Consider the following 55,067-nt stretch of genomic DNA (forward strand, 5'->3'; position numbering starts at 1 on the left):
CGTGCAGCGACGCGACCGCGTGACCCATGTCCGCCAGGCGGTCGGCCAGCCAGTCGGCATCGCGCTGCGTGCTCGTGAAGACGAGCGCCTGCTCCATCTCGCGCTCGGTCAGCAGATGGTCGAGCAGCGCGTTCTTGTGGTTCGCGTTGTCGGCCCAGTGCAGACGCTGCTCGATGTTCTCGTGGGTGTCGGTGTGCGAGGCGACGTCGACGCGCTGCGGGTCGCGCAGCAGGTTCTGCGCGAGACGGCCGACGTGGCCGGCGAAGGTCGCGCTGTACATGACCGTCTGACGCGTCGCCGGCACGTGGTCGGCAATCGTCGTGATGTCGTCGATGAAACCCATGTCGAGCATGCGGTCGGCTTCGTCGAGCACCAGCACCTCGACGTTCTCGAGCACCGCCTTGCCGGTCTGCAGGTGGTCGAGCAGGCGGCCCGGGGTCGAGATCAGGATGTCGAGGGGACCGCGCAGCGCGGCGATCTGCGCCGGATACGGCACGCCACCGACCACCGTGGCGACGCGCAGGCCGGGCACGTGGCGCCCGTAGATGCCGGCCGCCTTGGCAATCTGCATCGCGAGCTCGCGGGTCGGCGTGAGCACCAGCACGCGCGGGCCGTAGATCACGCCCTTCTCGCGGCGCTTGGCGTTGTCGCCGCGCGCGGCGAGCACGCGCTCGAGCGCCGGCAGGATGAACGACGCGGTCTTGCCGCTGCCGGTGCTGGCCGAGACCATCAGGTCGGCGCCGGTGAGCGCGAGCGGGATGGAGCGGGTCTGGACCTCGGTCGCGGCGGTATAGCCCGCATCGGCGACGGCCTTGACGAGGGCCGGGTTCAGGCCGAGGGTATCGAAACTCATGAGTCTTCTTTCTTCATGCGTGCACGCCCCCGCGGCCGAGCCGCGCGGGAAGCGCACAGCCGGCGCGGAGATCGCGCCGACCCGGTCAGTCGCTGGAGGAGAACGCCCGTGGCCGGCCCAGGGCGGGCGGCATCAGGAACGGTCGAAGCGACGGCATCGCCGCCGACCGTCCCGAGGGATCCGGGCTGCGCCGCTGAGCGTCCGGATGGACGTGGCCGCGACCCGATGAGGTCAGAGGGGATGAACGAGTTGCCGCGCTGTTCTGCGGCAAGCCCACGATTATATCCGAGATCGGGTTTTCCCGTGTCCCACGGACTCGAACGAACTCAGAGTCCGAGTTCGTCGCTGCCGGCCGTCGGCACCGCGAGCAGGTGCTCGCGGTAGTACGCGAGCTCGTCGATCGACTCCTCGATGTCGGCGAGCGCGGTGTGCGCCTGCGCCTTCCTGAAGCCCGCCAGGATCTCCGGCTTCCAGCGCTTGGCGAGCTCCTTGAGGGTGCTGACGTCGAGGTTGCGGTAGTGGAAGAACGACTCGAGCTGCGGCATCGTGTTGGCGAGGAAGCGCCGGTCCTGGCAGATGCTGTTGCCGCACATCGGCGACTTGCCCGCCGGCACGTACTGCTTGAGGAACTCGATGACCTGACGCTCGGCGCTCGCCTCGTCGACGGTCGACGCCTTGACGCGATCGATGAGACCGCTGCGGCCGTGGGTGCCCTTGTTCCATGCATCCATGCCGTCGAGCACGGCATCGCTCTGGTGAATCGCGAACACCGGGCCACGCGTGCGCCGCCCGAGTTGCGCGTCCGTGACGACGACCGCGATCTCGATGATGCGGTCGCGATCCGGGTAGAGGCCGGTCATCTCGAGGTCGATCCAGATCAGGTTTTGGTCGTCGAGGGTCAGTTCGTTCGTGCTCATGGGTGCTCCTCGGCCGATTCTCGCAGGGACGCTGCCGGACGGCATGTGCTGCGCCCCGCCCGGCCCCACGCCCGCTCGCCCGCAGCACCGGTCCTACACTGCGCGCGATGACCGCCGACACCTTCACCCTCGTTTTCGCCGTCTCGCTGGTGCTGTCGCTGGCGCTGCGCTTCTGGCTGTCGGCGCGCCAGATCCGCCACGTCGCACGGCACCGCGACACGGTGCCGGCGGCGTTCGCCGGCTCGGTGTCGATCGAGGCGCACCGCAAGGCCGCCGACTACACGATCGCGAAGGCCCGCTTCAGTCAGCTCAGCATGGCCTTCGGTGCCGTGGTGCTGCTCGGCTGGACCCTGTTCGGCGGTCTCGACGCGCTCGACCGCTGGCTGCGTGGCGTCGTCGTTCCGCTCGCCGGCAGTCGCGCCTACGAGGTCGCGCTCGTGATGGCGGTGGTCGCGATCGGCGCGCTCGTCGATCTGCCGTTCGAGATGTGGAGCACGTTCCGCCTCGAGCAGCGCTTCGGGTTCAACCGCATGACGTGGCGCCTCTATCTGAGCGACCTCGTCAAGGGCGCCGTCATCGCCCTTCTGATCGGCACGCCGATCGCCGCGGCGATCCTCGGCATCATGGCAGCGGCCGGGTCGCTGTGGTGGCTGTGGGCTTGGATCGCCTGGACCGTGTTCATGGTGCTCGCGCTGGTGGTCGTGCCGACCTTCATCGCTCCCCTCTTCAACCGCTTCGAGCCGCTCGCCGACGCGAGCCTCAGGGAGCGCGTCGAGGCGCTGATGGCGCGCGCCGGCTTCGCGGCCAAGGGCCTCTTCGTGATGGACGGCAGCCGGCGCTCGGCGCACGCCAACGCCTATTTCACCGGCCTCGGCCGCGCCAAGCGCGTCGTCTTCTACGACACGCTGCTGGCGCGCCTGGTGCCGGCCGAGGTCGAGGCGGTGCTCGCGCACGAGCTCGGCCACTTCCGCTTGCGCCACATCGGCAAGCGCATCGCCAGCACGCTGGCGATCAGCTTCCTCGGCTTCGCGCTGCTCGGCTGGCTGGCGTCGCGCAGCTGGTTCTACGCCGGACTCGGCGTCGCGCCGAGCCTGAGCGGCGTCAACAATGCGCTCGCGCTGGTGCTCTTCATGCTGGTCGTGCCGGTCTATGGCGTGTTCCTGTCGCCGCTGCTCTCGGGCCTGTCGCGCCGCCACGAATTCGAGGCCGACGCCTACGCCTCACGGCTCGCCGACGGCGGACAGCTCGCCTCGGCGCTGCTCAAGCTGCACGCCGACAACGCCACCACGCTCACGCCCGACCCGCTGGTCGCCCGCTTCTATTATTCGCACCCGCCAGCGGCCGAGCGCCTTGCTGCGCTCGCGGCGGCGACCGCGCACTGACCGGAGGAACCGCGATGAATCTGCTCGAACAACGCTGCCAGGGTGCGGGCGTGTCCGCGATGGCCGAGAGCGACGTGCGTCGTCACCTGTCGCAGGTGAGCGGCTGGCAGCTGATCGGCGGCGCGATCGAGAAGACGTTCCGTTTCAGGGACGATCTCGAGACGCTCGCCTTCGTGAATGCGCTCGGCTGGATGTCGCACGTCGAGGACCACCACGCCGAACTGCGCGTCACGTACGACCACTGCGTGGTGCGCTTCAACACGCATTCGGTTGGCGGGATCTCGCTCAACGACTTCATCTGCGCCGCCAAGGCCGACGCGCTCGTCGCGTTCGCCGCCTGAGCTCGCTGGGCTCGATGCGCGGCGACGCCCCGGCTTGAGCAACGACCCGGCCCTGCAGCGCGGGCGCGTGGTCACGGGCCACGGCCGCCACTACGTGGTCGAGGCCGGCGACGGCAGCCGCATCACCTGCCACACGCGCGGCAAGAAGAGCGACTGCGTAGTCGGCGACCTGGTGCGCTGGCGCGCCAGCGGCGACGAGGGCGTGATCGAGAGCGTCGAGCCCCGCCGCAACCTGCTGCACCGGCAGGACGAGTGGAAGACCAAGTCGTTCGCCGCCAACATCGACCAGCTGCTCGTGGTCGTCGCGGTCGAGCCGGTGTTCAGCGAGTCTCAGCTGGCACGCGCGCTGATCGCCGCCGAGCGCGCCGGCATCCCGTCGCGGGTCATCCTCAACAAGCGCGACCTGCCCGGGTTCGAGGCGCAGCGGCGCCGCCTCGACCCCTACGTGGCGATGGGCGTCGAGGTGCTCGAGCTGACGCTCAAGCACGCGCCCGACGAGGCACGTGCGCGCCTCGCGCCGCTGCTCGACGGCCGCGCCACCTTCGTGCTCGGGCCGAGCGGCGCCGGCAAGAGCACGCTCGTCAACCTGCTGGTGCCGGGCGCGCGCGCGACGACCGCCGAGATCTCGCACGCGATGAACACCGGGCGCCACACGACGACGACTACCGAGTGGTACTGGCTCGACGCGGCCCGCAGCTCGGCGCTGATCGATTCGCCGGGCTTTCAGGAATTCGGCCTTCGCCACATCGACCCGCAGGAGCTCGCCGGGCTGATGCCCGACATCCGCGCACACGCCGACTGCCGCTTCTACAACTGCACGCACCTGCACGAGCCGGGCTGCGGCGTACGCGCCGCGGTCGAGGCCGGCGCGATCAGCGAGTCGCGCTATCGCATCTACCGGGAGATCCGCGCCGAGCTGGCGCCGGGCTGAGTCAGCCGACGAGGTGGGCGAGCGACAGCAGCGCGAGGAGCAGCATCCAGAGCACCACCGAGCGCCAGACGAGCCCGACGATGCTGCGCAGATGGCCGAGCACCGGCGGCACCCCACCCGTCGAGCCATCGGCGTCGGCGTAGCCGGGTGGCGCGCCCGATTCGAAGGTCTTCGAGCGATCGGGCGTGAGGCCGGGCGCGGAGCCGCCGCCCAACTGCACGCCGACCGCACCGGCGGCCGCCGCGAGGATCACGCCCTCGTTCGGGTACTTCCAGAGCATGGCGTCGCGGCGCCAGCAGGCGACCGCCTCCTCGAAGTTGCCGACGATCGCGAAGCCGGCCGCCGTGAGGCGCGCCGGCACGTGATCGAGCGCGTTGAAGAGGCGCAGCGAGAGGTCCATCAGCCGCACGTTGAGCGCCACGCCTGCGGTGTTGCTCTTGTAGGTCCAGTACCGGCTCGCGAACTCGGCCATGCGGTAGAGCACGGCACCGGCGGGCCCGAAGCCGAGCGTCGACAGCACGACGAACCAGAAGAACACGCCGAACACGTGGCGGTGCGCGGCGAGCAGCGAATGCTCGATCACGTGACGCAGCAACTCGGTGCGCGGCAGGTCGCTGGCGTCGAGATGGCGCCACTGCGCGAGCAGGCGCCGCGCCTCGTCCTCGTCGGCGCGTTCCAGGGCATCGCGGATGTCGGTGAAGTAGTGGCTGAACTGGCGAAAGCCGAGCGTCACGTAGAGCACGACGACGTCGAGCAGCAGCCCGAGCACGCCGCTCACGCGGTTGAGCGCGACGAAGGCGACGCCGACGCCGAGCGTCGGCACCAGCGTCGAGACGCACCACACGACCCAGGCGTGGCTGTCGCGACCGGCGTCGAAGTTTCGCGCGGTCCAGCGCATCCAGCTCGTCATCGCGTCGTGCACCACGTTGCTGCGCGGCAGCGGCTTGACTTGCTCGAGCAGCAGCGCGAACAGGACGGCGAAGAAGCTCATCGCAAAGATGATAGCGAGCGACTTTTCGGCTCCGCCCCGCGGTGGGGCGCTGCGCCGCGGAGGCCCCTCGGCCCCCGGCGCGCCCCATTCAGGCGCTCAGGAACCGGTAAAGGTTGCGCAGCATCGCCGCGGTCGCGCCCCAGATGAAGTAGCGGCGCGGCGCTTCGGCGTGCGTCGCGTCCTCCCACGGCATCGACAGGAACTCGCGGCGCACGGCGGCGACCTCGACCGCGTGGCGGCGGTGGTGGCGCGGGTCCATCAGGAAGGCGAGCGGCACCTCGAACACCTCGGCGACCTCGAACGGGTCGATCGAGAGCGTGATCGACGGATCGACCAGCGCAACCACCGGCGTCACGACGAAGCCGGTGCCGGTGGTGTAGGCCGGGAGGCACCCCAGCACCTCGACCAGACCGGCGTCGAGGCCGATCTCCTCGGCCGCCTCGCGCAGCGCGGTCGCCACCGCGTCGGCGTCCTCGGGCTCCGCGCGGCCGCCCGGGAAGCTGATCTGGCCCGGGTGGTCGGTGAGATGCTCGGTGCGCTGCGTCAGCAGCACGCGCAGGCCATCGGCACGCGGCACGAGGCCGATCAGCACCGAGGCGTCGGCGGGCGGACGGGCGTCGAAGCGGCGCTCGCCCTGGATCTCGGGAACCCATGCCGGCGGCGCGGCGAAGCGCGCGCGCAGCGCCGCGGCGTCGAGTCGCGTCGGGCCGACCGCCGGCAGGTGCTCGTCGGTGCCGAGCACGTCGAGGCGCTCGGGATCGAAGCTCAGCGCCACGATGTCAGCTCGACCCGCGGGCGGCACAACGCCGCGACGCCGCCGGACCCGAAGGCCACGGCGGCGCCGCGAACGAACCAGGGCGGGCGGCTGCCGGCGGCAGCCGCAGCGCGATCAAGCCAGCTTTTCCTTGATGCGCGCCGACTTGCCCGAGCGGCTGCGCAGGTAGTAGAGCTTGGCGCGGCGGACGTCGCCGCGGCGCTTGACCTCGACCGACGCGATCAGCGGGCTGTAGGTCTGGAAGGTGCGCTCGACGCCCTCGCCGCTCGAGATCTTGCGGACGATGAAGCTGGAGTTGAGGCCGCGGTTGCGCTTGGCGATCACGACGCCCTCGAACGCCTGGACGCGCTTGCGCGTGCCTTCGACGACGTTGACGCTCACGATGACCGTGTCGCCGGGCGCGAACGCCGGAACCGTCTTGTTCAGACGGGCCATTTCCTCTTGTTCGAGGGTTTGGATCAGATCCATCAGGGGCTCCAAGTGATCGTGCGCGCGCGTCTGTTGGCGGCCTGGCTCGTGTCGATGAGGAACGACGAACCGGGCCTCTTTGGCGCGGGGCTGCAGGGCCCCGCATCGGTCTGGCACGCAGCGCGAATCGCTGCGCATCCGGCGCGGCAGAGGATCGAAAAACCCAGCATTATAGCTGGAGCGAGGCAAGGAATCGCAGATCCGCCTTGCTGAGGGCACCCGACGCTTCGGCTGCCGCGATCAGGTCGGGCCGGCGGCGCCAGGTGAGCTCGAGCGAACGCTCGCGACGCCAGCGGGCGATGCGCGCGTGGTCGCCCGACAGCAGCACCGCGGGAACGCGTGCGAGTCCGGCTTCGGCGCCCGCGTCTTCTCCCTCGCGCGGCGAAAGCGCGAGCGTCTCGGGCCGGCTGTAGTGCGGGCAGTCGAGCAGCCCGTCCGAAAAGCTGTCCTGCTCGTGCGAGGCCTGATCGCCCAGGACCCCCGGCTGCAGGCGTGCCACGGCGTCGAGCAGCGCGAGCGCCGGGAGCTCGCCGCCCGACAGCACGAAGTCGCCGAGGCTCAGTTCGACGTCGACGTGGCGGTCGACGAAGCGCTGGTCGATTCCCTCGTAACGCCCGCAGAGCAGGATCGCGCCCGGACCGTCGGCGAACGCCTGCACGACGGCCTGGTCGATGCGTCGGCCGGTCGGCGTGAAGTGGACGAGCGGGGCCGCGGCGCCGCGGTCGCTCCGGATCGCCTCGAGCGCGCGCAGCAGCGGCTCGGCGAGCAGCACCATGCCGGGCCCGCCGCCGTAGGGGCGGTCGTCGACACGGCGATGCGGCTCGTCGCCGAAGTCGCGCAACTGCCAGAGCCTCACGTCGACCGCGCGCTCGAACGCGCGCCGCGTCACCCCGTGCGCGAGGTGCGGTCCGAACAGCTCCGGGAACAGCGTGACGACGTCGAACCGCATGCCACGGATCAGAAGTCGAGGCCCCAGTCGACGGTGATGCGGCGCGCCTCGACGTCGACGTCGTCGACATAGGCGGCGACGAACGGGATCAGGCGCTCGTCGGAGCTCGGCTCGGCAGGCGGGTCGGCCGCGGCGGGTGTCACGGCGGCATCGGGCGGCGCGACCCGCAGCACGCTCTGCGGCCCGGTCTCGAGCAGGCCGACGACCCGCCCGATCGCCTCGCCCTGCCGGTTGACGACGTCGAGGCCGATCAGGTCGACCCAGTAGAACTCGTCGGGGTCCTGGGGTGCCGGGAAGTCGGCACGCGGCACGAACACCCGCGCACCGCGCAGCGACTCGGCACCGTTGCGGTCGTCGATGCCGTCGATGCGCGCGACCAGCCACTCGCCGTGCCAACGCGTCTGCGCCACGTCGAGTGCAGGCGGCAACGGCGGCGCGCCGGGGCGCCTGCGCGCCACGGCGAGATCGTCGGAAGGCTTGAGATGCCAGCGTCGCGACTTGCGCAGCGCGTCGGGCTCGGACGAGAAGGGCTGCACCTTGATCCAGCCCTTGATGCCCCAGGCATCGATGATGCGGCCGACCTCGAGCGCGTCGCTCGGCCAGCCGGAGTCGGAATTCGGCGCGGGCGCCCTGGCGCTCACGACGTTCCGGAACGGCCCGTCAGGCAGCGGCCTTGGCTTGCTGGACCAGACGCTGCACGGTCGGCGAGAGCTGGGCGCCGTTCGCGGTCCAGTGCTCGACGCGGTCGAACGCGAGGCGAAGCGGCTGCTCGGCGCCCGACGCCACCGGGTTGTAAAAGCCCACGCGCTCGATGAAGCGGCCGTCGCGGCGGAGCTTCGAGTCGGCAACGACGATGTTGTAGAACGGACGCTTCTTGGCGCCACCGCGGGCAAGTCGAATGACGACCATGACTCTGTTTCCTTCTGGTACCTGACCGGTCCGGCTCGGATCGGTGAACCGCGCATTATATAAACTTCGCGGCTCCATGACCCACCCGACCGCTCCGTCGCGCGCACTCGTCCGCCCGAGCAGCCCCGACGACCTGCCCGCGATCGCGTCGATCTACGCCTGGCACGTCGAGAACGGCACCGGCACCTTCGAGCTCGCGGCGCCCTCGGTCGACGAGATGGCGCGCCGCCGCGACGACGTGCTCGCCAAGGGCCTGCCGTGGCTCGTCGTCGAGATAGGTGGCGCGGTGCTCGGCTACGCCTACGCCAACCAGTTCCGGCCGCGTCCCGCATACCGCTACTGCCTCGAGGACTCGATCTACCTCGCGCCCGAAGCGTGCGGACGCGGCGTCGGGCGACTGCTGCTCGCCGAGCTGCTCGCGCGCTGCGAGGCCGCCGGCGCGCGCCAGATGCTCGCGGTGATCGGCGATTCGGCCAATGCGGCGTCGATCGGCGTGCACCGCGCGCTCGGCTTCGAGCGCAGCGGCGTCATCGATGCCGCGGGCTGGAAGTTCGGCCGCTGGCTCGACGTCGTCTTCATGCAGAAGAGCCTCGGCCTCGGCGCGAGCGCAGCGGCGGCCGCGGGATGACGGCGCGCCGGCACCGTTCCAAGCTCGTCGCGACCTGGCTCGCGTTTCTCTTCGGCAGCCTCGGCGTGCACCGCTTCTACCTGCACGGCCTCAGGGACGTCTGGGGCTGGCTGTTCCCGCTGCCGACGCTGGTGGGAATCTACGGCGTGCTGCGCATGCGCGCGCTCGGCGGCGACGACTTGCTGCCGTGGTTCCTGATCCCGTGGCTCGGTCTGACGCTGAGCGCGGCGATGCTGACTGCCGTGATCTACGGCCTCACGCCCGACGACAAGTGGACCGCGCGCCACAACCCCGACGGTGCGCCGACTCACACCGGCTGGGCGACGATCATCGGCGTCATCCTCGCGCTCAGCGTGGGCGCCGCAGTCGCCGTCGCGACAATCGCGTTCACCTCGCAACGCGTCTTCGAATACCAGCAGCTCCGAAGCAGCACCGCGAACTGAGCCGCGACGCCGCCCGCGTCACTTGAAGAGGACGAGGCTCACCCAGTAGAAGAGGGCCGCGACGAGGGCGGCGGCAGGGATCGTGAAGATCCACGCCCAGACGATGTTGCCGGCGACGCCCCAGCGCACCGCCGAGGCGCGCCGGACCCAGCCGACGCCGACGATGGCGCCGGTGATCGTGTGCGTCGTCGACACCGGGATGCCGAGCAGCGTGGCGAGGAACAGCGTGATCGCGCCGCCGGTCTCGGCGCAGAAGCCCCCCACGGGCTTGAGCTTGGTGATCTTCTGGCCCATCGTCTTCACGATGCGCCAGCCGCCGAACATGGTGCCGACGCCGATCGCGATGTAGCAGGCCCAGATCACCCACGCCGGCGGCAGCTCCGCGCCGGCCGACGAATAGCCGGTCGCGATCAGCAGCATCCAGATGAGGCCGATCGTCTTCTGCGCGTCGTTGCCGCCGTGGCCGAGGCTGTAGAGCCCCGCCGAGACGAGCTGCAGGCGGCGGAACAGGTTGTCGACGCGCAGCGGCGACGCGCGCCGAAAGATGTTGGCCACCGCCACCATCAGGAGCGCGCCGAGCAGGCACCCGAGCAGCGGCGACACGAAGATGAAGAGCACCGTCTTGGCGATCCCGCCGAACACCAGCGGGTCGGCGCCGCTCTTGGCGAGCACAGCGCCCACGATGCCGCCGATCAGCGCGTGCGAGGAGCTCGACGGGATGCCGTACCACCACGTGACGACGTTCCAGAAGATCGCGCCGATGAGGGCACCGAACACGACGTGGTGATCGACCGTGCCCGGCTCGACGATGCCCTTGCCCACCGTCGCCGCCACGTTGAGGTGGAACACGAAGATCGCGACCACGTTGCAGACCGCGGCGAACACGATCGCCGTCTGCGGGCGCAGCACGCCGGTCGAGACGACGGTCGCGATCGCATTGGCGGCGTCGTGGAAGCCGTTCATGAAGTCGAACGCGATCGCCAGCACGACCAGCATCGCGACGACCCAGAAGGCCGTTTGCAGCGAACCCATCAGGCCGCGGCCGGTTCAGGAGGCCTCGAGGACGACGCCCTCGATCAGGTTGGCGACGTCCTCGCAGCGATCCGAGATCGATTCGAGCAGTTCGTAGATCGCACGCAGCTTGATCAGCTCGCGCACGTCCTTCTCCTCGCGGAACAGCTTCGACATCGCCGATCGCATCACCCGGTCGGCGTCGGATTCGAGGCGATCGATTTCCTCGCAGGTCTTGATCGCCGCTTCGGCGTTGGCCGGCACGTTGATCTTCGGCAGCAGCGACACCGCGTGCTGCACGCGCTCGCAGCACTTCGCACTGAGGTCGCCGAGCCGCAGGATGTCGTCGTTCATCGCCTGCACGTCGTAGAGCGACATCGTCTCGCTCGCGTCCTGCAGCAGGTCGAGGATGTCGTCCATGCCGTTGATGAGGCCGTGGATCTGCTCGCGGTCGATCGGCGTGATGAAGGTCTTGTGGAGCAGCCGGTTCACCTCGGCGGTGACGCGGTCGGCCTGGCGCTCGGCGGCGCCCACCTCGCCGGTGTAGCGCTCGCGCAGCACCGGGTCGGCATAGTTCTGGATGAGCAGGATGAACGAGCGCGCGCCGGCGACGATGAAGTCGCCGTGCTGGTTGAACAGCTCGAAGAAGTTGCCCTCGCGCGGCATCAGCTTGCCGAACAGCATTCGATGTTTCCTCTGGGTGACGGGCAGGCGCGCGAGCACGGCCCGGGCGGCGGCTGAACGGGTCGCAGTGTACTTGCGACGACAATCGCGGGCTGCCGGCGGCGCCCCACTCCGCCGCTGCCCCCGACCATGGCCTCCGTCGTCCCGTACCCCGCTCCCGCTTCCGCTGCGCCGCTGCTGCAGGTGCGCGGACTCGCGTGCCGGCGCGGCGAGCGCCTGCTCTTCGCAGGGCTCGACCTCGACCTCGGCGCCGGCGAGATCGTCTGGCTGCGCGGCCCGAACGGCTCCGGCAAGACGAGCCTGCTGCGCATCCTGGCCGGGCTCGCGACGGCCGCCGAGGGCAGCCGGCGCTGGGCCGGCGACGCGCTGCAGCGCCCGCTCTACCTCGCGCACGCCAACGCCCTGAAGGACGACCTCGGCGCGGCCGAGTCGCTGGCGTTCCTGCTGCGCCTGGCGGGCCAGCCCGCCGACGCCGCCACCTGCGCGACGGCGCTCGGCCGCGTCGGTCTCGCGCGCCAGCGCGACGCCGCCGTGCGCACCCTCTCGCAGGGCCAGCGGCGCCGGGTCGCCCTCGCCCGCCTCGCGGTCGAACCGAGCGCGCCGGTCTGGCTGCTCGACGAGCCGTTCGACGCGCTCGACGCCGCCGGCATCGGAACGCTCGACGAGCTGCTCGCCGGCCACGCGGCGCGCGGCGGCGCCGCCATCGTGACCAGCCACGTGCCGCTCACGCTCGCGGCGCCGGAGCCGATCACGCTCGACCTCGCGAGCGTCGCGCCGCGCGGCCGGCCCGCGCCGGCGGCCGCGGCCGCTGCCGTCGCGTGCGAGGCGTGACGCCGTGAGCGCCTTCCGCGCGATCGTTGCGCGCGACCTTCGCCTTGCCGCACGGCGCCGGGTCGACGTGCTGCTGCCGCTCGCCTTCTTCGGCGTCGCCGCGAGCCTGTTCCCGCTCGGTGTCGGCCCCGAGCCGCAGACGCTGCGCACCATCGCGCCCGGCGTGGTGTGGGTTGCCGCGCTGCTCGCCGCCATGCTGTCGGTGACGCAGCTCTACGCCGGCGACTTCGCCGACGGCTCGCTCGAGCAGATGCTGCTGGGCGGCGGCGCGCTCGCCATCGTCGCGGCCAAGGCGCTCTCGCACTGGGCGCTCAGCGGCCTGCCGCTGGTGATCGTCGCGCCGCTGCTCGGCGTCGCCTTCGACATGTCGGCGAGCGGCATCGGCGCGCTCACGGCCTCGCTGCTGCTCGGCACGCCCATCCTCAGCCTGCTGGGCGGTCTCGGCAGTGCGCTCACGCTCGGCGTGCGCAGCGGCGCGGTGCTGCTGATCGTGCTGATCGTCCCGTTGTGCGTGCCGGCGCTCATCTTCGGCGCCGGCGCGGTCGGCGCCGTCGAGTCGGGCATCTCGGCACGCGGTCACTACTCGCTGCTCGGCGCCCTGCTGATTTTCAGCGTGCTGCTCGCGCTGCCGGCGACCGCGGCAGCGCTTCGCATCGCGATCGAATGAGCCTTCGTTTCTTCACCTTCGCTGCGCCCTCGCGCTTCTTCGGCCTTGCCGGCGCGCTGGTGCCCTGGTTCTGGGCCGCCTTCGCGATGCTCGCTGCGGCGGGCCTCTACATCGGCTTCTTCGAGGCGCCGAGCGACGCGACCCAGGGCGACTCGTACCGAATCATCTTCATCCACGTGCCGGCGGCCTGGATGTCGATGCTGCTCTACCTGGCACTCGCGTTCTGGGCCGCGATCGGCTGGGCTTTCAACGCGCGCCTCGCGTCGATGCTGGCGCGCGCGATCGCGCCGACCGGCGCCATGTTCACCTTCCTCGCGCTCTGGAGCGGCGCGCTCTGGGGCAAGCCGACCTGGGGCGCCTGGTGGGTGTGGGACGCCCGGCTCACCTCCGAGCTGATCCTGCTGTTTCTCTACCTCGGCTACCTGGCGATCGTCGCGGCGATCGACGAGCCGCGGCGCGCCGACCGCGCCGGCGCGCTGGTCGCGATCGTCGGCAGCATCAACGTGCCGATCATCTATTTCTCGGTGCGCTGGTGGAACACGCTTCATCAGGGCGCGAGCGTGGGGATTGGCTCTGCACCGAAAATGGCGAGCGTGATGCTCACCGCGATGCTGCTGATGACGCTCGCGTTCTGGGCCTACGCGTTCGCGGTGGTGTTCACGCGAACCCGCGCCGTCATCCTCGAACGCGAGCGCGATGCCCAATGGGTGGGCGAGCGCCTCGGCGCAGCAACTTCCGACCACAGGACCCCGGCGTGAACTGGAACAGCGCGGCAGACTTCTTCGCGATGGGCGGCTACGGCCTCTACGTATGGGGCGCGTACGCCGTGACCGGGCTGTGCATGCTGGTCGAGCCGGTGCTGGTGGCGCGGCGCAGCGCGGCGGCGCGTCGCACGGTCCGCGCGGCGCACCTCGAGGCCGCCGGGCCGGGCGCCGCCTCATGAAGCCGCGTCACCGGCGCCTTGCCATCGCGGGTGGCGTGCTCGCCGCGGTCGGCGTCGCCGCCGCGCTCGTGCTCAACGCGTTCCAGAGCAACCTCGTGTTCTTCTACTCGCCGTCGCAGGTGGCGGCCCACGAGGCGCCGCTCGAGCGGACCTTCCGCATCGGCGGCATGGTCCAGGCAGGCACCGTGCAGCGCGACGGCACCCAGGTGAGCTTCGTCGTCACCGACACCGCCAAGGCGATCCCGGTGCGCTACGAAGGCATCCTTCCCGACCTCTTCAAGGAGGGCAAGGGCGTCGTCGCGCAGGGTCAGCTCAGGAACGGCGTGTTCGTCGCCCGCGAGGTGCTCGCCAAGCACGACGAGAACTACATGCCGCCCGAGGCCGCCGAGGCGGTCAGGCGCGCCCAGCAGGGCAAGCTCGCCAACACGCTCGAGGCGGCCAAGTGATTCCCGAACTCGGCCACTTCGCGCTCTGGCTCGCACTCGGCGTGGCGCTCGCCCTCGGCACCTTGCCGATGGTCGGCGCGGCGCGCGGGCGCGCCGACTGGATGGCGCTCGCGCGGCCCGGCGCGGCCACGCTGTTCGCGCTGGTGCTGTTCGCGTTCGCGAGCCTCACGCTGGCGTTCGTCGCCGACGACTTCTCGGTCTACTACGTCGCGGCGAACTCGAACCGCTCGCTGCCGCTGGCCTATCGCATCGCCGCGGTCTGGGGCGGCCACGAGGGCTCGCTCCTGCTCTGGCTGCTGATGCTGACGCTCTGGACCCTCGCGGTGGCGATCTTCAGCGCGCACCTGCCGCTCAAGGTGCTGGCGCGCATCCTCGCCGTCATGGGTCTGCTCAGCGTCGGTTTCCTGCTCTTCATGCTGCTGACGTCGAACCCGTTCGAGCGCCTGATCCCTGCCGCCTCTGACGGCCGCGACCTCAACCCGCTGCTGCAGGACCCGGGCATGGTGATCCACCCCCCGATGCTCTACATGGGCTACGTGGGCCTCTCGGTCGCGTTCTCGTTCGCCGTCGCCGCGCTGATCGGCGGCAACCTCGATCAGGCGTGGGCGCGCTGGACCCGCCCGTGGACCACCGTCGCGTGGATCTTCCTCACGATCGGCATCGCGCTCGGCAGCGGCTGGGCGTACTACGAGCTCGGGTGGGGCGGCTGGTGGTTCTGGGACCCGGTCGAGAACGCATCGTTCATGCCGTGGCTGGTCGCGACCGCGCTGATCCACTCGCTCGCCGTCACCGAAAAGCGTGGCGCGTTCAAGTCGTGGACCGTGCTGCTCGCCATCCTCGCGTTCTCGCTGTCGCTGCTCGGCACCTTCCTCGTCCGCTCGGGCGTGCTGTCGTCGGTGCACGCGTTCGCCACCGACCCGACGCGGGGCCTCTTCATCCTCGCCTTTCTCGGCATCGCGATCGGCGCTTCGCTCGGCCTCTACGCGTGGCGGGCGCCGTCGATCGGCCTCGGCGCGCGCTTTGCGCTGATCTCGCGCGAGACCTTCCTGCTCGCCAACAACGTGCTGCTGGTCGTCGCCTGCGCCGCGGTCCTGCTCGGCACGCTCTACCCGCTGGTGCTCGACGCGCTCGGCGTGGCCAAGATCTCGGTCGGGCCGCCCTACTTCGAGTCGGTGTTCGTGCCGCTGATCGCGCCACTCGTCTTCCTGCTCGGCGTCGGGCCGCTCGCGCGCTGGAAGGAGGCCGAGCTGCCGTCGCTGGCGCGTCGGCTGCGCTGGGCCGCGGGCGTCTCGGTGGTCGCCGCGCTCGCCAGCGCCTGGGTCGCCGGCGGGCTCGGCGTCACCGCGGTGCTGGGCCTGCTGATGGCGTTCTGGATCGTGACGACCGTCGTCACCGACGTCGTCGAGCGGGTGCGGCCGCCGCACGGCATGCGCGGCAGTGCCGTGCGGCGCGCCGGCCAGCTGCCGCGCGCGACGCTCGGCATGCTGCTCGCGCACCTGGGCGTGGCCATCTTCATCATCGGCGTCACGCTCGTGAAGGCGCGCGAGGTCGAGCGCGACGTGCGCATGGACGTCGGTGACGAGACCACGGTCGCCGGCTACACCTTCCGGTTCCGCGGCGTGCAGGACGTCGAGGGTCCGAACTTCCGCGCCGCGCAGGGGCTGATCGAGGTCACCGAGGGCGGCAGGCCGGTCGCCACGCTGCACCCCGAAAAGCGGCGCTACCCGGTCGCACAGACCACGCTCACCGAGGCCGCCATCGACGTCGGCTTCACGCGCGACCTCTACGTCTCGCTCGGCGAGCCGGTCGGCAAGGGGGCGTGGATCGTGCGCGTCTACGTCAAGCCGTTCGTCGACTGGATCTGGGGCGGCTGCCTCGTGATGGCGCTCGGCGGGCTGCTCGCCGCGACCGACCGGCGCTACCGCGTGCAGGCGCGCCGCGCCGGCGAGCGGCTCGGCGCGTCGGCCGTCGCCGGCGCATGAACCCGCCGCGCCGCCACTCGCCGGCGGGCGTCGGCGCATCCGGCACGGCCGCGTCGCAGCCCGTCACGGCGCCACACGCCTGCGCGCCGCGCGCCGCCACCCGCCGAGCGGAGAGCCGTCGATGAACAAGCTGCGTTTCCTGATTCCCCTGGCCGCCTTCGTGGTCCTGCTCGGCTTCCTGCTGGTCGGGCTGCGCCTCAACCCGCGCGAGGTGCCGTCGCCGCTGATCGACAAGCCGGCGCCGGCGTTCGCGCTGCCGCGCCTCGACGACACCACGCAGACGATCCGGCCGGCCGACCTGCGCGGCAAGCCGTGGATCCTCAACGTGTGGGCCTCGTGGTGCGTCGCCTGCCGCGAGGAGCACCCGCTGCTCGTCGACTTTGCCAAGCGCAACCTGGTGCCGATCTACGGCCTCAACTACAAGGACCAGCAGGCCGACGCGCTCGGCTGGCTGGCGCGCTTCGGCAACCCGTACACCGCGTCGCTGTTCGATGCCGACGGCCGCGTCGGCATCGACTTCGGCGTCTACGGCGTTCCCGAGACCTTCGTGATCGACGGCGCCGGCGTGATCCGCCTCAAGCACATCGGCCCGCTCACGCCCGACGTGATCGAGACGCGCATCGTTCCGCTGCTGCGCAAGCTGAATGGCTGAAGGCGCAGTTTCGGGAGCGGCGCGGTCGCGCACGCGCGCGCTCGCGAGGCTCGGCTGGCTCGTGCTGCTGGCCGCCGTGCTGCTCGCCTCCTCGCCGGTGCACGCCAAGGAAGCCGCCCCGGCCGTCGAGGACCCGGTGCTCGAGGCGCGCGTGATGAAGATCGCGGCCGAGCTGCGCTGCCTGGTCTGCCAGAACCAGACCATCGCCGACTCGCACGCCGACCTGGCCGTCGACCTGCGCCGGCAGGTACGCGAGGCGCTGCGGCGCGGCGACAGCGAGCGCCAGATCATCGACTACATGACCGCTCGCTACGGCGACTTCGTGCTGTACCGTCCGCCGCTGCGCGCGGACACGGCGCTGCTCTGGTTCGGGCCGACCGTGCTGCTGGTCGCTGGTCTGGCGACGCTGTTCCTCATCCTGCGGCGGCGCAGCCGGCTTGCCGCCGACCGCTTCGAGCCCGACGACGACCTCGACGCCGACGACGAGCACGTCCGCATCCGCCCATGACCTCGACCGATCTTTCCCGCGCCGGCGTTCCGGCGGACCTCGAACGAGGCGCTGCGCCGAGCGACGCCGTCACCTCGACGGCCGCAGCGCCGAGCGCGGGGCCGGCCGCCAGCGCCCCGGGCTCGCCCGCGCTTGTCACGCCGGGCGGCGGCACGCCCGAGGCGGCTCGCGCGCGGCCGTCGGGTCGCCTGCTCGGCAGCGTCGGCTCGGCGGTGGTCGTGTTCGCCGTGCTCGGCTATCTCTGGACCGGCAGCCCGGCGCTCACCGGGCTCGGCGGATCGAGCGTCGCGACGGCGACGGCGGGTGTCGCTCCGCAGGGTGCCGCCAGCGACCCCGCCGCCCAGGTGACCGTCGAACAGATCGCCGGGATGGTCGAGAACCTCGCGGCGCGCATGAAGGAGCGCCCGGACGACGCCGAAGGCTGGACCATGCTGGCGCGCTCGTACATGGTGCTCGGCCGGCCCGCCGACGCGATTCCGGCGTACCAGCGCGCCGCGGCGCTGCGCGAGCGCGACGGCGCGGTGCTCGCCGAATGGGCCAACGCAGTCGCGGCGGCGAACGGCGGCCGCGCGACCGACGAAGCGACTGCGCTGGCCCGACGCGCCCTCGCGATCGACACGCAGAACCTGAAGGCGCTCGCCCTCGTCGGCGCCGCCGCCTACGAGCGCGGCGACTTCGCCGCCGCCGCGGTCGAGTGGCAGAAGATCGCCGCGCTGGTTCCGCCCGACAGCGAGGTCGGCCGCCAGGTGCAGGTCAGCATCGCGAACGCACGCGAGCTCGCCGCGGCACCGCGCGGTGGCACGGCTTCCCCCGCCACGGCCGCATCGGCCACTTCGGGCGACTCGGCCCGCGCGAGCGCGTCCGCCGGATCGCCCGCCGGGGCGCCCGAGGCGATCACCGGCACCGTCAGCCTCGCGCCCGAGCTCGCCGGGCAGGTCTCGCCCGCCGACACGCTGTTCGTGTTCGCACGTCCCGCTGACGGAGGCCGCATGCCGCTGGCGGTGCTGCGCGCCAAGGTCTCGGAGTTGCCGCTGCAGTTCCGTCTCGACGACAGCCTGGCGATGGGCCCGATGGGCAAGCTCTCGGGCGCCAGCCAGGTCGTGGTCGGCGCGCGCGTCAGCCGGAGCGGCGATCCGATCGCACGGCCCGGCGACCTCAGCGGCGAAGTGACGCCGGTCACGCCGGGCAGCAGCGGGGTCGCGGTGCGGATCGACCGGGTGGTCCGCTAGACCCAGTCGATCCGGCGCCTGAGCGGGGTCCCTCGCCTGCGTTCAGACCAGCGGTGCGGCGCCGGGTGCGTCGAACGACTCGCGCGGCCCGCCGAAGCGCTCGAGCCGCTCGACCAGCGCGTGGAAGTCGGCGTCACGATCGACCGGATTGAAGCGCTCGGTGCCGAGCACGAACAGCGGCCCGTCGTAGCGCTCGAAGTACTCGGCGTAGGCATCGCAGATGCGCTGCAGGTACGCCGGCTCGATCGCCCGCTCCATCGGCAGGCCGCGCCGCGCGATGCGCTGCATCAGCGTGTCGGGCGAGGCCTGCAACCAGATCACCAGGTCGGGGTCGCCGACCTGCGGCGCGACCTGCGCGTACATCTGCGTGTAGAGCCGGTGTTCGTCGTCGCTCAGCGTCAGCTTGGCGAACAGGGCGTCCTTGGCGAACACGAAGTCGGCCACCACCGCGTGCGAGAACATGCCGGGCTGCGCCAGTGCCTGCACCTGCTTGACGCGCTGAAACAGGAAGAAGAGCTGCGTCTGGAACGCGTAGCCCGGCATGTCCTCGTAGAAGCGGTCGAGGAAGGGGTTCTCCGCCGGCTGCTCGAGCATCAGGTCGGCGCCCAGGTGCGCGGCGAGGCGGCGCGCCAGCGAGCTCTTGCCGACGCCGATTGGCCCCTCGATCGCGATGTGGCGGAAGCGCTGCAGGCCGCCGGCGTGCAGGTCGGTCGAGGTCGACGTCATGCGAGGCGCTCCACGCGCTGACCGGCGACCTGCTCGAGGAGCTCGGTGACGGCGCCGTGGCCCTCGACCTCGAGCGCCGGCGCGAGCTCGGCAAGCGGACGCAGCACGAAGGCGCGCTCGTGCAGGCGCGGGTGCGGCAGCGTGAGGACGGGGCTCGACAGCACGGTCGCACCGTACAGCAGCAGGTCGAGATCGAGGGTGCGCGGCGCGTGCCGGTACGGGCGCTCGCGGCCGTGCCGCGCCTCGATGTCCTGCAACGCGCCGAGCAGGTCGAGCGGCGCGAGGCGCGTGCGGATGGCGACGACCGCGTTCAGGTAGTCGGGCCCGCTCGCGTCGAGCGGCGCGCTGCGGTAGCTCGACGAGGCGGCGACGAGCTCGGTGCCGGCAAGGGCGGCGATCGCCTGCCGCGCCGCGTTCAGCGTCGCCGCGGCGTCGCCGAGGTTGGCGCCGAGGCCGACGTAGGCGAGCGCGCCGGCAGCGGCTCGATCGTTCAAGGCGGGCATCGGCTCAGGCCCGCGGGTGCGCCGATGCACCGCCTCCCGTCGCGCGACACGCCACGCTGCTGGCGTTGCCGACGAAAGGCGCGACGCCGCGGCCATCGCCGCAGGAAGCAGCGGCCCCGGCAGCGCACCGGGGCTCGACCAGCCGCCGGCCGCGCATCACGGGGCGGGTGCGTCGCTCGCCGCGACCCCCGGCTCGGCACTCTCGCCCGCCGGCTTGCGGCGACGGCGCCGGCGCTTGCGCGCCGGAGCACCTTCGGCTGCCGGTTCGCCGTCGGCGCCGGGCTCCTCCGTGGCACCGACGTCGCCGGCGGGCTCGGCAGCGGCCGAGTCGCTGCTCTCGGCCCTCGGCGCGGCAGCAGCGGCTGTGCGACGCGCCGACTTGACGCGCGTCGGCCCGCGCCGATCGCGCACCGCGTCGACCATGCGCTCGCGCTCGTCGCTGTCGGCGAGCGAGAAGGTCTCCCACCAGGCGGCGAGATCGGGGTCGGCCTCGCCGCAGCGGCTGCGCAGGCGCAGGAAGTCGAGGCCGGCGCGAAAGCGCGGCTGCTCGACCAGCGAGTGCGTCGACGCCGGGGTGCGGCGCTCGAAGCGCGGCTGCATCATCCAGACCTCGCGCATGTCGACCGCGAGCTTGCCGCGTCCGGAGATGTCGCCGATGCGCGCTTCGAACACCGAGTCGATCGCCTGCTGCAGTGCCGGGAACGTCGGCTCGCCCTTGGCCTGCAGCGCGACCCACGCCGCCTGCACGTCGTGCCACAGCATGCAGGCCAGCATGAAGCTCGGCGCCACCGGCTTGCCTTCGGCGATGCGGCGGTCGGTGTCGGCGAGCGCGAGCTGCACGAACTGCTCGCGCCCGTCGTGGCGCTGGCTCTCGTCGAAGGCGACATCGAGCACCGGGAACACGCCGCGGTGCAGGCCGAGCTTCTTCAGCTCGACGATCGAGGCGAGCGCGTGCCCGGTCTGCAGCAGCTTGATCATCTCGTCGAACGTGCGCGACGGCGGCACGTTGTCGAGCAGCGCGGCCAACTCGGCGATCGGCGCGCGCGTCTTCTCCTCGATCTCGAAGCCGAGCTTGGCCGCGAAGCGCACCGCACGGATGATGCGCACCGGGTCCTCGCGATAGCGCGTGGCGGGGTCGCCAATCATGCGCAGCAGCTTCTTCTTCACGTCGTCCATGCCGCCGTGGTAGTCGACGACGACCTCGCGCACCGGGTCGTAGTACATGGCGTTGACGGTGAAGTCGCGCCGCGCGGCGTCCTCGACCTGGGTGCCCCAGACGTTGTCGCGCAGCACGCGGCCGCTCGCGTCGACCACGTGCGAGGCGGCGGCGAGCTTGCCGCCCGCCTCGCTCTTGAGGCTCTTCTCGTCGCCTGCCGCCTGCTCGGACGCCGCGGGGTCGACCGCGGCACGGAAGGTGGTGACCTCGATCACCTCGCTCAGGCCCCGGTCCTGGCGGCCGCGTCCGAACACCACGTGCACGATGCGGAAGCGCCGGCCGATGATGAAGGCGCGCCGGAACAGCCCCTTGACCTGCTCGGGCGTCGCGTTGGTGGCGATGTCGAAGTCCTTCGGCCGCAGGCCCAGCAGCAGGTCGCGCACCGCGCCGCCGACGATGTAGGCCTCGTAGCCGCCCTCGACCAGCGTGCTCACGACCTTGACCGCGCGCTCGTCGACGAGCTTGGGGTCGATGCCGTGTTCGGCCTTGGGAACCTCGACGCGCACGCCGGCCTTGGTCGCGGCCGCGCCGGGCGAGCCCGACTTGCCGAGCAGCTTCTCGATGAATTTCTTGATCATTCGAATAGGTTCAGGACGCGCCAGCCGCGTTCGCTGGCGATCGCGGCGAGCTCGGCCGAAGGGCTCACCGCCACCGGCTCGGTCGCGCGCTCGAGCAGCGGCAGGTCGTTCCAGGAATCGCTGTAGACGCTGATGCGGCCGAAGTCGCTCCAGCCGAGGCCTTGGTCGGCGAGCCAGGCCTCGACCCGAGTGACCTTGCCCTCGCGAAAGCTCGCGACGCCGGCGATGCGGCCGGTGATGGTACCCGTGGCATCGCGCTCGAGCGTCGTCGCGATCAGCTCGGCGACGCCGAAGGCGCGCGCGATCGGCGCGGTCACGAAGTCGTTGGTCGAGGTGACGATCGCCACCCGGTCGCCGCGCTGCTGGTGCGCGCGCACCAGCTCGCGCGCCGCCGTCGGGATCGCCGGCTCGACCACCTCGCGCATGAAGCGCGCGTGTGCTTCGGCGAGCTCGTGCGCCGAGCGCGTACGCAGCGCCGCCGTCGCGAACGCGATGTAGGCGTGGATGTCGAGGCGGCCGGCGGTGTAGTCGGCATAGAAGCCGTTGTTGATGCGGCGGAACTCGCCTTCGTCGACCCAGCCGAGGCGGATCTGGAACTCGTTCCAGGCGTGGTCGGAGTCGATCGGGATCAGCGTGTGGTCGAGGTCGAACAGGCAGAGGTTGCGGTGCGCGCGCGCGGCGTCCTCGCGCCCGGCAGGCGCCGCTCCCTGCACGGCGCCGAGCGGCGCGGCGCTCAAGCGCCGCCCTCTTCGGCCAGCATCTGCTTGAGCAGCGGCACCGTGATCGCGCGCTTGGCCGCAAGCGAGAACTCGTCGAGGCGGTCGAGCTGCGCCATGAGGTGCTTGAGGTCGCGCGCGAAGCGGCGCAGCAGGTAGTCCATGACCTCGTCGGAAAGAAAGGTGCCGCGGCGGTCCGCTTCGCGGCGCAACGCAGCGCGGACCTCCGGCTCGGCCAGCGGCGTGAGGCCGAACACGTGGCCCCAGCCGAGCCGGGTGCGCAGGTCCTCGCGCAGGTCGAGGTCGACCGGCGGGACGCTGCCTGCCGCGAGGACCTGGATGCCGAGCCCGGTCGCCTCGACGAAGATCGCGAACGCGGCCTGCTGCTGGTCGGCGTCGAGGGCATCGCAGTCGTCGATGACGACGAGCGCCCAGTCGTCGTCGTGCTCCCACGGCACCGGGTCGGCAGCCGAGAACCAGCCGGCGCGCAGGCCGCGTCGCTGCGCACGGTGCGCGGCCGCCTGCAGAAGGTGCGTCTTGCCGCTGCCGGGCGGGCCCCAGAAGTAGACCGGTGCCGCGTTCGGCCGCAACTCGAGCAGGTGCGCGAGCGCGAGCGCGTTCTCGCCGGGCAGGAAGTTCTCGAACGTGCGCGGCGCCTCGAAGCCGATCGCGAGCGGAATCTGCTTCACGGGCGCGCCCCGTCGCCCGCCGATTCGGCGCGGGCACCCGGCGGCATCGGCGCCGGCTCCCCGGCTTGGCAGGGCGCGCGCCGGGAAGCGGTGTCGCGCGCGAGCAGGCGGCGACGAGCGGCGTGGCACCAGGTGAAGGCAGGCATCGGGATGGACCAGGAACGGGAAGCCGGCGATGTTAGCCACGCGCCGCCGGACGGCCGCCCGCTCAGTGCAGGCGTGGCGGCGGACGCCGGCCGAGCTCGGCCAGCCGCGCGCGGATCGCCGGCGCGTCGGCGGCACCCGGCGCGCCGTCGAGATAGGCGCGCAGGTCGGTTGCGGCCGCCTCGGTGGCCCCCAGCTCGGCCTGCGCGAGGCCGCGGTCGCGGCGCTCCTCCCAGGCGTCGGGCGCGACGATGACGAGGCGCTGCGTGACCGCGAGAAAGCGCGCCCAGTCGCCCGAGCCGCGATGGATTTCCTTGAGGTTGCGCAGCACCCGCACGACGATCTCGCGCGGCGTCGCCGAGCGCAGCAGCAGTCCGAGCGGCGCGTCGATCGAGCCCGGCGTTCCACGCCCCCCGCGGTACGGCGCGAGCATGGCGTCGAGCTCGTCGCGCGACAGCGACTGGCCGCTGAACGGGTCGATCACCACCTCGCCCTGCGGCATCTTCACCTTGACGAGAAAGTGGCCCGGAAAGGAGACGCCGCTCGCGTGCAGGCCGATGTGCGTCGCGAGCTCGACGTAGATCAACGCCAGCGTGATCGGGATGCCGCGCCGGCTCTCGAGCACGCAGTGCAGGTAGCTGTTGCGGCAGTCGTAGTAGTCGTTGACGTTGCCCGAGAAGCCGAGCTCGCCGAAGAAGAAGCGGTTGAGCCAGCGCAGGCGCTGCAGCGGCACCGCGTCGGCCGGAATGCGCGCCTGCAGCCGCAGGCCGAGCGCGTCGATGTCCGCGAGCACCGCCTGGATGTCGAGCTGCGGGTACTCGTCCTGCGCGACCGCCGCCGCCGCCTCGATGACCGAGAGCGACGCGTCGTCCGCGACCAGTGCGGCGAAATACTCGAGCGCGCTGGGGGCGGTGAACGTGATGGGCGTCGACATCCGCCCGATTTTAGGCGCTCGGAGGTGCCGGCGCGCCCCGGGGGCATGCAGGATCGATGCCCGGCGCGCGGATCACGCGCGCCGCATGAAGCTGCGCAGCCGGATCCCGGTCGCGAGCAGCGCGCCGAAGTAGACCAGCGCGGCGCCGCCGAGGCACGCCGCGAGCCAGCCGACGCGCGCCGCTTCGCTGCCGAGGCCGGTCCAGTCGATCGAGCGCTCCGCCAGGTGCAGCAACAGGCCGAGCAGCGCGCTCGCGAACACCACGCGCGCGGCGAAGCCCAGCCAGCCGGCCACCGGCTGGTACCAGCCGCCGCGACGCAGGCCGACGAACAGCCAGCCGGCATTGATCACCGCGCCGAGGCCGACCGAGAGCGCCAGGCCCGCATGTCCGAGGCGCGGCACGAACAGCAGGTTCATCAGCTGGGTCAGGATCAGCACAATCACCGCGATGCGGACCGGCGTGCGCAGATCCTGCCTTGCGTAGAAGCCCGGCGCGAGGATCTTCACGCCGATGAGACCGAGCAGGCCGCAGCCGTAGCCCATCAGCGCGAGCGCGGTCATCTGCACCGCGTGGGCGTCGAACGCGCCGCGGTGGAAGAGCGACGCGACGAGGGCGCGCGGGAACACCAGGAGCGCCACCGCGCACGGCAGCGCGAGCAGCAGCACCAGGCGCAGACCCCAGTCCAGGAGCCCCGAGAACGCCTCGTGGTCGTCCTTGGCGCGCGCCGCGGCGAGCTGCGGGATCAGCACCGAGCCGAGCGCGACGCCGAGCAGCGCGGTCGGGAACTCCATCAGGCGGTCGGCGTAGCCGAGCCACGACACCGCGCCGACGCCCTGGCGCGACGCGATCTGGGTGTTGATCAGGACCGAGAGCTGCGCCACCGAGACGCCGAGCAGCGCCGGCGCCATCTGGCGCAGGACACGGCGCACGCCGGGGTGGCCGAGCGCCGCCCGCACCGCGCCCAGGCGCCAGCCGATGCGCGGCAGGCAGCCGATGCGGGCGAGCGCAGGGAACTGGATCGCGAGCTGCAGCACGCCGCCGAGCATCACGCCGATCGCGAGCGCATAGACCGGCTCGATGCCGTGGCGACCGAACATCGGACCGAGGCCGAGCGCGCCGACGATGAACGCGACGTTGAGCAGCACCGGCGTCGCCGCCGGGACGGCGAAGCGCTTCCAGGTGTTGAGGACGCCCGCGCTCAGCGAGACCAGCGAGATGAGCCCGATGTACGGAAACATCCAGCGCGTCATCACCACCGCCTGGTCGAAGCGCGCGAGGCCGCTCGCCATCAGCAGCACGACGAGAGGCGCGGCGATGACGCCGACGATGCAGGTGACGAGCAGCACCCAGAACAGGATCGTCGCGACCGAATCGATGAGGCGCTGGGTCGCGGCGTCGCCTTCGAGCGTGCGCGTGTGGGCGAGCACCGGAACGAACGCCTGCGTGAACGCGCCCTCCCCGAACAGGCGGCGCAACAGGTTCGGAATGCGGAACGCGACGTTGAACGCGTCCATCGCGGCGCCGGCGCCGAACATCGAGGCGACGACGACCTCGCGGGCGAGCCCCGTGACGCGCGAGACCAGCGTGAACAGCGAGATCGTCGAGGCAGCCCGCAGGAGATTCATGAGGAAAGGGCGCGGGCCGACGCGGCGGGCTCGGGTCGAAAGGCGGCGGATTATAGGGAGCCGTCACCTCGGCCCGGGGCTCCGGGTTTGCCGAGCCAGCTAGGGAATGCTAGAATCGCGGTCTTTGCGGAAAGTCCGCAGTCAACAGAACCCACGAGAGACCGGCCCGACCATGGCTACAGCGACCAAAGCGAAGAAAACCGTCCGTATTGCATCGGGCCTCAAGCGCGCCCGCCAGGATGTCAAGCTGAACGCCGCCAACACCGCGCTCCGCTCGCACTTCCGCACCGTCATCAAGAACGTGCAGAAGGCGGTCGACGCCGGTGACGCCGCCAAGGCCACCGAGCTCTTCAAGGTGGCCCAGCCGGTGATCGACTCGATCGCCGACAAGGGCATCTTCCACAAGAACAAGGCCGCGCGTCACAAGAGCCGCCTCGCTGCCAAGGTGAAGGCGCTCGCCGCACCGACGGCTTCGGCCTGATCTTCCGCGCGGCGCGCCGCGCCTTGCCCTTGAAAAGGCCCGCAGTGCGGGCCTTTTGCATGGCTGGTCGCGCCATGCGGCACGTCCGCCCGCGACGCGCCTCCCGAGCCGCGCGCCGCGCGGCCGCGGCTCAAGCTCGAACGTGCATCGCGGCGACGCGCGGCGAAGGCGCGCGTCGCGGCCGCCTGCCAGTTCACCCGGGCGCGCCGCCCTCGGGCGGCCGCGGCCGCTCCGTCTCGCGCACCGTGAGGTCGTTGTCGCGGGCGAAGTTCATCACGAAGTCCCACGCCATCGGCTCGAGGTCGCGCAGCGCCTCGCTGACGATGACGCACTTGATGCCGTCGATCACGCGCGGCACGCAGTACGGCGAGTAGCCGATGAACGAGGCGTAACTGCGCGGGCCGGCGCCCGGGCGGAAGCTCGACATCGCGCCCGCGAGACGTTCGGCCCAGTCGCTCGGGCGGAATGTCGCGCCGGTTCGGGTCACGCCCTGGATCACGAATTCACGCGGCTGCGCCATGGATCGGTTCGAAGTGGTTGCGGCCTTGGGGAGCGCAGCTCGAAAGCGACCATTGTGCCGGCCCCCTATTGGCTGCGCCGACGAGCGGTCGACGCGCCCGGGAGGAGGACGACACGGCCGTAGAATCCGCCCTCCTGCGGACCCTGGCGTCCGCTCCTTGTCCATCGCCCGCGGAGCCGCCCATGAACGCGCCCGAGAAAGTGCCGCTCACCTCGCCCGAACCGCACGTGATGGCGACCTACGGCCGGCTGCCGGTCGCGCTGTCGCACGGCGACGGCTGCTGGCTCTACGACGTCGACGGCAAGCGTTATCTCGACGGCCTCGGCGGCATCGCCGTCAACACGCTCGGCCACAACCACCCGAAGTTCGTTCCCGCGCTGCAGGAGCAGGTCGCGCGAATGATCCACAGCTCCAACTACTACCTGGTGCCGCTGCAGGAGCAGCTCGCCGCGAAGCTCTGCGAGCTGTCGGGCCTGAGCAAGGTCTTCTTCTGCAACAGCGGCCTCGAGGCGAACGAGGCGGCGCTCAAGATCGCGCGCAAGTTCGGCCACGACCGCGGCATCGAGCGGCCCGAGATCATCGTCTACGAGGCGGCCTTCCACGGCCGCTCGATCGCGACGCTCTCGGCGACCGGCAACCCCAAGGTGCAGGCCGGGTTCGGGCCGCTCGTCGAGGGCTTCGTGCGGGTGCCGCTCAACGACGTCGCGGCGATCGAGCGTGCCGCCGTCGAGCGCCCGAACATCGTGGCGGTGTTCCTCGAGGTGATCCAGGGCGAAGGCGGGATCCGTCCGACCACGGTCGAATACCTGCGGGCGGTGCGCCGCGTCTGCGACGAGCGCGGCTGGCTGCTGATGCTCGACGAGGTGCAGTGCGGCATGGGGCGCACGGGCAAGTGGTTCGCGCACCAGTGGGCAGGGATCGTCCCCGACGTGATGCCGCTCGCCAAGGGCCTCGGCTCGGGCGTGCCGATCGGCGCGCTGGTCTGCGGGCCGAAGGCGGCCGACGTGTTCGGCCCCGGCAACCATGGCACGACCTTCGGCGGCAACCCGCTCGCCATGCGCGCCGGCGTCGAGACGCTGCGCATCATGGAAGAGGACGGCCTGCTCGAGAACGCCGCGCGAATCGGCGCCGAGATCATCGACGGGCTGCGCCAAGGCCTCGACGGCGTGGCCGGCGTGGTCGACATCCGCGGCCAGGGGCTGATGATCGGCGTCGAGCTCGACCGACCGTGCGGCGCGCTGCTCGGCCAGGCCGCCGAGGCCGGGCTGATGATCAGCGTGACCGCCGACCGCGTCGTGCGCCTCTTGCCGCCGCTCGTGATGACGAGTGCCGAGGCGCGCCAGCTCCTCGAGATCCTGCTGCCGCTGATCAGGGGCTTCCTGCAAGACGCCCGGACCGCATGACGCTCAAGCACTTCCTGCAGTTCAAGGACTTCAGCGCCGACGAGATCCGCCACCTCTTCGCGCGCACCGCGCTGATCAAGCGCCGCTTCAAGAGCTACGAGGCCTACACGCCGCTGGTCGATCGCACGCTCGCGATGATCTTCGAGAAGGCCTCGACGCGCACCCGCGTGAGCTTCGAGGCCGGCATGTACCAGCTCGGCGGCTCGGTGGTCAACCTCACCTCGAGCGACAGCCAGCTCGGCCGCGCCGAACCGATCGAGGACACCGCGCGCGTGGTCGGCCGCATGGTCGACATCGTCATGATCCGGACCTACGAGCAGGCCAAGATCGAGGCGTTCGCGGCGCACTCGCGGGTGCCGGTCATCAATGGTCTGACCGATGAGTTCCACCCCTGCCAGATCCTCGCCGACGTGTTCACCTGCATCGAGCAGCGCGGGTCGATCGACGGCAAGGTGGTGGCCTGGATCGGTGACGGCAACAACATGGCCAACACCTGGGCGCAGGCCGCGCAGCTGCTCGGCTTCACCTTGCACGTGAGCACGCCGCCCGGCTACGAGCTCGACCTCGCCAAGGCGGGCGTCAGCGACGCCGGTTGCGTGAAGCGCTTCGCGACGCCGCTCGAGGCGTGCCGCGGCGCCGACGTCGTGACCACCGACGTCTGGACCAGCATGGGGTACGAGGCCGAGAACGAGGCGCGCCGCATCGCGTTCGCCGACTGGCGCGTCACGCCGGCGCTGATGGCCGCGGCCAACGCCGGCGCGCTCTTCATGCACTGCCTGCCCGCGCACCGCGGCGAGGAGGTCGACGCCGAGGTGATCGACGGCCCGCAGTCGGTGGTCTGGGACGAGGCGGAGAACCGCATGCACGTGCAGAAGGCGCTGCTCGAGTACCTCGTGCTCGGCCGGATCGACTGACCGCCCGGCGCCGCGCCGACGGCCCGATGCCTGCGCACCTCGATCGGCACGGCCTCGACGCCGCCCCCCGCCGTGCGGCGACGGCCCGTCTGGCCCTGACGGCCTCGCCCGCGCGGCGGTCATGACCGCACGCCTCTTCATCAGCTATCGCGCAAGCGATGGTGCCGACAAGGCGACGGCGCTGGCACGCGATCTCGAAGAGCTCTACGGCGACGAGCAGATCTTCCTCGACAAGGACGACCTCGGCGCCGGCGTGCCGTGGCGCGCCGAGGTGGCGCGCACGCTGCAGGCGCGGCCGATCCTGCTGGTGCTGGTGACCCCCGACTATCTCGGCGCGACCGACGCCGAGGGCCGGCGCCGCATCGACGACCCGCGCGATCCGACGCGCATCGAGCTTGCCGACGCGCTCGCGGCCAACGCGCACATCGTGCCGCTGATGTGCGACGGCGTGCCGGCGATCCCGGCATCGGCCGACCTGCCGCCGCCCTTCGACCAGCTGCTCGAACGCACCTGGCGGCGCCTGCGGGCCTACGACTGGCGCGAGGACTTCGCGCGGCTGGTGCGCGACCTCGATGGGCTCGGCCTCGAACGGCTCGGCGCGGGCGGCGGTGCCGCGACGGCGGCACTGGCGGCGGCAGCGAGGCGCCGCCGCCTCGTGGTCGGTGCGGCCGGGCTCGCGGTCGTGACGGCAGGCGCGGGCGGGTGGCTCTGGCTGCGCAGCCGGCAACGCGACCTCTCGGGCCGCTGGCGGGTGCGCATCGGCGCGCGCGGCGCGACCACCGCACGCACCGCCGACGCGATGCTGGTCGACGTGGTGCACGACGGCGCGACGATCCGCTTCGCGAGCGGGCCGGTCGACATCCGCAACGATCCCGACTGGCGCGACTACCGCGCGTTCTGGCGCCAGCGCACCGGCGCCGATCTCACGCACGTGCTCTATCGCGCCGACGGCGAGGTGCTCACGCAATCGGGCGAGCCGATCGGCGCCGCGGTCGAGCGCGGCGCGCTGCTGCGCGTGACCGCAGCGCTGCGCGTGCTCACCGAAGCCGGCGGCGAGCCGATCGACAGCGGGAGCTTTCGCGGCACGGTCGAGGACGACGACCGCCGCATTCGCGGCCGCCTCTGGCTCAACAGCGAGCAGGCCGAGCGCGTGGTCGAGCTGCGACGCGACGGCTGAGGCTACCGGCGACGCACGGTCGCTCAGCGTGACGCGACCACCACCGTCTTCGCGGGGGCCTTCGCTGCGGGAGCGAGCGCCATGGCCGCGGCGGCGAGCCCTTCGACCGGCATGTGCTTCTCGCGCCACTCGGGCATGCCGCCGCGGAACCAGTAGACCCTGGTGAAGCCGGCGGCGACTGCCGCCTTCGATGCCTTGTACGACTTCCAGCACTCGGGCCCGTTGCACAGGAACAGCGTCGGCTTGTCCTTGGCCAGCTTGGCAAGCGCGCTGAAGTCGTCCTTGGACGCGTCGAAGTCGATCTCCTTGAGGCTCTTCTCGACGTAGGGCACCGAGATCGCGCCGGGTACGTGCTCGTTCTCGAACTCCTTGGTCGTGCGCGTGTCGACGATCACCACGTTCGACCTGGCGAGTTCGGCGACCTGCTCGGCGCTGACGCGCTGCGCGCCCTTGAGCGCCTCGGGCGTCGTGATGCCGAGCGAAGCCACGTAGGTGAACTGCCTCGCGGTGTCGGCGCTCGCCAGCTTGAAGCGCCCGACGCCGGTGATCGCGCCGTCGGGCGAGTTGATCCACGCCGCAAGGCGTGCGCAGTGCTGCTCGCAGAAGTCCTTGCGCACGACGAGGCTCATGCCGCCGGGCACCGGACGCGTCGTCTTGAGGATGCGTGCCTTGCCGGGGTTCTCGGCGAGCCACTGCTTGGCCTGGGTCTCGTCGGCGACGGTGACGTCGGCCATGTCGAACGACAGCGCCACGAGGCCGCCGCCGCTGGTGTTGCCGTAGATCACCTTCGAGAAGCCCGCGAGCTTGACCCCCGAGTCGGTGAGCAGGCCCTTGGCGACGTAGCTGCGCAGCGAGTCCTGCTGCGGCAGATAGATCCGCTTGCCGGCGAGCTTGTCCATGCCGCCGATGTCGGTGCGCGCCACCAGCACGTAGGTCTGCTCGCGGCCGCTGGTCGCGAGCAGCCGGTACTGGTGCAGCGTCGCCGACGCGGTCGCGTGGGCCGGCGCGATGATGATCTCGTTCTCGACGGTTCGCGTCGCGCGCAGCACGTCGGCCATCGTCGAGGTCTGGGTGATCGTGGTCGCGCTGCCGAGCGCGCGGCCGAGCGACTGCGACGGCGCGAGCGAAGCGCTCAGCAGCACGTTGCCGGTCGAGTCGGCCGGGTCGACGCCGAGCAGCACGCGCACGTCGGCGAAGGTGACGGCGGGCAGTGCCAGCAGCGCGCTCGCGAAGGCGACACCGCGCAGCAGGCGGGAGGAAATAGCAGGCATGAACAGCTCCTGGTCCGGGCCGTTTTCAGCCCGCGCGGAGCTTAGGTCGCTGCCTTACGCCGTGCCTGCCGAGGCCGGAACGCGTGTGAACACAAATTCACAACGCGTCCGGTTTCGGGTTTGAACGGCGCGCTCAGCCGATCTTTACCGGGACGAAGATCTTCTCGCCGTCGCGTTGGACGAGGAGAGCGACGTTCTTCGGCTTGCCGCCGAGCACCTTGCGCACGGCATCGACCGACTCCACCGGCTTGCCGTTGATCGACAGCAGCACGTCGCCCGGCACCACGCCCGCCTTCGCCGCCGGACCGGTGACCTGCTCGACCACCAACCCTTCGTCGACATGAGCCTGACGGCGCTCGTCGCGCGTCAGCGGGCGCAGGGCCAGACCGAGGTGGCCGCCCTCGCCGGGCGCGGTCGCCGAATCGGCCGACGCCGTGGCGGCGTCGTCGGCACCGCCGAGGCGCGCCTCGATCACGCGCTCGGAGCGGTCGCGCCAGACCTTGAGCTTGACGCGCTCGCCGGGTGCCGACATGCCGATCACGCTCGAGAGCGCGCCCGAGCGCGTCACCGGCTCGTCGTTCACCGAGAGGATCACGTCGCCGGGCTTGAGACCCGCGGCCGCCGCCGCACTGTTCGGCGCCACGCTGGCGACCAGCGCGCCGTCGAGACGGCTGAGCCCGAACGATTCGGCGAGCACCTGGTTGAGGTCCTGCACCGCGACGCCGAGCCGCCCGTGCGACGCCTTGCCGGTGGCGACGATCTGATCCTTGACCTTGAGCGCGACGTCGATCGGTATCGCGAACGACAGGCCCTGGAAACCGCCGCTGCGCGAATAGATCTGGGCGTTGATGCCGACCACCGCACCGCTGCCGTCGAACAGGGGACCGCCCGAATTGCCGGGATTGACCGCGGCGTCGGTCTGGATGAACGGCACCACGGCGTCGCCCGGCAGCGAGCGGCCCTTGGCGCTTACGATGCCCTGCGTCGCGGTCTGCTCGAGCCCGTACGGCGCGCCGATCGCGAGCACCGGATCGCCCACCTCGATCTGCTTCGGATCGCCGAGCCGGACCGTCGGCAAGCCCTTGGCGTCGATGCGCAGCACCGCGATGTCGGTGGTGGTGTCGATGCCGAGCACCTTGGCGGCGTACTCGCGGCGGTCGCTCAGCTTGACGGTCACTTCCTTCGCCTCGCGAACGACGTGCGCGTTGGTGAGGATGAGACCGTCGCTCGTGACGATGAAGCCCGAGCCCATGCCGCGGAACGGCTGCACCGCCGGGCCGCCGCGGCCCTGGAAGCCGGGCATGCCGCGGAAGAACTTGAAGAACGGATCGTCCTCAACGCCGGGCGGCAGGCCGCTCTCCTCGGCGGTGACCTTGTGGACGCCCTCGACGCTGATGCCGACGACGGCGGGCGCCGACTGCTTGACGATGGCCCGGTAGTTCGGCACCAGGGCACCGCCTGCGACCGGCGCCGGAGCGACCGCGGCCGGCGTCGTCGGCGTGCTGCTGGCGGGCGCCAGTGCGACCTGCGTGGCGGTGGTGGCGGACGCGGCGTTGGCGTCGCCGCCCCTGATCCAGTGCGGAACCAGGTTGAAGGCGCCGGCGGTGCCGACGACCAGCACGCCCGCGGTGGCGAGCGCGGCAGCGAGGGGTTTGAACTTCATGAGCATCTCCAGCGTGTTGGGTGCGCCACCGTGGCGCTCGACGCTGAAGATAGGGATGCCGGGTTAGGACTCCATGAGGCGAGGGTTAAGTGAGCGTTAAGGCGTCGACTGCAGACGCTCGCGCTCGTGCCGAAGCAGTGCCGGCCCTCAGGCCGACGCGGCGCTCACCGGTTCGAGCGTGCGCCCGAAGCGCACGCTGACGCGCAAGCCGCCAAGCGGCGCGTCGCCGAGCTGCACGGTCGCGCCGTGGCGTTCGACGATGCGCTGCACGATGGCGAGGCCGAGGCCGCTGCCGGTCTGGTCGGCCGAGCGGCGATAGAAGCGGTCGAACACGCGCTCGCGGTCGGCTGCGGGGATGCCGGGGCCGGCGTCGTCGACGTCGAGGGTTGCGGCGCCGTCGGCGCTCGCGACGCGGACCTCGACGCGCGCGCCCGCCGGCGAGTAGCGCGCCGCATTGTCGACGAGGTTGCGCACCAGCACGCCGAGGGCGGCGCGGTCGCCGTCGACGTGCACCGGAGCGTCAGCGAACAGCTCGAACTCGACGCCCCGCGAGACGGCGAACGCCAGCGTCGCTGCGATCGCGTCACGCGCGACCTCCGCGAGGTCGACGCGCTCGAACGGTGCGCCGGGCGCGCCCGGCTCGTTGCGCGCGAGCTGCAGCAGTTGCTCCACCAGCCGCCCGGCCCGCTCGATGCCGACGCCGAGCGCGTCGAGCGCCGCCGCGCGCTCGTCCGCCGACGCGGTGCGGCGCAGCACCGCGAGCTGGAGCTTGAGCGCGGTGAGCGGCGAGCGCAGCTCGTGCGCAGCGTCGGCGACGAACGCGCGCTGGCCCTCGAGCGATTCGCGGAGGCGCTGCAGGAGCCCGTTGAGCGCGTGCACCAGTGGCGCGATGTCGTTCGGCAGATCGTCGGTGCCGAGCGCGGCGAGCGACTGCTCGTCGCGCCGCCGCACCTCGCCGGCCACGCGGGCGAGCGGCGCCAGCGTCGCGCCGCTCAGCCACCAGACGCCGAGCGCGAGCAGCGGCGTCACCAGCAGCAGCGGCAGCACGCTGCGCAGGGCCGCGCGCGCCGCCAGCCGGTGCCGGATCTGGAGCGGCTGCGCGACCTGGATCACGCGGTCGCGCGTCGCCACGCTGAAGGTGCGCCAGACCTGCCCGCGCACGTCGACGTTGGCCAGGCCGAGCAGCGCGCGCGCCGGCAGCGCGGCGTGCGGCCGGGACGCGTAGATGCTGCGGCCGTCGACGGTCCAGATTTGGATCACGAAGTCGAGGCTCTCGTCCGCCAGCGGCCCGGCCTGCGCGCTCGCGATCTCGCCCTGGTCGCGCAGCGAGAGCGCCATCTGGCGCAGCTGGTAGTCGAACAGCGCCTCGGTCTCGCCGAGCACGTTGCGATAGGCGACCAGGCCCATCACGAGTGCGCTCGCGACCAGCATCGCGAGCATCGCGAGCACCAGGCGCAGGCGCAGCGACATCGCCCGAAGCCGCGCGCCTGCGCTCAGGCCGGCGTCGCGCCGGACGTCGCCGAGCCGACGAAGTAGCCGACGCCGCGCACCGTCTTGATGAAGTCGGCGCCGAGCTTGCGCCGCAGCTGGTGCACGTACACGGAAACCGCGTTGCTCTCGATCTCCTCGCCCCAGCCGTAGAGGCGATCCTCGAGCTGGGCGCGCGAGAGCAGCGCGCCGGGTCGTGCGAGCAGCGCCTCGAGCACCGCGAACTCGCGCGCCGAAAGCAGCACCGGCACCCCGTGGTGCGTGACCTGCCGCGTCGCGGGGTCGAGGCTGACGCCGCCGTACTCGAGCGTCGGCTGGGCGCGCCCCGCGTGGCGGCGCAGCACGGCGCGGATGCGCGCGGTGAGCTCGTCGAACTCGAAGGGCTTGACGATGTAGTCGTCGGCGCCAGCGTCGAGCCCGGTGACGCGCTCGCCGCGGGCGTCGCGCGCGGTGACCACGATCACCGGCGTGGCGTCGCCACGCGCGCGCAGCGCACGCAGCACGTCGAGGCCGTCGCGCACCGTGTCGCCACCCGGAGCCCGCTCGGCCGGACCGAGGCCGAGGTCGAGCAGGACGAGGTCGAAGCGCTCGGTGGCCAGGGTGCCGAGCGCCGCCGGCGCATCGCGCACCCAGTCGACGGCGTAGCCTTCGGTGCGCAGCGCGGCGCGCAGGCTCTCGCCGATCATGCGGTCGTCTTCAACCAGCAGCAGGCGCATCGGGGTGTCGGGGCGGCTGTCGGGGCCGGAGCATACGCGGCCGAGCCGCCGCTTCGCTCGACGCACGCGCGCCGGCTAAGCTCGGCGGGCCACGTTGGATCGCACGCGCAAGCGCGACGCGGCGCCGTCCGGCAGCCCCGGCGCGCAGCCGTCATCGCTCGGCGGCCGCGCGCTCGAAACCGGGCGCGAGGTCCTGTCGAGCGGACGGCCCGACCCTTGCTCGCCACCCGAGACCTGCCCGAGAGCACCCGATGCCAGCACCCGCCACCCGCCCGAACGCCGCCGACCCGCAAAGCGCCGCGCCGAGCCGCCCCCGCGTCGTCGTCATCGGTTGCGGCTTCGGCGGCATCGAGGCGGTGCGCGCGCTCTCGGGCGCGCCGGTCGAGATCACCCTCGTCGACCGCACCAACCACCACCTGTTCCAGCCGCTGCTCTATCAGGTGGCGACCGCGGGCCTGAGCGCGCCGGCGATCAGCGCGCCGATCCGCCACGTGCTCCGGCGCGAGATGCGGCGCGGCAACCTGACCATCCTGCAGGCCGAGGCGCATGCGATCGACGTCGCCGCGCGCACGGTCGACATCGGCGCCGAGGCGCTGCCCTACGACCACCTGATCGTCGCCGCGGGCGCGACGCACAGCTACTTCGGGCACCCCGAGTGGGCCGCGCACGCACCGGGGCTGAAGACGCTCGCCGACGCGCTGTCGATCCGCGCCCGCATGATCGGCGCGTTCGAGCACGCCGAGCGCTGCACCGACGAGACCGCGCGCGAGCCGTGGCTCACCTTCGTCGTGATCGGCGGCGGCCCGACCGGCGTCGAGATGGCCGGCACGATGAGCGAGATCGCGCAGCACACCCTGCCCGCCGAGTTCCGCCGCATCGACTCGCGCCAGACCCGCGTCATCCTGCTCGAGGGCTCGCCGCGCGTGCTCGGCGCGTTCGTGCCGCGGCAGTCGGAGCGCGCCCGCGAGCACCTCGGCAAGCTCGGCGTCGACGTGCGCACCGGTTGCCGGGTGACCGCGATCGACGCCGACGGCGTCACCTACACCGGCGACGAGGCGAGCGGCGGCGCCGAGCACCGCATCGCGAGCCGCACCGTGATCTGGGCCGCCGGCATCGGCGGGGTGCCGCTCGGCGCCGCGCTCGCGAAGAGCGCCGGCGCGACGCTCGACCGCGGCGGCCGCATCGTCGTCGAGCCCGACCTCAGCCTGCCCGGGCACCCCGAGATCGCGGTGGTCGGCGACCTCGCCGCCGCGCGCAGCCATGGCCGCGGCGAACCGACGCCGGTTCCGGGCGTGAGCCCTGCCGCCAAGCAGATGGGGCGCTGGGCGGCGGCAAACCTGCTGCGGCGCCTCGCCGGCGAGCCGACGCGGCCGTTCCGCTACATCGACTACGGCAGCCTGGCAACCATCGGTCGCAAGGCGGCGGTGGTCGACCTGCCGCTGCCGGGCGGCCGCGCGCTTCGCTTCAGCGGCCTTCCGGCTTGGCTGTTCTGGCTGTTCGCGCACATCTGGTTCCTGATCGGCTTTCGCAACCGCCTCGTCGTGCTGCTCGACTGGGCGTGGGCGTACATGACGTACGAGCGCGGCGCGCGCGTGGTCGCCGAGGCCGACGGCGCACCGCCGCCGTAGCGCCGAGTAGGCGCGCCAGCAGCGAAAAGCGGCAAAGGCACCGGGGGCGGCACCGGCGAGCGGCGTCGCGGGGCATCAGGCCATGCCGATCGGGTCGGCGGCGCGGTTACGCTAGCGCCCCACCCGTTGTCGAACGCGCCATGGACCCTCGCCCCATTCCTGCCCGCCTCGAAGCCGTCCGTGGCGCCCTGCGCCGCCGGGGTCTCGCCGCGCTGCTGGTTCCGTCGAACGATCCGCATCTCTCGGAGTACCTGCCGGCGCACTGGCAGGGACGGCGCTGGCTCTCGGGGTTCACCGGGTCGATGGCAACGCTGGTCGTCACCCTGGAGCGCGCCGCGCTGTTCGCCGACAGCCGCTACTGGGTGCAGGCCGAGACCGAGCTCGCCGGCAGCACCGTCGAGCTGGTGAAGATCGGCTCGGCGGCGGCGCCCGCGCACGTCGACTGGATCGTCCGGCACGTCGGCGCCGGCGCCCGCGTCGCGGTCGACGGCGACGTGCTCGCGCTCGGCGCGGCAGCGGCGCTGCGCGACCGCCTCGGCGCCGCCGGCATCGGGCTCGAGACCGGCGTCGACGTGCTGGGCGAGGCATGGCCGGACCGTCCGTCGCTGCCGCAGGCGCCGGTCTACGAGCACCTGCCGCCGCATGCCACCGAAACACGCGCCGCGCGCCTGGCGCGCGTGCGCGAGGCGATGCGCGACGCCGGTGCGACGCACCAAGTACTGTCCACGCTGGACGACATCGCTTGGCTGCTCAACCTGCGCGGCGCCGACGTCGAGTTCAACCCGGTGTTCCTGGCGCACCTGCTGCTCGCGGCCGACGCGGCGACGCTGTTCGTCGACGCTGGCAAGGTCGACCCCGGGCTGCGCGAGCGGCTCGCCGCCGACGGCGTCGAGCTGGCGCCCTACGAGGCGGCCGCCGCTGGGTTCGCCGCGCTGCCCGCGGGCGCGACGCTGCTGCTCGACCCGAAGCGCGTGACGCTCGGCATGCGCGAGCGGGCGAGCGCGCCCGTGATCGAGCGCATCAACCCGAGCACGCTGATGAAGAGCCGCAAGAGCGCGGCCGACGCCGCCCACGTGCGGCGCGCGATGGCCGAGGACGGCGCCGCGATGTGCGAGTTCTACGCGTGGCTCGAGGCGGCGCTCGCCGACCCCGGCCGCGAGCCGATCACCGAACTGACGATCGACGAGCGCCTCACCGCCGCGCGGGCGCGCCGCCCCGGCTACGTCGGCCTCAGCTTCGCGACCATCGCTGCGTTCGGGCTGAACGGCGCGATGCCGCACTACCGGGCGACGCCGGCATCGCACGCGACCATCGCCGGCAGCGGGCTGCTCCTCATCGACTCGGGCGCGCAGTACCTGGGCGGCACCACCGACATCACGCGGGTCTGGCCGATCGGCCGGCTTTCCGACGCTGAGCGCCAGGACTACACGCGCGTGCTGAAGGGCACGCTGGCGCTCAGCCGCACGCGCTTTCCGCGCGGCACGCCGGGGCCCATGCTCGATTCGATCGCGCGCGCGCCGCTCTGGGACGCCGGGCTCGACTTCGGCCACGGCACCGGCCACGGCGTCGGCTATTTCCTCAACGTGCATGAGGGGCCGCAGACGATCTCGCGCAGCCCGGCCGACCCATCGACGGCGATCGAGCCGGGAATGATCACCAGCATCGAGCCCGGCGTGTACCGGCCCGGGCGCTGGGGCATCCGCATCGAGAACCTGGTGCTGAGCGTGCCGGCGGCGAGCCTCGACGGCACCTTCGGCGAGTTCCTCGAGTTCGAGACGCTGACGCTCTGCCCGATCGACACCCGTTGCATCGAGCACGCACTGCTGCGCCCCGACGAGGTGGCCTGGCTCGACGACTACCACGCGACCGTGCGCGAGCGTCTCGTGCCGCTCGTCGACGGCGCGGCGCGCGACTGGCTGATCGAGCGGACGCGGCCGATCGGCTGAGGGCCCGCGCCCGCGCGCAGCCGCGCGTGCCGGCGGCCGCGCCGAAATCTTGCAACGTTTGCCTCGCGGGTCGGCTCGGCCGCGTCACGTCGGCGCGCCCGCCGGCCGGTGCGTGCGCTCCAGGTCGAACCGCGCACCCCGCCGCTTGCGGCGTTCAGCCCCCGAGGCGCCGCACCACCGCCGCCTGCAGGTCGAGCGCGTTGGCGGCCGCCGCCCCGCTGGTGGTGTTGTCGAAGATGCACCAGCAGGCGACACCGCCCCGCGCCGTCTCGACCACCGCATCGGCCCAGCGCTCGATCTGCTCCGTGGCGTAGCTCGATCGGTAGACCTGCGGCGAGCCGTGCCAGCGCCAGTAGGCGAGCGCCGCCGGGCCGGCGTCGCGCGCGACCAGGGGTTCGGCGGCGGCTTCGACCCGCGCCGGGTCGGCGCCGACGCGGTTGATGGCGTGCGCGCCGAGCAGCGCGCCGGCCTCGGGCGTGAACCAGCCGGCATGACGCGGCTCGCAGACCACCGTGCCGGCGTGGCGCGCACGCAGGCTGCCGAAGAAGGTGTCGGCGACGGCCCGCTCGAATTCGAGCGAGCCCGGCAGCTGCACCAGCAGCGGCCCGAGCCTGGCGCCGAGTTCGCCGACGTCGCCGAGAAAGTCGTCGAGCAGCGCCTCGCAGTCGACGAGGCGCCGGTCGTGGGTGATCGTGCGCGGCAGCTTGGCGGCGAAGCGAAAGCCGGCCCCGGTCTCGGCGACCCAGCGCGTGAACGTGCTCCGCCGCGGGCGGCGATGGAAGGTCGCGTTGATCTCGGTGCCGGCGAGCACGCCCGCGTAACGCGTCAGGTGCGGTCCGGCGCCGGGAAAGCGGTCGGCGGCGGTGCGCGGGATCGCCCAGCCGGCGGTCCCGATCACGATCGGCAGCACGTCGGCCGCGCGAGCGGCGCCTTCGGGTTCAGGCATGCGGCGGCTGGCTCGCGCACGTTGCGGCCGCGAGCGCGCCGCTTCGCCCAGGGACGCGCGGCGCCGGCGCGAGCGGGCAGCGCCCGCGGTCCGGCCCCGGCCTCACGGCTCGACATGCCGCATGCCGAGCACCGGGCCCGCCGGCCGATTCGTGCACGACCGCACGCCGCCGCCGGCGCGTGCGCGGCCATCGAAACGCCGCTCAAGCTCCGCGAGGCCCGGCCGAAATCGAGACGTCCCGGCCATCCGCAGGGAGTGCCGCCCTTCCGGGTCCGGCCCGAACGAGCAACCGCCTTCATGGACTTCTTCGACAACAACAGACTCCTTGCCGGGATCGCAGGCTTCCTGATCAGTGCGCCGCTGCTCTGGCTGTGCGCCGAAATCGGCGCCGCCGCGCGCGAGCGCTCGGCCAACGTCGCACGGCGCCTGCGCGCGTCGAGCATTCTGATCGGCACCGGCGCGCTCTGGTGGCCGGGTCACGTCGCCGCCGAGCGCGACCCGTTTGCCGGCAGCAGCGTCGGCATCGCCATCGTCGGCGCGATGCTCGCGGCGACGCTCGCGTTCCTGGCGAGCGCGACCGCCGGCGCGGCGACCCGCAAGACGCTGCCGTCGTTCGTCGGCCTCGGCGCGGTCACGCTGCTGGTCGCCTACGCGCATTCGCTCTTCGCCGCGCCGGGCGTCGTCCGCGCCGCCATGCTCGGCGTGTCGTGGGCCCCGCTGCTCGCGGTCGGCGTGCTGAGCGTCGCCCTCGTCGCGCTGCACGTCGACGGCCTCGGCGGCAAGCGCGCCGCGCTGGCGCGCCTGGGGGCCGCGGCGGCCGGCGCACTGACGCTCGCGTTCGCGACCACCTCGGCCACCAGCACCAGCATCGTCGGCGCCGCCGCAGTCACCGAGTGCCTGCTGATGCTCGCCCTGATCGCGATGGCGGCGGTGCTGCTGCACACGCTCGGCCAGTCGAACGTGCGCGACGGCCCGGCGACACGCCGCTCGGTCACGCCGCCGCCGACGGTCGATTCGCTGACCCAGCTGCCGACGCGCGTCTACTTCGAGGACCGCCTGGCCGCCGCGGCGACCAAGTGCGACGCCAGCGGCAGCCGCCTCGCCCTCCTCTTCATCGACCTCGACGGCTTCAAGCCGGTCAACGACACCTACGGCCACAGCATCGGCGACCTCGTCCTCGAGCAGGTCGGCCAGCGCCTGAAATCGATGTCGCGCGGTCGGGACGTGGTCGCGCGGGTCGGCGGCGACGAGTTCCTGCTGCTGCTCAGCAACGTCGCCACGCAGGAGTCGGTGGCCCAGGTCGCGACCCGCCTCATCGACGGCCTGAGCCTGCCGTATGCGGTCGACGGCCGCGAGGTGATGATCTCGTGCTCGGTGGGCATCGCGCTCTACCCGGACGGCTGCAGCCACCAGAAGCTGATCGCACGCGCCGACGCCGCGATGTACTCGTCCAAGCGAGCCGGCGGCTCGAACCACTGCTTCTACTCGCCGGCCATGGACGCCGACGCCGAGGCGCAGTTCGACCTGCTGCGCGACCTGCGCAAGGCGCTCGCTAACAACGAGCTCGAGCTGTTCTACCAACCGAAGATGGACGCCACCAGCGGCAAGGTCACCGCGGTCGAGGCGCTGCTGCGCTGGAAACACCCGACCCGCGGCACGCTGCTGCCGGGCGTGTTCGTGCCGATCGCCGAACGCTCGGGCCTGATCGGCGCGATCGGCAACTGGGTCATCGAGGACGCCTGCCGCCAGAGCCGCGCCTGGCGCGACAAGGGCCTGCGCATGCGCGTCGCGATCAACCTGTCGGCGCACCAGATGCGGCAGGACGACATCGTCGAGCGCATCACCGGCGCGCTCGAGCACTACCGCATCCACCCGTCGCTGATCACCTGCGAGATCACCGAGTCGGCGGCGATGGAGGACACCAAGATGACGCAGGCGACGTTCCGCCGCCTCGGCGAGCTCGGCGTGCACCTCTCGATCGACGACTTCGGCACCGGCTACTCGAGCCTTGCCTACCTGCGCAAGCTCCCCGCCGAGGAGCTCAAGATCGACCGCAGCTTCATCATGGACCTCGAGCACAGCGCGGACGCGCGCGCCGTGGTCGATGCGGTCACCAAGCTCGCCCACGCACTCGGGCTCAAGGTGGTCGCCGAAGGCGTCGAGAACCAGCGCCAGCAGCAGATCCTCGAATCCATGCACATCGACGAGCTGCAGGGGTTCCTGTTCGCCAAGCCGATGTCGGGCCGCGCCCTGCTGCTGTGGGCGATGAACGACCGCAGCGAATCGGCGGTGTTCAAGCCGTCGCTGTTCTCGGAGACGCGCAGCTCGGAAGAGATCGCCTGACGCGGAGCGCCTCAGGGCGCTGCGCGAGACGCTTCGGGCGATCGGGCCGGAAGGCAAGCGGCGCGATGCGGACCCCGTCCGCTCGCGCCGTTCTCCGTGTGTGACAGCGGCCGAACGCGGGGGGCCGCCGCGCTGCGGTCAGGCGCCCTGCCGCTCGAGGCGCGCCGCGAGCGCCTGCGCCAGCGTCTCGGTGCTGTCCTGCAGGTGGGCACGCGTTTCGTCGCTCACGTCGGGCCGCGCGGCGACCGCGCGCAGGCGGGCGAGCAGCGCGTTGGCCTGCATGCGCACCAGGCCCCGGGTGTCGGCACGGGTCGCCGAAGCGGGCCGCAGCAGCACGTTCGAGACGCGGTTGACGTAGTCGCGCTGCAGCTCGCGACGCAGCGAGGGGATCTCGCCGCCGATCGCGAGCTCGCTCCAGACGGCCTGGGTGACCTGCGCGTAGAGCTCGCCGAGACGGAGCGCCCGGCCGGGGCCGCTCGGCGCCTTCTCGGCGCTGTCGAGAAGGCGCGTCGCCACCGTGTCGCTGAGCAGGGTGCCGAGCAACGCGCGCTGCATGTCGAGCACCTGCTGCGACAGCGAGTAGTCGGTCGCGACCGCGACCTCCGAGCCGCGAACGGCGTCGCCGCGCTCGAGGAAATCGGCGCCCAGGCGGCGCTGCAGCGCCGGCGAGATCCTCAGGCTGTCGGGCGCGAGCAGGCTCTTCGTGATCAGCTCGAGCGCGGCACGCTGCTGCTCGGCGGGCACCGGCGTGAGCGGATCGCGACCGGTGCCCGGCAGGTCGCGCACGGTGCGCACCCCGCCGATCTGGCGCACCAGCACGTTGCCGGCGCGGGCAACGTCGCGTACCGCGAAGCTCACCGAGCGGCGCAGCAGGTTGTAGTCCTGCCCGGGGCGCAGCTCGCGCGTCTCCTGGCGGCTCAGCAGCTCCTGCGCGATCGAGATGCGCTTCCTCGCGAAGGCGACGACGTCGCTCCCGAGGTCGAACTGCAGCGACTCGGGATCGACTCCGAGGTAGTGGTCCTCGTCGGTGCCGAACGCGAGCAGCGGCTCCGAACTGCGGCTCGCGATGCGTTCGAGCTCGCGCCGCTCGCCGTCGGCCGTCAGTGCCGGGTCGAGCGGCTTGTAGGCGTACTCGATGGCCCAGTAGTCGTAGGGGCCGAGGGTGCGGCTGAACGGCACGCCGTACGACGCACGCGGCTGCGCCGGGCCGCCGAGGTTGATCGGCGCGTACTCCATCACCGAGCCGGCGACGCCGTGCTCGGCGGTGAATGCTCGGTCGGCGAGCTGCTCGGGCGTGTAGACGCGCGAGGCGCGGAAGTTGTGGCGCAGCCCCAGCGTGTGCCCGACCTCGTGCATGGTCGTGCTCTTGAGGAAGTCGTGGATGAAGCGCTCGGTCTCCTCGCCGCCGAGGTCGAGCTCGCCGCGCGCTTCGAACACGTCGAACGCATAAGCCATCTGCTCGGCAGCCTGGCTCGCGTAGGTGCACCAGTCGGCCGGGCGCGTGCCGGTGTGCAGCGGCGCGTCGATCGCGGCGAGCGCGCTGCCGCGCTCGCCCGGCGCCAGGATCTGCTCGCGCACCGCGCGCAGGTCGCGCGAGCCGAAGCTCTCGATGCTGATGTCGGCGTCGAGGATCTCGCCGCTGCGCGGGTCGACGTGGCTCGGGCCGATGGCGAGAAAGGTCGGCGCCGCGTTGGTGACCCAGCGGATCGACGCGCGGCCGAAGTCGAGCGTGTCGAAGTCGGCGTCCTCGGGCTGCACCTCGACGCGGATCGCGTCCTTGAAGCCGATCCGCTCGAACGCCTTGTTCCACTCGAGCACGCCTTCGGTGATCGCGGCGCGGTACTTGTACGGCACGCTGCGGTCGAGCCAGTAGACGATCGGCTTGACCGGCTCGGAGCGTTCGGAGCTCGGGTCGGCCTTCTCGAGGCGCCAGCGGTTCACGTGACGGCGCCGGGCCGAGCGCTCGAGGTCGTTTCCGTAGTCGACGACGCTGCTGTCGAAGAAGCCGACCCGTGGATCGGCCCGGCGCGGCTGCATCGGCGCGTCGGGCACGCGCCCGATCGAGTAGTGCACCGTCATGAACAGGCTGCGCGGGTCGGGCAGGCTGCGCGGCGCCGACGGGCCCGCGGCACCGCCGGGCGTGGGGACGCTGATCGAGCCGGTCGCGAAATGGCTCAGCACCTCGAGCACGACGAGGTCGGCGCCGGCCCGCACCTCCGTGATCGCCGAGTTGCGCGGGTCGAACGCGTAGCTCTGGCGGTACGCGCGCTGCAGGTCCATGCCCAGGCTCAGCAGGTCGGCCATGAAGACCGCGTTGGCCTCGATCAGCACCGCCTTGCGCTGCGGCTCAGGCGCGCTCGCCACCGCCGCGCTCGCCAGGAGGCTCGGCGAGTAGGCCGCCTCGACGGCGCGCGCCTCCGGCGTTCCGGCCGCAGCCGTGTAGCCGACGTTGCGCCAGAGCAGCTGGATCTGGTTGTGCACGCGCCGGAACTCGACGATGCCGCTGGCCGCCATCGAGCCGCCGAGGAAGCTGCGCTCGCCGATGCCGGTCTTGAGCTTGGCCGAGAGGAAGAACGGCCGGTTCAAGTCTTCGGGTGCGACCTCGAGCCAGACCTTGTCGTCCTTCTGCCAGACCGCGAACAGGCCCTCGCTGCGCCGGGCGCCGCGCACCACGTCGGCGAACGGCCGCAGGTTGCTGCTCGCCGGTGCCGGAGCGGTCGCCGCACCGGGGGCGCGCAGGGCGCCGGCGTCGGCCGGCCGCGTGTCGGGCGCCGCCATCGGCACCGGAATGCCGATGCTCGCGCATCCCGTGAGGGCGCCGGCGCCGATCGCGACGAGCGCCGACACCAGGCGAGTGGGAGACGTTCGCAAGCCGTACCTCTGCATGCGTCGATCGTCGCGCGGCCGACCGTCCGCGTCGAGCCGGGGCAGCCCCGAGGCCGCGCGCCGGCGTGTCGTTTGTCGCGCGTCAGCGGATCGGGCGGAAGCGCAGCCGCTTCGGCTTGGCGCCCTCCTCGCCGAGCCGCTTCTTCTTGTCGGCCTCGTACTCCTGGTAGTTGCCGTCGAAGAAGAACCACTTCGACTCGCCCTCGGCGGCGAGGATGTGGGTGGCGATGCGGTCGAGGAACCAGCGGTCGTGGCTGATCACCATCACCGTGCCGGCGAACTCGAGCAGCGCGTCCTCGAGGGCACGCAGCGTCTCGACATCGAGGTCGTTCGACGGCTCGTCGAGCATCAGCACGTTGCCGCCGGCGATCAGCGTCTTGGCCAGGTGCAGGCGCCCGCGCTCGCCACCCGACAGGTTGCCGACCAGCTTCTGCTGGTCGTTGCCCTTGAAGTTGAAGCGGCCGAGGTAGGCGCGCGACGGCATCACGAACTTGCCGACGACCAGGTTGTCGAGGCCGCCGGAGAGGTCCTGCCAGACCGTCTTGTCGCTCTGCAGCTCGTCGCGGCTCTGCTCGACGAAGGCCATCTTGACCGTCTTGCCGATCTTCACGTTGCCGCTGTCGGGCTTCTCCTTGCCCGCGATCATCCGGAACAGCGTCGACTTGCCGGCGCCGTTCGGACCGATGATGCCGACGATCGCGCCGGCCGGGATCTTGAAGCTGAGGTCGTCGATCAGCAGCCGGTCGCCGAAGCTCTTGCTGACGTTCTCGAACTCGATCACCTCGTGGCCGAGGCGCTCGGCGACGGGAATGAAGATCTCGTTGGTCTCGTTGCGCTTCTGGTAGTCGACGTCCGAGAGCTCCTCGAAGCGGGCCAGGCGTGCCTTGCTCTTGGCCTGGCGCCCCTTCGGGTTCTGGCGCACCCACTCGAGCTCCTTCTTCATCGCCTTGGTGCGGGCATCCTCGGTGCGCTGCTCCTGCTCGAGGCGCGCCTCCTTCTGCTCGAGCCACGTCGAATAGTTGCCCTTGTAAGGAATGCCGGTGCCGCGGTCGAGCTCGAGGATCCACTCGGCCGCGTTGTCGAGGAAGTAGCGGTCGTGGGTGATCGCGACCACGGTGCCCGAGAAGCGCCGCAGGTACTGCTCGAGCCAGTCGACCGACTCGGCGTCGAGGTGGTTGGTTGGCTCGTCGAGCAGCAGCATGTCGGGCTTCGAGAGCAGCATGCGGCAGAGCGCGACGCGGCGCTTCTCGCCGCCCGAGAGCTTGCCGATCTCGGCGTCCCACGGTGCCAGGCGCAGCGCGTCGGCGGCGACCTCGAGCTGCAGGTCGGTGTTCTCGCTGCCCGAGGAGGCGATGATCGCCTCGAGCTCGGCCTGCTCGGCCGCGAGCTTGTCGAAATCGGCGTCGGGTTCGCCGTACTCGGCGTAGACCTCCTCGAGGCGCTTCTTGGCCGCGAGCGCGCCGCCGATGCCCTCCTCGACCGCCTGGCGCACGGTCTGGTTCGGGTCCATCACCGGCTCCTGCGGCAGGTAGCCGATCTTGAGGCCCGGCATCGGCGTCGCCTCGCCCTCGATGTCCTTGTCGATGCCCGCCATGATCTTGAGCAGCGTCGACTTGCCCGAGCCGTTGAGACCGAGCACGCCGATCTTGGCGCCCGGGAAGAACGAGAGCGAGATGTCCCTGAGGATCTGGCGTTTCGGCGGAACGATCTTGCCGACGCGGTTCATCGTGAAAACGTACTGGGCCATTCGGGCGAGTCCAAGCAAGGGGTGGCGCGGCGCTGCGGTCCGCGGGGAACCCGGTATTGTCACCGCGCCGGGCACGGGCGTTGCCGCCCCGGCCGCAAACCCCGGCGCCTCGTGCACCGGCCGCCAGCGCGCGCGTCGCGCCTCCACCCGCAACGGAGCCACGTCCCATGGCCGAGAACATCCGCGTCGCCGTCTTCGTCGGCAGCCTGCGCGCCGAGTCCTACAACCGGCGCCTCGCGCTTGCCCTTGCCAGGCTCGCGCCCGAGACCTTCACCTTCGAGCACGTCGCGATCGGCGACATCCCGCTCTACAACCAGGACCGCGACGTCAACCCGCCGGAAGCGATGACGCGCCTGAAGCACGAGGTCGAGTCGGCGCAGGCGCTGCTGTTCGTGACGCCCGAATACAACCGCGGCATTCCGGGCGTGCTGAAGAACGCGCTCGACACGGCCTCGCGCCCGTGGGGCAAGAACTCGTTCGCGGGCAAGCCCGCGGGCGTGGTCGGGATCTCGGTCGGCGCCATCGGCACCGCGCTCGCGCAGCACCAGCTGCGCAACGTGCTCGCCTACCTCGACGTGCCGACGCTCGGCCAGCCCGAGGTGTACCTGCAGTTCAGCGAGGGGCTGCTCGACGATGCCGGGAACATCTACAAGGACGACACCCGCCGGTTCCTGCAGGGCTGGGTCGACGCCTACGTGGCGTGGGTACGGCGCTTCGTCGCAGCGAGCTGAGCGATCTCCGGCTGGCGAGAGCGGCGCGTCGAGCCTGCGGGCGGCGTTCGCCGCGGCGCGTGCAGGCGATCGCCGAAGAAGCCCCGGGAACCCAAGCCTGCACCGGCGAAGGGCCATTCGACGCCGGCCGTTACAATGCGCCACCGACGCGGTCTCCAGTCATCGCGTCCGACGTCATCCCTGACGGAGCGCCCGCGGCGCTCGCACCTTCCCCCTCTGCCTGCGACTGGCGCCCGTGACACGGGCGCGGGCCGACCCGTTTGGAACCCCATGTCCTTTGACTCTCTCGGCCTCGCCGAGCCCTTGCTGCGCGCCGTTCACGAATACGGCTACGAGACCCCGACCCCGATCCAGGCCCAAGCAATCCCCGCCGTGCTGTCCGGCGGCGACGTCATGGGCGGCGCCCAGACCGGCACCGGCAAGACCGCCGGGTTCGTGCTGCCGATGCTGCACCGCCTGATGGCCAAGCCGGCCGTGCGCGATGCCAAGGGGCGCCTGCCGATCCGCGCCCTCATCCTCACCCCCACCCGCGAACTCGCCGCCCAGGTCGAGGAAAGCGTGCGCACCTACGGCAAGCACGCGCGCCTCTCGAGCATGGTCATGTTCGGCGGCGTCGGCATGCAGCCGCAGATCGACAAGCTTCGGCGCGGCGTCGACATCCTGGTCGCGACGCCGGGCCGCCTGCTCGACCACCATCAGCAGGGCACGCTTGACCTAAAGAGCGTCGAGATCTTCGTGCTCGACGAAGCCGACCGCATGCTCGACATGGGCTTCATCCACGACATTAAGAAGGTGCTCGCGGTGCTGCCCCAGAAGAAGCAGAGCCTGCTCTTCTCGGCGACCTTCAGCGACGAGATCAAGGCGCTTGCCGACCGCCTGCTGAACCAGCCGGTGCTGATTGAGGTGGCGCGCCGCAACCAGACCGCCGACACCATCGCGCAGAAGGTGCACCCGGTCGGCCGCGAGCTGAAGAAGGACCTGCTGGTCCACCTGATCAAGGAGAACGACTGGCAGCAGGTGCTCGTCTTCACGCGCATGAAGCACGGCGCCAACCGCCTGGTCGAGCACCTCGTGAAGAACGGCATCAGCGCGATGGCGATCCACGGCAACAAGAGCCAGACCGCGCGCACCAAGGCGCTCGCCGACTTCAAGAACGGCGACCTGCAGGTGCTGGTCGCGACCGACATCGCCGCGCGCGGCATCGACATCGACCAGCTGCCGCACGTCGTCAACTACGAGCTGCCGAACGTCCCCGAGGACTACGTGCACCGCATCGGCCGCACGGGTCGCGCCGGCGCGCAGGGCGAGGCGGTCTCGCTGGTCTGCGTGGACGAGAACGGGTTCCTCCGCGACATCGAGCGCCTCATCAAGCGCGAGATCCCGAAGGAAGTCATCGCCGGCTTCGAGCCGCAACCGGGCGAGCGCCCCGAGCCGATCGTGCTCGGCCGCATGGTGATCGGCGAAGGCGCCGGCCGCGGCGGCTCGCGTGGCACCGGTGGCGGTGGCCGTGGCTACGGCGACTCGCGCGGCGGCTCCGGCCGCCCGGGCGGCGCGCCGCAGGGTGCACGTGCCGGCGGCAACGCCGCGCCGCGCGGTCGCGCCGGCGCACCGGCGCCGCGCGGCGGCGACTCGCGCGGTCCGCGCGACGGCGCCGCGCGCCCGCTCGGTCGCCTGACCGATCCGAAGCGCTAACCCCCGGGCGCGGGAGCTGGCCGATGCATCGGGACGATGACATGGGCAGCTCCTCGCCGCGCCGCGCGCTGATCGCCGGCGCGACCGGCCTCGTCGGCCGCGAGCTCGTCGAGCGTCTGCTCGCCGACCCTGCCTGCAGGTCGCTGACCGTCCTGGTGCGGCGCCTCGACGCGCTGCCGCCGCGCCCCAAGCTCGCCCTCGTCGAGTTGTCCGACGCGGCGCTGGCGAGCTTGCCGGCGCTCGACGACGTCTACGTCGCGCTCGGCACCACGATCGCGGTTGCCGGCTCCGAGGCCGCCTTCCGCGCGGTCGACCTCGACCTCGTCGTCGCCGTGGCACGCGCCGCGCGCGCCGCCGGCGCGACACGGCTTGCGCTGGTCTCGGCGCACGGTGCCGACACGCGCTCGCGGATCTTCTACAACCGCGTCAAGGGCGAAGCCGAGGCCGCGGTGCGCACGCTCGGCTTCGAGCGCGTGGCCATCGCGCGTCCTTCGCTGCTCCTCGGCCACCGCGAGCGCCTCGGCCAGCCGCCGCGCCCGATCGAGCGCCTCGCGATGCGGCTCGGGCCGCTGCTCGGCGTGCTGCCGGCGTCGGTGCGGCCCATCGCGGCCGGCGCGGTCGCCGCGGCGCTCGTCGATGCGCTGCACCGGGCGCCGTCCGGTGTCGAGGTGCTGACGTCGGCCGGCATGCAGTCGTTCGCCCGCGCTGGGCACCGTGCGCCGGCCGAATAACCCTTCAGGCTGCCCGTAGGTGCGGCGCTTGCCTTGTGAATCCAGAATGCGGCCCGACATGGCGTGAACAGGCGCCGGCGTGTGTGACACTGCGGCGAGCGGCCCCCGCCACCACCAGGAGACCTCAACCGATGAAATCGCTGATCATGGTTCTGACCCTCGCCGTCGCGGCGGCTGGCTTCGCGCCGGTCGACGCCGAGGCGCGACGACTCGGCGGCGGCGGCTTCTCGGGCATGCAGCGCAGCCTGCCGGCGCGCCCGGCACCGTCGACGCTGCCCGCCCGTCCGGCGACCACGCCGGCGGCGACGCCCGCGGCCGTCCCCGGCGCCGCTGCCGCAGCCGCCGCGCCGCGCCGCTCGTGGCTGGGGCCGATCGCCGGCCTAGCCGCCGGTCTGGGCATCGCCGCGCTGATGAGCCACCTCGGCCTCGGCGCCGCGTTCGGCAACATCCTCACGATGCTGCTGCTCGCCGCGGCCGCGTTCTTCGTGATCCGCTTCCTGCTGCGCCGCTTCGGCCCGGCAGCGAACCGTGACACGGCGACCGCGAACGGCATGCGCTTGGCCGGCGCCGGCGCTCCGGCCGACGCCGCCGACCTGCGCAGCAACCGCAACGCGTTCGAGCCGGCGCCGGCCGCCGCGGCCGCCGGCCTCGGCCCGACCGCCGCCGCGACCGACGTCTCGAACGTGCCGGCCGACTTCGACCGTGCCGCCTTCGAGCGCGTGGCCAAGATGATCTTCATTCGCATGCAGGCGGCGAACGATCGCGCCGACCTCAACGACCTGCGCAACTTCACGACCCCCGAGATGTTCGCGGCGGTCCGCCTCGATCTGCAGGAGCGCGGCCCGGCGGCTCAGCAGACGGACGTCGTGAAGATCGATGCCGAGGTGCTCGACGTCGCGCAGGAAGCGACGCAGCAGGTGGTGAGCGTGCGCTTCCACGGCCTGATCCGCGAGGAGCTCGACGGCGCGGCGGCACCGTTCGACGAGGTCTGGCACCTGGTCAAGCCGACCGACGGCAGCCGCGAGTGGGCGATCGCCGGCATCCAGCAGACGCAGGCCGCCTGATCGCCGGGTCCGGCGCGGTGTGACGAAGGGAGGCTGCGGCCTCCCTTTCTTCTTGCCGGCGCCGAACGGTCATCGAGCGTGGGGGACGGCGTGGCGGCCGTGGCGGCGCAGCGGCGTGCCCTCGCCGGGTGCGGCATGATCGGCGCCCCCTCACCCGCCGCCCTCCCATGTCGACCCACCTCTACATCCTGACCGGCGCATCGCGCGGGCTCGGCGCCGCCATCGCGCGCCAGCTGGTCGATCCCGCGCACACGCTGCTCTGCCTGTCGCGGGCGACCTCGCCGGCACTCGACGAATTCGCGTCCGAGCGCGGCGTGCGGGTCGAGCAGTGGTCGGTCGACCTCGCCGACCCGCCGGCGGCGGCGGCGCGCCTCGAGACCTGGCTGCGCGCCGAAGGCGGCGCGTTCGACGCCGCGACGCTGATCAACAACGCCGGCGTGCTGGCGCCTGCCGGTGCGCTCGACGCCGCCGGCGACGCGACGATCTCGTCGGCGCTGCGGGTCGGGCTCGAGGCGCCGATGCTGCTCGCGGCCGCGTTCCTGCGCGCGACCGCCGACCGGAGCGGCGCGCGCCGCATCCTCAACGTCTCGTCGGGGCTCGGGCGGCGCGCGATGGCCGGCCAGACGACCTACTGCGCCGCCAAGGCCGGGCTCGACCACTTCACGCGCGCGCTCGCGCTCGACGAGGCGCTCAAGCCCAATGGCGCGCGCGTCTGCTCGCTGGCACCCGGCGTCATCGACACCGACATGCAGCAGCAGCTGCGCAGCGCCGACGACCCCGGCTTTCCGGACCGGCGCAACTTCGTCTACTTGAAGGACGCCGGGCAGCTGACGTCGCCCGAGAACGCGGCGGCGCGCGTTCTGGCGTACCTGGCCCGACCGGACTTCGGCAGCCAGGCCGTCGCCGACGTCCGCGATGCGTGACGCGGCGCCGACGCGGCCGGCCACCGTTCGCCCGGCAGGCCTGCGCAGGCTCGCGCGCGTCGCCCTCGTGCTGACGGCGGTCGCGCTCGCCGGCTGCGCGGCGCGCGAACCCGCCAAGCCCGGCCGCAACGACGTCGTCGCGCCGAACCCCAACCTGCATGTCGAGGGCATTCCGCCGATCCCGCGCAGCCTTGCCGAGTCGGTCGCCCGCTACACCGAGTTCCGCGGCCACGGCTTCGTCGACTGGCATCCGACGCGACGCGAGATGCTGGTGGCGCATCGCAAGGCGGGTGCCAGCACGGTGCAGCTGTTCCGGCTTGCGGCTCCGGGCGCCGAGCCCGAGCCGCTGACCGACTTCGCCGACCCGGTGCGGCGCGCGCGCTACGAGCCGATCGAGGGCCGTTACGCGGTGTTCGAGCGCAGCAGCGGCGGCGACGAGGCGGCCCAGCTCTACGCGCTCGACCTTGCGACCCGCGCCGTGACCGGCTTCACCGAACCCGGCCAGCGCCACGCGATCGAGGCCTGGCTGCACCGCTCGCCGCGCCTCGTCTATTCGTCGGTGCCGCTCGACCGCACGGCCGCCGGCGGCCGGCGCGATGCGGTGACGCAGACGCTCACCCTGGTCGACCCGCTCGCCCCCGAGACACGGCGCCGCATCGCCGAGCTGCCGGGCGGCGGCTGGGACGTCGGCGCGGTGTCGTGGGACGACCGCCATGCGGCGCTCACGCGCTACGTCTCGGCCGGCGAGTCGGAGGTCTGGCTGCTCGACCTCGCGAGCGGCGAGCGCCGCCAGGTGCTGCCGGCGCCGGGTTCGCCCAAGGCGACCCACTTCCCGACCGTGTGGAAGCGCGATGGCACGGGCTTCTACGTCATCAGCGACCGCACCGGCGAGTTCCGGCAGCTGATGTTCTATGCGCTCGCCGGTGGTCGCTTGACGCCGATCACCCACGCGATCCCCTGGGACGTCGAAGGCGTGTCGCTGAGCGCCGACGGACGGCTGCTCGCCGTGCGGGTGAACGTCGAGGGCCGCCAGGAGCTGCGCTTCTTCGACGCGGACTCGTTTCACGAACTGCCGACGCCGGCGGCGCCGCCGGGCAGCGTGCGTGGCGCCGTGTTCCACCCCCGGCTGCCACTGCTCGCCCTCACCATCGACAGCAACCGGGCGCCGAGCCAGATCGCGACGCTCGACCCGGCGAGCACCGCGAGCGTCGCCTGGACCCGGCCGTACGCGCCGCCCGGTGTCGACCCCGCGACCTTCGGCGAGCAGCGCATCGTGCGCTGGAAGAGCTTCGACGGGCGCGAGATCAGCGCCATCCTCGACGCGCCACCGGCGCGCTTCGGCGGCCGCCGCCCGGTGCTGATCGACATCCACGGCGGCCCCGAAGGCCAGGCCGAATTCGGCTTCATCGGCCGCTACAACCACTTTGTCGAGGAGCTTGGCATCGCGCTGATCCGCCCCAACGTGCGCGGCTCGTCGGGGTTCGGCAAGACCTTCATGAGCCTCGACGACGGCCGGCGCCGCGAGGATTCGGTCAAGGACATCGGCGCCCTGCTGGACTGGATCGCGACGCAGCCCAACCTCAACGCGCAGCGCGTGCTCGTCTCCGGCGGCAGCTACGGCGGGTACATGAGCCTGGCCGTCGCCACGCACTACCCGGAGCGCATCGCCGGCGCGATCGACGTCGTCGGCATCTCCAACTTCGTGAGCTTTCTCGAGAACACCGAAAGCTATCGGCGCGACCTGCGCCGCGTGGAATACGGCGACGAGCGCGATCCGGCGATGCGCGAGTTCCTGCTCTCGATCTCGCCGCTCACCCACGCGACCAGGATCACCAAGCCGCTTTTCGTGGTGCAGGGCCGCAACGACCCGCGCGTGCCGGTCGGCGAGGCCGAGCAGATCGTCGCGCGGGTGCGCGCCAACGGCACGCCGGTCTGGTACCTGCGCGCCGAAAACGAAGGCCATGGCTTCGCGCGCAAGGAGAACGCCGATTTCCAGTTCCAGGCGATGCTGATGTTCATGCAGCAGACACTGCTGAAGTAGCGCCCGCGCCGCCGCACGGCGAGCGTGCGAAAGTCGCGGTCGGCCGAATTGGGGCCGGCAGGCAGGCGTGTTCGGGCGAACGGCGGCATCGCATCGCGCCTATGCTCGCTGCCTTCGTCGGGGTGGAGTGACGGTTGGTGGACGCGCTGTATATCTGGGTGCTGGTGGGTCTGGGCTTGTGCGTGCTGGCCGGCTGGATCGGCGTGCGGGCGCGCCGGGCCGCGCGTCGCAAGGCCGATGTCGAACGCCGCGAAGCCGAACGCCAGGCCGTCGAGGTGCGGGCCCAGCGCACCGCGGCCGCCGAAGCGTCGGCGCGTGCCGAGGCCGAACTCGACGCCAAGCGTGCGGAGGCGGCCGCACTCGAGGCCCGGCGCGCCGCCGCCGAGGCCGCGGTCCGCGCCGAGACGGAGCGACTGGAGGCGCTGCGTGCCGCCGCCGAGGCCGCGGCGCGCGCCGAAGCCGACCGCCGAGCTGCCCTGCAGGCCGAGGCCGATCGCATCGCCCGCGCCGAAGCCGAGAAGCAGGCGCGTGCCGAAGCCGCGCGCATCGAGGCACGCAACGCGGCACGTGCCGAGGTCGCCCGCAACGCTGCCGAAGAAAGCGCGCGCCTCGACGCGCGCCGCGCCGCCGAGCAGGCCGAGCGCGAGCGCCAGGCCGAGCTCGAGGAGCGCCAGCGTCAGGCAGAGATCGCCGAACGGCAGCGTCAGGCCGAGATCGCCGAGCGTCAGCGCCAGATGGAGCTGCTCGAGCGGCAGCGTCAGGCGGAACTCGCCGAGCGCCAGCGCCAGGAACGCGCCGCCGCCGACGAGGCGCAGCGCCGCGCCGACGCTGCCGTGGCACGCCACGCCGGCGACGACGCCGAGCCGGCTGGCGCCGCGTCGCGTGGCGCCGACGCGGCCACGCGTGCGGCACCGCCCGCCGCCGTGCGCGCCAAGGCGCCTGAACAGACCCTGGTGATGATCGCCGACGACTCGAAGATCGTGCGCGTCAAGACCGGGCGCCTGCTCGCCAGCCATGGCTACCAGGTCGCCTACGCGAGCGACGGCGTCGAGGCCACCGAGCTGATGCGCGCCAACCTGCCCGA

The 55,067-nt window shown here is 72.1% G+C and carries 53 protein-coding genes (2 of these 53 cut by a window edge); 28 read left to right on the forward strand and 25 right to left on the reverse strand.

Going from position 1 to position 55,067, the window contains the following annotated elements:
• Together HQN59_RS15210 and orn are read right to left on the reverse strand one after the other, a co-directional pair.
• Nucleotides 1–853, reverse strand: partial view of a DEAD/DEAH box helicase gene (locus HQN59_RS15210; protein ID WP_176069972.1) — the 5' portion only. The gene continues 590 nt to the left of window position 1, outside the view; the window shows 853 of its 1,443 coding nt (coding positions 1–853); it begins with the start codon at nt 851–853; its stop codon lies off the left edge, out of view.
• 326 nt (nt 854–1,179) lie between these two features.
• Nucleotides 1,180–1,770: an oligoribonuclease gene (orn, locus tag HQN59_RS15215; RefSeq protein WP_176069973.1), complete on the reverse strand. Its 591-nt coding sequence runs from the start codon at nt 1,768–1,770 to the stop codon at nt 1,180–1,182.
• A gap of 107 nt (nt 1,771–1,877) precedes the next feature.
• Between orn and HQN59_RS15220 the strand changes: the two genes are divergently transcribed.
• The 3 genes from HQN59_RS15220 to rsgA are packed head-to-tail and all read left to right on the forward strand — an operon-like array spanning nt 1,878 to nt 4,424.
• Nucleotides 1,878–3,152: a M48 family metallopeptidase gene (locus HQN59_RS15220; RefSeq protein ID WP_176069974.1), complete on the forward strand. Its 1,275-nt coding sequence runs from the start codon at nt 1,878–1,880 to the stop codon at nt 3,150–3,152.
• A 14-nt stretch (nt 3,153–3,166) separates the two neighbouring features.
• A complete protein-coding gene (locus tag HQN59_RS15225; RefSeq protein ID WP_176069975.1) occupies nt 3,167–3,493 on the forward strand; it encodes a 4a-hydroxytetrahydrobiopterin dehydratase in 327 nt (108 codons plus the stop codon).
• Between the two features lie 34 nt (nt 3,494–3,527).
• Nucleotides 3,528–4,424, forward strand: a complete 897-nt coding sequence (gene rsgA, locus HQN59_RS15230; RefSeq protein WP_246294943.1) for a ribosome small subunit-dependent GTPase A — start codon at nt 3,528–3,530, stop codon at nt 4,422–4,424.
• A 1-nt stretch (nt 4,425) separates the two neighbouring features.
• Here rsgA and HQN59_RS15235 read toward each other — a convergent pair whose 3' ends face one another.
• The 6 genes from HQN59_RS15235 to rpsP all read right to left on the reverse strand — a co-directional run bounded on the left by HQN59_RS15235 (nt 4,426) and on the right by rpsP (nt 8,516).
• Nucleotides 4,426–5,415 (reverse strand): CobD/CbiB family protein, encoded by a 990-nt coding sequence (locus HQN59_RS15235; protein ID WP_176069976.1) that lies wholly within the window; start codon nt 5,413–5,415, stop codon nt 4,426–4,428.
• An 88-nt stretch (nt 5,416–5,503) separates the two neighbouring features.
• Entirely contained in the window at nt 5,504–6,190 is a 687-nt protein-coding gene (locus HQN59_RS15240) for an NUDIX domain-containing protein (protein WP_176069977.1), read from the reverse strand.
• A gap of 114 nt (nt 6,191–6,304) precedes the next feature.
• Nucleotides 6,305–6,658: a 50S ribosomal protein L19 gene (rplS, locus tag HQN59_RS15245; protein WP_176069978.1), complete on the reverse strand. Its 354-nt coding sequence runs from the start codon at nt 6,656–6,658 to the stop codon at nt 6,305–6,307.
• Nucleotides 6,659–6,827: 169 nt separating this feature from the next.
• Nucleotides 6,828–7,607 carry a tRNA (guanosine(37)-N1)-methyltransferase TrmD gene (trmD, locus tag HQN59_RS15250; RefSeq protein WP_176069979.1) on the reverse strand — a complete coding sequence of 260 codons (780 nt, stop codon included), beginning with the start codon at nt 7,605–7,607 and terminating at the stop codon, nt 6,828–6,830.
• Nucleotides 7,608–7,615: 8 nt separating this feature from the next.
• Complete coding sequence (rimM, locus tag HQN59_RS15255) at nt 7,616–8,248, reverse strand: ribosome maturation factor RimM (RefSeq protein ID WP_176069980.1); 633 nt, start codon at nt 8,246–8,248, stop codon at nt 7,616–7,618.
• Nucleotides 8,249–8,267: 19 nt separating this feature from the next.
• Nucleotides 8,268–8,516, reverse strand: coding sequence for a 30S ribosomal protein S16 (gene rpsP, locus HQN59_RS15260; RefSeq protein WP_176069981.1), 249 nt, complete (start codon nt 8,514–8,516; stop codon nt 8,268–8,270).
• A gap of 76 nt (nt 8,517–8,592) precedes the next feature.
• On the opposite strand from rpsP, the gene HQN59_RS15265 reads away from it, so the two are divergent.
• Together HQN59_RS15265 and HQN59_RS15270 are read left to right on the forward strand one after the other, a co-directional pair.
• Nucleotides 8,593–9,144, forward strand: a complete 552-nt coding sequence (locus tag HQN59_RS15265; protein ID WP_176069982.1) for a GNAT family N-acetyltransferase — start codon at nt 8,593–8,595, stop codon at nt 9,142–9,144.
• Complete coding sequence (locus HQN59_RS15270; protein WP_176069983.1) at nt 9,141–9,587, forward strand: NINE protein; 447 nt, start codon at nt 9,141–9,143, stop codon at nt 9,585–9,587. The genes HQN59_RS15265 and HQN59_RS15270 overlap by 4 nt, the downstream gene beginning before the upstream one ends.
• Before the next feature lie 18 nt (nt 9,588–9,605).
• Here HQN59_RS15270 and HQN59_RS15275 read toward each other — a convergent pair whose 3' ends face one another.
• Together HQN59_RS15275 and HQN59_RS15280 are read right to left on the reverse strand one after the other, a co-directional pair.
• Nucleotides 9,606–10,619 carry an inorganic phosphate transporter gene (locus HQN59_RS15275; protein WP_176069984.1) on the reverse strand — a complete coding sequence of 338 codons (1,014 nt, stop codon included), beginning with the start codon at nt 10,617–10,619 and terminating at the stop codon, nt 9,606–9,608.
• 15 nt (nt 10,620–10,634) lie between these two features.
• Nucleotides 10,635–11,282: a DUF47 domain-containing protein gene (locus HQN59_RS15280; RefSeq protein ID WP_176069985.1), complete on the reverse strand. Its 648-nt coding sequence runs from the start codon at nt 11,280–11,282 to the stop codon at nt 10,635–10,637.
• A gap of 129 nt (nt 11,283–11,411) precedes the next feature.
• Here HQN59_RS15280 and ccmA point away from each other — a divergent pair, with 129 nt between their 5' ends.
• The 9 genes from ccmA (at nt 11,412) to HQN59_RS15325 (ending at nt 18,540) form a co-directional block, all read left to right on the forward strand.
• Complete coding sequence (gene ccmA / locus HQN59_RS15285; protein WP_176069986.1) at nt 11,412–12,113, forward strand: cytochrome c biogenesis heme-transporting ATPase CcmA; 702 nt, start codon at nt 11,412–11,414, stop codon at nt 12,111–12,113.
• A 4-nt stretch (nt 12,114–12,117) separates the two neighbouring features.
• Entirely contained in the window at nt 12,118–12,780 is a 663-nt protein-coding gene (gene ccmB, locus HQN59_RS15290; protein WP_176069987.1) for a heme exporter protein CcmB, read from the forward strand.
• A complete protein-coding gene (gene ccmC, locus HQN59_RS15295; RefSeq protein ID WP_176069988.1) occupies nt 12,777–13,538 on the forward strand; it encodes a heme ABC transporter permease CcmC in 762 nt (253 codons plus the stop codon). Before ccmB ends, ccmC begins: the two co-directional genes overlap by 4 nt.
• Nucleotides 13,535–13,723: a heme exporter protein CcmD gene (gene ccmD, locus HQN59_RS15300; protein ID WP_176069989.1), complete on the forward strand. Its 189-nt coding sequence runs from the start codon at nt 13,535–13,537 to the stop codon at nt 13,721–13,723. The genes ccmC and ccmD overlap by 4 nt, the downstream gene beginning before the upstream one ends.
• On the forward strand, nt 13,720–14,169 hold the full coding sequence (ccmE, locus tag HQN59_RS15305; RefSeq protein WP_176069990.1) for a cytochrome c maturation protein CcmE: 450 nt from the start codon (nt 13,720–13,722) through the stop codon (nt 14,167–14,169). The genes ccmD and ccmE overlap by 4 nt, the downstream gene beginning before the upstream one ends.
• The gene (locus HQN59_RS15310; RefSeq protein ID WP_176069991.1) at nt 14,166–16,151 is read left to right on the forward strand and encodes a heme lyase CcmF/NrfE family subunit; all 1,986 of its coding nucleotides are present in this window, start codon (nt 14,166–14,168) and stop codon (nt 16,149–16,151) included. The genes ccmE and HQN59_RS15310 overlap by 4 nt, the downstream gene beginning before the upstream one ends.
• Before the next feature lie 121 nt (nt 16,152–16,272).
• Entirely contained in the window at nt 16,273–16,803 is a 531-nt protein-coding gene (locus HQN59_RS15315) for a DsbE family thiol:disulfide interchange protein (protein ID WP_176069992.1), read from the forward strand.
• On the forward strand, nt 16,796–17,311 hold the full coding sequence (locus HQN59_RS15320; RefSeq protein WP_176069993.1) for a cytochrome c-type biogenesis protein: 516 nt from the start codon (nt 16,796–16,798) through the stop codon (nt 17,309–17,311). The genes HQN59_RS15315 and HQN59_RS15320 overlap by 8 nt, the downstream gene beginning before the upstream one ends.
• Nucleotides 17,308–18,540, forward strand: a complete 1,233-nt coding sequence (locus HQN59_RS15325) for a tetratricopeptide repeat protein (RefSeq protein ID WP_176069994.1) — start codon at nt 17,308–17,310, stop codon at nt 18,538–18,540. Before HQN59_RS15320 ends, HQN59_RS15325 begins: the two co-directional genes overlap by 4 nt.
• Nucleotides 18,541–18,582: 42 nt before the next feature.
• On the opposite strand, the gene HQN59_RS15330 is transcribed toward HQN59_RS15325, so the two are convergent.
• The 7 genes from HQN59_RS15330 to murJ form a co-directional block, all read right to left on the reverse strand.
• On the reverse strand, nt 18,583–19,266 hold the full coding sequence (locus tag HQN59_RS15330) for a deoxynucleoside kinase (protein WP_176069995.1): 684 nt from the start codon (nt 19,264–19,266) through the stop codon (nt 18,583–18,585).
• The gene (gene folK, locus HQN59_RS15335) at nt 19,263–19,760 is read right to left on the reverse strand and encodes a 2-amino-4-hydroxy-6-hydroxymethyldihydropteridine diphosphokinase (protein WP_246294944.1); all 498 of its coding nucleotides are present in this window, start codon (nt 19,758–19,760) and stop codon (nt 19,263–19,265) included. Before folK ends, HQN59_RS15330 begins: the two co-directional genes overlap by 4 nt.
• A gap of 165 nt (nt 19,761–19,925) precedes the next feature.
• Nucleotides 19,926–21,563, reverse strand: a complete 1,638-nt coding sequence (pcnB, locus tag HQN59_RS15340) for a polynucleotide adenylyltransferase PcnB (RefSeq protein WP_176069997.1) — start codon at nt 21,561–21,563, stop codon at nt 19,926–19,928.
• A complete protein-coding gene (locus HQN59_RS15345) occupies nt 21,560–22,276 on the reverse strand; it encodes an HAD-IB family hydrolase (RefSeq protein ID WP_176070214.1) in 717 nt (238 codons plus the stop codon). The genes pcnB and HQN59_RS15345 overlap by 4 nt, the downstream gene beginning before the upstream one ends.
• A gap of 20 nt (nt 22,277–22,296) precedes the next feature.
• Nucleotides 22,297–22,968: a DnaA regulatory inactivator Hda gene (gene hda / locus HQN59_RS15350; protein WP_176069998.1), complete on the reverse strand. Its 672-nt coding sequence runs from the start codon at nt 22,966–22,968 to the stop codon at nt 22,297–22,299.
• A 208-nt stretch (nt 22,969–23,176) separates the two neighbouring features.
• A complete protein-coding gene (locus tag HQN59_RS15355) occupies nt 23,177–24,046 on the reverse strand; it encodes a SirB1 family protein (protein ID WP_176069999.1) in 870 nt (289 codons plus the stop codon).
• Nucleotides 24,047–24,118: 72 nt separating this feature from the next.
• Entirely contained in the window at nt 24,119–25,672 is a 1,554-nt protein-coding gene (gene murJ, locus HQN59_RS15360; protein WP_176070000.1) for a murein biosynthesis integral membrane protein MurJ, read from the reverse strand.
• 172 nt (nt 25,673–25,844) lie between these two features.
• On the opposite strand from murJ, the gene rpsT reads away from it, so the two are divergent.
• Nucleotides 25,845–26,153 carry a 30S ribosomal protein S20 gene (gene rpsT, locus HQN59_RS15365; RefSeq protein WP_176070001.1) on the forward strand — a complete coding sequence of 103 codons (309 nt, stop codon included), beginning with the start codon at nt 25,845–25,847 and terminating at the stop codon, nt 26,151–26,153.
• A 193-nt stretch (nt 26,154–26,346) separates the two neighbouring features.
• Here the strand turns inward: rpsT and HQN59_RS15370 are convergent, their stop codons facing one another.
• On the reverse strand, nt 26,347–26,673 hold the full coding sequence (locus HQN59_RS15370; protein ID WP_176070002.1) for a DUF3579 domain-containing protein: 327 nt from the start codon (nt 26,671–26,673) through the stop codon (nt 26,347–26,349).
• Nucleotides 26,674–26,855: 182 nt separating this feature from the next.
• Here HQN59_RS15370 and HQN59_RS15375 point away from each other — a divergent pair, with 182 nt between their 5' ends.
• The 3 genes from HQN59_RS15375 (at nt 26,856) to HQN59_RS15385 (ending at nt 30,167) form a co-directional block, all read left to right on the forward strand.
• The gene (locus tag HQN59_RS15375) at nt 26,856–28,076 is read left to right on the forward strand and encodes an aspartate aminotransferase family protein (protein ID WP_176070003.1); all 1,221 of its coding nucleotides are present in this window, start codon (nt 26,856–26,858) and stop codon (nt 28,074–28,076) included.
• Entirely contained in the window at nt 28,073–28,990 is a 918-nt protein-coding gene (gene argF / locus HQN59_RS15380; RefSeq protein ID WP_176070004.1) for an ornithine carbamoyltransferase, read from the forward strand. Before HQN59_RS15375 ends, argF begins: the two co-directional genes overlap by 4 nt.
• Before the next feature lie 121 nt (nt 28,991–29,111).
• Nucleotides 29,112–30,167 (forward strand): toll/interleukin-1 receptor domain-containing protein, encoded by a 1,056-nt coding sequence (locus HQN59_RS15385; RefSeq protein ID WP_176070005.1) that lies wholly within the window; start codon nt 29,112–29,114, stop codon nt 30,165–30,167.
• 23 nt (nt 30,168–30,190) lie between these two features.
• Here HQN59_RS15385 and HQN59_RS15390 read toward each other — a convergent pair whose 3' ends face one another.
• The 4 genes from HQN59_RS15390 to HQN59_RS15405 all read right to left on the reverse strand — a co-directional run bounded on the left by HQN59_RS15390 (nt 30,191) and on the right by HQN59_RS15405 (nt 35,305).
• Nucleotides 30,191–31,438, reverse strand: coding sequence for a rhodanese-like domain-containing protein (locus tag HQN59_RS15390; RefSeq protein ID WP_176070006.1), 1,248 nt, complete (start codon nt 31,436–31,438; stop codon nt 30,191–30,193).
• Between the two features lie 133 nt (nt 31,439–31,571).
• Nucleotides 31,572–33,101 (reverse strand): Do family serine endopeptidase, encoded by a 1,530-nt coding sequence (locus HQN59_RS15395; protein WP_176070007.1) that lies wholly within the window; start codon nt 33,099–33,101, stop codon nt 31,572–31,574.
• A 147-nt stretch (nt 33,102–33,248) separates the two neighbouring features.
• Complete coding sequence (locus HQN59_RS15400; protein WP_176070008.1) at nt 33,249–34,571, reverse strand: ATP-binding protein; 1,323 nt, start codon at nt 34,569–34,571, stop codon at nt 33,249–33,251.
• A 23-nt stretch (nt 34,572–34,594) separates the two neighbouring features.
• Nucleotides 34,595–35,305, reverse strand: a complete 711-nt coding sequence (locus HQN59_RS15405) for a response regulator transcription factor (RefSeq protein ID WP_176070009.1) — start codon at nt 35,303–35,305, stop codon at nt 34,595–34,597.
• Nucleotides 35,306–35,556: 251 nt separating this feature from the next.
• On the opposite strand from HQN59_RS15405, the gene HQN59_RS15410 reads away from it, so the two are divergent.
• Together HQN59_RS15410 and HQN59_RS15415 are read left to right on the forward strand one after the other, a co-directional pair.
• Nucleotides 35,557–36,933, forward strand: a complete 1,377-nt coding sequence (locus HQN59_RS15410; RefSeq protein WP_176070010.1) for an NAD(P)/FAD-dependent oxidoreductase — start codon at nt 35,557–35,559, stop codon at nt 36,931–36,933.
• A 140-nt stretch (nt 36,934–37,073) separates the two neighbouring features.
• A complete protein-coding gene (locus tag HQN59_RS15415) occupies nt 37,074–38,879 on the forward strand; it encodes an aminopeptidase P family protein (RefSeq protein ID WP_176070011.1) in 1,806 nt (601 codons plus the stop codon).
• Between the two features lie 154 nt (nt 38,880–39,033).
• On the opposite strand, the gene HQN59_RS15420 is transcribed toward HQN59_RS15415, so the two are convergent.
• Nucleotides 39,034–39,825: a DUF72 domain-containing protein gene (locus HQN59_RS15420; protein WP_176070012.1), complete on the reverse strand. Its 792-nt coding sequence runs from the start codon at nt 39,823–39,825 to the stop codon at nt 39,034–39,036.
• Between the two features lie 297 nt (nt 39,826–40,122).
• Here HQN59_RS15420 and HQN59_RS15425 point away from each other — a divergent pair, with 297 nt between their 5' ends.
• A complete protein-coding gene (locus tag HQN59_RS15425; protein WP_176070013.1) occupies nt 40,123–42,168 on the forward strand; it encodes a putative bifunctional diguanylate cyclase/phosphodiesterase in 2,046 nt (681 codons plus the stop codon).
• 138 nt (nt 42,169–42,306) lie between these two features.
• Here HQN59_RS15425 and HQN59_RS15430 read toward each other — a convergent pair whose 3' ends face one another.
• The gene (locus HQN59_RS15430) at nt 42,307–45,015 is read right to left on the reverse strand and encodes a zinc-dependent metalloprotease (RefSeq protein ID WP_342451217.1); all 2,709 of its coding nucleotides are present in this window, start codon (nt 45,013–45,015) and stop codon (nt 42,307–42,309) included.
• A 121-nt stretch (nt 45,016–45,136) separates the two neighbouring features.
• Nucleotides 45,137–46,801 (reverse strand): energy-dependent translational throttle protein EttA, encoded by a 1,665-nt coding sequence (ettA, locus tag HQN59_RS15435; protein ID WP_176070015.1) that lies wholly within the window; start codon nt 46,799–46,801, stop codon nt 45,137–45,139.
• A gap of 167 nt (nt 46,802–46,968) precedes the next feature.
• On the opposite strand from ettA, the gene HQN59_RS15440 reads away from it, so the two are divergent.
• From HQN59_RS15440 to HQN59_RS15470, 7 genes are all read left to right on the forward strand, one after another.
• Nucleotides 46,969–47,532 carry an NADPH-dependent FMN reductase gene (locus HQN59_RS15440; RefSeq protein ID WP_176070016.1) on the forward strand — a complete coding sequence of 188 codons (564 nt, stop codon included), beginning with the start codon at nt 46,969–46,971 and terminating at the stop codon, nt 47,530–47,532.
• 270 nt (nt 47,533–47,802) lie between these two features.
• Nucleotides 47,803–49,224 (forward strand): DEAD/DEAH box helicase, encoded by a 1,422-nt coding sequence (locus HQN59_RS15445; protein ID WP_176070017.1) that lies wholly within the window; start codon nt 47,803–47,805, stop codon nt 49,222–49,224.
• A 23-nt stretch (nt 49,225–49,247) separates the two neighbouring features.
• Entirely contained in the window at nt 49,248–49,955 is a 708-nt protein-coding gene (locus HQN59_RS15450; RefSeq protein ID WP_246294945.1) for an NAD(P)H-binding protein, read from the forward strand.
• A 131-nt stretch (nt 49,956–50,086) separates the two neighbouring features.
• A complete protein-coding gene (locus HQN59_RS15455) occupies nt 50,087–51,019 on the forward strand; it encodes a Tim44 domain-containing protein (RefSeq protein ID WP_176070018.1) in 933 nt (310 codons plus the stop codon).
• A gap of 167 nt (nt 51,020–51,186) precedes the next feature.
• Nucleotides 51,187–51,942 carry an SDR family NAD(P)-dependent oxidoreductase gene (locus tag HQN59_RS15460; protein WP_176070019.1) on the forward strand — a complete coding sequence of 252 codons (756 nt, stop codon included), beginning with the start codon at nt 51,187–51,189 and terminating at the stop codon, nt 51,940–51,942.
• A complete protein-coding gene (locus tag HQN59_RS15465) occupies nt 51,935–53,983 on the forward strand; it encodes a S9 family peptidase (RefSeq protein WP_176070020.1) in 2,049 nt (682 codons plus the stop codon). Before HQN59_RS15460 ends, HQN59_RS15465 begins: the two co-directional genes overlap by 8 nt.
• Before the next feature lie 137 nt (nt 53,984–54,120).
• Nucleotides 54,121–55,067, forward strand: the 5' portion of a protein-coding gene (locus HQN59_RS15470; RefSeq protein WP_176070021.1) for a response regulator. Its footprint extends 250 nt past the window's final position; only the first 947 of its 1,197 coding nucleotides appear in the window; the start codon lies at nt 54,121–54,123; the stop codon falls past the right edge of the window.

This window comes from Rhizobacter koreensis, assembly GCF_013366375.1.
Classification (GTDB): domain Bacteria; phylum Pseudomonadota; class Gammaproteobacteria; order Burkholderiales; family Burkholderiaceae_C; genus Schlegelella_A; species Schlegelella_A koreensis.

What these genes read in the sequence shown, in the direction of transcription:
- orn (WP_176069973.1), bottom strand. Translation starts at nt 1,770, where the DNA reads ATGAGCACGAACGAACTGACCCTCGACGACCAAAACCTGATCTGGATC.
- HQN59_RS15220 (WP_176069974.1), top strand. Translation starts at nt 1,878, where the DNA reads ATGACCGCCGACACCTTCACCCTCGTTTTCGCCGTCTCGCTGGTGCTG.
- HQN59_RS15225 (WP_176069975.1), top strand. Translation starts at nt 3,167, where the DNA reads ATGAATCTGCTCGAACAACGCTGCCAGGGTGCGGGCGTGTCCGCGATG.
- HQN59_RS15235 (WP_176069976.1), bottom strand. Translation starts at nt 5,415, where the DNA reads ATGAGCTTCTTCGCCGTCCTGTTCGCGCTGCTGCTCGAGCAAGTCAAG.
- rplS (WP_176069978.1), bottom strand. Translation starts at nt 6,658, where the DNA reads ATGGATCTGATCCAAACCCTCGAACAAGAGGAAATGGCCCGTCTGAAC.
- trmD (WP_176069979.1), bottom strand. Translation starts at nt 7,607, where the DNA reads ATGCGGTTCGACGTCGTCACGCTGTTCCCGGAGCTGTTCGGACCGCAC.
- rpsP (WP_176069981.1), bottom strand. Translation starts at nt 8,516, where the DNA reads ATGGTCGTCATTCGACTTGCCCGCGGTGGCGCCAAGAAGCGTCCGTTC.
- HQN59_RS15265 (WP_176069982.1), top strand. Translation starts at nt 8,593, where the DNA reads ATGACCCACCCGACCGCTCCGTCGCGCGCACTCGTCCGCCCGAGCAGC.
- HQN59_RS15270 (WP_176069983.1), top strand. Translation starts at nt 9,141, where the DNA reads ATGACGGCGCGCCGGCACCGTTCCAAGCTCGTCGCGACCTGGCTCGCG.
- HQN59_RS15275 (WP_176069984.1), bottom strand. Translation starts at nt 10,619, where the DNA reads ATGGGTTCGCTGCAAACGGCCTTCTGGGTCGTCGCGATGCTGGTCGTG.
- HQN59_RS15280 (WP_176069985.1), bottom strand. Translation starts at nt 11,282, where the DNA reads ATGCTGTTCGGCAAGCTGATGCCGCGCGAGGGCAACTTCTTCGAGCTG.
- ccmA (WP_176069986.1), top strand. Translation starts at nt 11,412, where the DNA reads ATGGCCTCCGTCGTCCCGTACCCCGCTCCCGCTTCCGCTGCGCCGCTG.
- ccmC (WP_176069988.1), top strand. Translation starts at nt 12,777, where the DNA reads ATGAGCCTTCGTTTCTTCACCTTCGCTGCGCCCTCGCGCTTCTTCGGC.
- ccmE (WP_176069990.1), top strand. Translation starts at nt 13,720, where the DNA reads ATGAAGCCGCGTCACCGGCGCCTTGCCATCGCGGGTGGCGTGCTCGCC.
- HQN59_RS15315 (WP_176069992.1), top strand. Translation starts at nt 16,273, where the DNA reads ATGAACAAGCTGCGTTTCCTGATTCCCCTGGCCGCCTTCGTGGTCCTG.
- HQN59_RS15320 (WP_176069993.1), top strand. Translation starts at nt 16,796, where the DNA reads ATGGCTGAAGGCGCAGTTTCGGGAGCGGCGCGGTCGCGCACGCGCGCG.
- HQN59_RS15325 (WP_176069994.1), top strand. Translation starts at nt 17,308, where the DNA reads ATGACCTCGACCGATCTTTCCCGCGCCGGCGTTCCGGCGGACCTCGAA.
- HQN59_RS15330 (WP_176069995.1), bottom strand. Translation starts at nt 19,266, where the DNA reads ATGACGTCGACCTCGACCGACCTGCACGCCGGCGGCCTGCAGCGCTTC.
- pcnB (WP_176069997.1), bottom strand. Translation starts at nt 21,563, where the DNA reads ATGATCAAGAAATTCATCGAGAAGCTGCTCGGCAAGTCGGGCTCGCCC.
- HQN59_RS15355 (WP_176069999.1), bottom strand. Translation starts at nt 24,046, where the DNA reads ATGTCGACGCCCATCACGTTCACCGCCCCCAGCGCGCTCGAGTATTTC.
- murJ (WP_176070000.1), bottom strand. Translation starts at nt 25,672, where the DNA reads ATGAATCTCCTGCGGGCTGCCTCGACGATCTCGCTGTTCACGCTGGTC.
- rpsT (WP_176070001.1), top strand. Translation starts at nt 25,845, where the DNA reads ATGGCTACAGCGACCAAAGCGAAGAAAACCGTCCGTATTGCATCGGGC.
- HQN59_RS15370 (WP_176070002.1), bottom strand. Translation starts at nt 26,673, where the DNA reads ATGGCGCAGCCGCGTGAATTCGTGATCCAGGGCGTGACCCGAACCGGC.
- HQN59_RS15375 (WP_176070003.1), top strand. Translation starts at nt 26,856, where the DNA reads ATGAACGCGCCCGAGAAAGTGCCGCTCACCTCGCCCGAACCGCACGTG.
- argF (WP_176070004.1), top strand. Translation starts at nt 28,073, where the DNA reads ATGACGCTCAAGCACTTCCTGCAGTTCAAGGACTTCAGCGCCGACGAG.
- HQN59_RS15385 (WP_176070005.1), top strand. Translation starts at nt 29,112, where the DNA reads ATGACCGCACGCCTCTTCATCAGCTATCGCGCAAGCGATGGTGCCGAC.
- HQN59_RS15390 (WP_176070006.1), bottom strand. Translation starts at nt 31,438, where the DNA reads ATGCCTGCTATTTCCTCCCGCCTGCTGCGCGGTGTCGCCTTCGCGAGC.
- HQN59_RS15395 (WP_176070007.1), bottom strand. Translation starts at nt 33,101, where the DNA reads ATGAAGTTCAAACCCCTCGCTGCCGCGCTCGCCACCGCGGGCGTGCTG.
- HQN59_RS15400 (WP_176070008.1), bottom strand. Translation starts at nt 34,571, where the DNA reads ATGTCGCTGCGCCTGCGCCTGGTGCTCGCGATGCTCGCGATGCTGGTC.
- HQN59_RS15405 (WP_176070009.1), bottom strand. Translation starts at nt 35,305, where the DNA reads ATGCGCCTGCTGCTGGTTGAAGACGACCGCATGATCGGCGAGAGCCTG.
- HQN59_RS15410 (WP_176070010.1), top strand. Translation starts at nt 35,557, where the DNA reads ATGCCAGCACCCGCCACCCGCCCGAACGCCGCCGACCCGCAAAGCGCC.
- HQN59_RS15415 (WP_176070011.1), top strand. Translation starts at nt 37,074, where the DNA reads ATGGACCCTCGCCCCATTCCTGCCCGCCTCGAAGCCGTCCGTGGCGCC.
- HQN59_RS15420 (WP_176070012.1), bottom strand. Translation starts at nt 39,825, where the DNA reads ATGCCTGAACCCGAAGGCGCCGCTCGCGCGGCCGACGTGCTGCCGATC.
- HQN59_RS15425 (WP_176070013.1), top strand. Translation starts at nt 40,123, where the DNA reads ATGGACTTCTTCGACAACAACAGACTCCTTGCCGGGATCGCAGGCTTC.
- ettA (WP_176070015.1), bottom strand. Translation starts at nt 46,801, where the DNA reads ATGGCCCAGTACGTTTTCACGATGAACCGCGTCGGCAAGATCGTTCCG.
- HQN59_RS15440 (WP_176070016.1), top strand. Translation starts at nt 46,969, where the DNA reads ATGGCCGAGAACATCCGCGTCGCCGTCTTCGTCGGCAGCCTGCGCGCC.
- HQN59_RS15445 (WP_176070017.1), top strand. Translation starts at nt 47,803, where the DNA reads ATGTCCTTTGACTCTCTCGGCCTCGCCGAGCCCTTGCTGCGCGCCGTT.
- HQN59_RS15450 (WP_246294945.1), top strand. Translation starts at nt 49,248, where the DNA reads ATGCATCGGGACGATGACATGGGCAGCTCCTCGCCGCGCCGCGCGCTG.
- HQN59_RS15455 (WP_176070018.1), top strand. Translation starts at nt 50,087, where the DNA reads ATGAAATCGCTGATCATGGTTCTGACCCTCGCCGTCGCGGCGGCTGGC.
- HQN59_RS15460 (WP_176070019.1), top strand. Translation starts at nt 51,187, where the DNA reads ATGTCGACCCACCTCTACATCCTGACCGGCGCATCGCGCGGGCTCGGC.
- HQN59_RS15465 (WP_176070020.1), top strand. Translation starts at nt 51,935, where the DNA reads ATGCGTGACGCGGCGCCGACGCGGCCGGCCACCGTTCGCCCGGCAGGC.